Raw genomic sequence first — 44,758 nt, 5'->3', positions numbered from 1 at the left:
GGTGGCGCTCCTATAGAAGTCATCAAACAGTACGTTCAGCAGCAGAGAACACCGCATTAGTCGGCTATCGCCGACGAGCTTACATCCCCGCACTCAAAGTACGGGGTTTTACGCTCAACCGATAACGCGTCTTCAACTCACAGGTCTCACCGGTTTCAATCGGGTACTCTTTCAGCTCTCTGCGGATTATTACCGGTCGGGGCGGTTCCTCAACAAACACCTCATCTCCCCTGCTCTCAGTACTGCCAAAAGTAAAAGGATTGGAGCCCAGGCTGCTGTTTCTGGAGCGGCGAAAGCCCGCTCCGGTCATAAACTGTTTTTCCAGACCCGCCACACAAGAATAGGCGGGGTGATCGGAAGAATGGGACGGGCTGAGATAAAGCTGGGATTCGCAGTCTGTTATGCTAAAACTGCCCTGAGAGGGAAATGAATCGCCCTCTGTACTCCAGGACTGATCGCCACTGGTTGCAGATAAGTGAGGCGTAGGCGATACGGATACTCGACGGACGCTGTATCGAGAATAGGAGAGCAGACTCTTTTCTTGAGCTTCATTAGGCTTGCAAGACTCCTGCTCAGGACGAAAAACCTGATCAGTTTCCTGTACAGGAAACTTCAGATTCTCTTCATTCGAGACTAAAGCCGCAGCTTGATCAAGCCCTATATTCATAACCACATCCATGATGGCGCCACAATAATTCTTTGACTGACTGCACCTACAAAATGCACCTGCAAAATGCACCTGCAAAAGTTCCCTGTCCGCCCCCTCAAATGATTAAACGCCCGACCAAGACGTGGCCGCAGCCTGATTCAGGCGCTCATGGCTGTTTATTGCACTCAGACCTTTTACACCAGCACCATAACCACCTAGAATTGCAGGCTTCCCGTTCGCGGACCATTAGAACAGAGATTACGGTAACCCTATGGTTGTACTGCATACCAATTTTGGCGATATCAAACTGGAACTGGACGCCGAAAAAGCTCCCAAGACCGTGACCAACTTTCTGGAATATGTGAAAAATGGCCACTTTGACGGCACCATCTTCCACAGAGTCATTGATGGTTTTATGATCCAGGGTGGTGGTTTTGAACCGGGTATGGTTCAGAAAGACACTCAGGCATCTATCGAAAACGAAGCGGACAACGGCCTGAAAAATGCCATTGGCACCATCGCTATGGCGAGAACTAAGGACCCTCATTCAGCTTCATCACAGTTCTTTATCAATATTTCTGACAATCATTTCCTTAACCACACCTCCAAGACTCCGGATGGCTGGGGCTACTGCGTATTTGGTCAGGTCACTGAAGGTATGGACGCCGTGAACAAGATCAAGGCGGCTAAAACCACTTTCCGTGCTGGCCATCAGGATGTTCCTGTTGATGACGTGGTGATTGAGTCTGCGGTTGTAGCATAGGAAGCCGTGTGAATGAACATCCAGTTCATTTCTGATCTGCATTTGACACCTGAGCGCCCGGACATTGTCCGGGCGTTCGCTTCTTATATGCAGGAACAGGCACCGGCATCGGATGCACTCTATATTCTGGGAGACTTTTTTGAATACTGGGTGGGCGATGATGCCATGGAGCCCTTTCACCATGACATTGCCCGTCAGCTGAAAGCCTACACAGATTCTGGCAAGTCGCTGTTCCTGATGGCAGGCAACCGGGATTTTGCCATAGGTAAAGCGTTTTTGAAGGCAACCGGAGCCGTCTGGCTCAATGATCCCTGCTGCATTGAGTTGCAAGGTGAAACCGTTCTGCTGATGCACGGTGACCTGCTCTGCACGGGTGACCAGCAATATCTCCGCTACCGTAAAGTTATCCGCAACCCTCTGGTTTTAGGCATTCTGCGCCTTTCTCCGCTGAGTTATCGAAAGAACCTGGTTCAGAAAATTCGCAGCAACAGCAAGAAAGCCAAATCCAGAAAATCTCTGGAAATCATGGACGTCACACCGGCAGAAGTGGTTCGGGTGATGGAGAAGTATCAGGTCAAAACCCTGATCCATGGCCACACTCACCGCCCTGATATCCATGAAGTCGAGCTAGCCTCAGGAACGGGTAAAAGGATTGTTCTGGGTGACTGGGATCGACAGGGCTGGGTGCTGACTTCTGACGAATCAGGACTGAATATGGAATCTTTTGCCATACAGCCCGCTTCTTAAAACGATCTTATCAATGCACCATGGACGGAGCATTCTCAGTCCGTTTTCACCCTAACGCATAATCCCCAGGGACCTTACCCTTTCATGTCATACATTCTCTGAATTCGGGACTAGGCAGAGGGGTCAAACAGAATCTTCTGATACTGTTTTGGCACCGACATCAGCTGGGTGCACACACAAGGCATTATCAGCAATGGGAAGCGTTTTCATGGATGAAAGTACTTCTGAATCCCCCCAAATGCTCCAGTACTCCAATAAGTTAGTGAGATTCAGGCAGCTGATTGTTGCATTGTGCTGATTCAAAATTCTGGTCATGCTGGCATGGCTGCTGGCACTGAACATATCCATATAGACCGGAGTAACATTCAACTTTTTGCAGGCTGCCTGCACCTCGGCAAAACGTGCCGCTGAACTGAACAGGTGATCATCACCCAGATGCTTTTTCGCATCTGCATAATCCCTTAAAAAGGCGGCGTTCTGTCGCTCAACAAAGGCAGGCTGATTCTGTTTGATGGCATCGGGATAAAGTTGATCCAGGAATTTCTCCAAAAACGCCTCTTCCGTCAAATCCGGGCCCGACTCACGGATAATCGCCAATTGACTCATAAAGGCATAAAGCACAAATGGGTCATAATCAATTAATAAAACAGCTTCTGAGACTCTGCTTAGTTCTGGCAAAGAAGATAGAAAGGAGCTTTCGCCGATCAGACAGGACACTCTCAAGCCATTTGACTCACCTGGAGAGCGCTCCTTCAAATCAGTCACAATGGAGGCGTTTTTATCGCTAATCCCATCATTGCTAACCAGAAAGTGAGTCGTATTTTCAGCCTTTGCTACTCCGGCATAGCCTGCCCTTTCACAACGATTCAGAGTAACCCAGTCTGGTAATGGGAATGTTCTTTGTAGGCATGTGGCCAGCTGCAATATCGAATCACTGCCCGCATTGCTGACGTCTCTCCTTAATAAACATTGCTCAACAGAGCCGTTAGGGTATTCAGCGCCTTTTCTGAGTTTAATTTCAGTCTGGGCTTTCTGTATGCCGGCCACAGTGGGTATTGTTGTCACGGGTACAGAAGGGGAAGACAATGCGGGAGAAGCCAATACTTCCGATGTAGGGTTCATGGGTACTCCCTTAAATATTAGAAACAGTCCTTGGATCAATCATTGGACAAAAGCGGCCAACAAAAGTTCTCAGAGACTGTTTCCTTTCTCAAGGGAGCTACCTGCACCAGGCTTTGCTGATAACAGATTCAACGTTAAGCGGGAACACCCGAATGAAAACGAAACTCTTCATCCACCGATTCAACCGCTTCACGTTCCACTTCAGCAAAAAATGCCACTCGTTCTTCAATGGACTCTTCAGAAATCCCTTCAGCCAGGGCCAGGTAGTCCTTAAAATGCCGGCCTTCTGACTTAAGAAGTGACAGATAGAATTTCTTCAGTTCGTCATCAAGGTAAGGGGCCAGCTTGTGGAATCGCTCACAGGAACGGGCTTCTATATAAGCACCAATGATCAGCGTATCCACCATACGGGCGGGTTCCCAGGTTCTCACATGCTTTCTCAGTACCCCGGCATAACGGGATGCTGACAGGGGCTTATAAGGAATATCACGCTTTTTGATGATCGCCAAAACCTGCTCAAAATGCCTCAACTCCTCCCGTGCCAGACGGGACATTTTGTTCAATAATTCAAAATGCTCCGTATACCGATACATCAGATTCAGCGCGGTAGAGGCCGCCTTTTTCTCAGTAAAGGTATTATGTTTACTATCTTTTTCGATATCTCTGGATGTACTGCGTTGCTGGGGAGCAGAGCCATATCGACGAATGATAGACATAGCATTTTGGGCTGCTTTGAGTTCGTTGTTTGCGTGGTCTATGAGGAGGATTTCGAGGTTATCCTGCTTGATAGCTTCGTCTATCCATTCTTGGGGTGTGGGACACTTTAGGAAGTCTAAGGCTGGTTGAATGTCTACTGGCATAACGGGTTTCTTTGCTGTTAATTATTTTCCCCAATTATGGCTTGAAATGTGTGTTTATGGGTAGGTATATGTGGATGTGAAATAGTGGCTCTGGGAACCTTGTGCTGCAAGGGCTAAATTTCCTTTGTGTCGTTTTTTGTCTTTGGGATTTTATGGGTTTGGGGGGGGTGTTTGAAAAGTACTGCTCAAATAAGAGGCTATAATTCCCGTTGCGCACGAATAGTGTTAGCTCTTTGCCTTTATTCCGTTTTCTGAGGTGCGACGTTTGTTGTGCTTCCGTACCCTTTCGGGAGGGTAGCTTATGATTTCCCCTGTTTCTCGCTTTCTTATATTGGCTATAAGTTTACTGAGCTATTTGTCAGTACATGCCGGTTCTGTTCCCAACACTAAACCTGATTATTTAGTCTCCTTTTCGTCGTCCGCCACCTCGGAAGTCCGACCGTCTCCTGAGAGCTTACCCTGCCAAGGTCTTTTACTTTCCTCTGGTCATGTTGCTACTGCGCCTGCCTGCGCTAAAACCATAACTGAACAGGTTAGTATGGGCGGTACAGTCAACCTTATTGATAACAGCCGACAAAGCATTGGGCATTTATCTGTTATCAATACTGATGAAACTGCAAAAGGGATTCTTTCCGTCTCTTGGGATCAATCAGGTAGCCAAAATAGTCTGATCTCTGTTACAGGGCTTGGCGTTTCTGGTAATGAACCACAGGCTTATTTCCTGCAACAGGGTGAGAGCGTTACTTTCGGGCACGTAACTGTTCGCTTAGGTGATGTAGAGGTGAAACAAGGAGTGCCGTTCCAGCCGCTTCACTCTGATACCAACCTTCCTCCCGGAAGCCCTGTTATCTCTGGCAATAAGGTGATTTGTCTGACTGATGGGTCTGGTGCTTGTGTTCAGAATATTCATAAACAAGCAACACATATTAGTAAACGGTCTGCTATTAGCAAAAGGCAGTCTAGAGGGTCTGCAACTGGCTGTACTTTTTCCGGCCAAAGCGTACTTGGGATAGACAATGGCGTTTGGACATGCAGTGATTGCTCTGACTGTGGTTGCTCTGGTGGATGTAGAATTACAGACAAGCAAGCAGCTGGATTTGAACAAAGTACGTGTACATGTAACTCCGGTGGCTCCTGTGGCATCTCTCAGGGTGGAAGCGGAGATGCTTGCACAGCTACTGGTGGCGCTGCTTCTTTAACAGCGGGAATCTTTAGCCTTCTGGTCGTAGCCGTGGCCGCTATTTCTGCAAGCCTCTAAACCCTTTCCTTATAAAGCCCTAATCGGGTAAATTGAGTTAGTTCCCGCCTCCGGTTTATGTGATTTGAATGTATGGGGTCACAAATAAAAATCGGGGGCTACCTTTTCTTGAGAACTCTTCCGTGTCTGTCGAATCCGTAACGGTTTAGCGTGCGGTCTGTGACGTGTTTCGGCTTGCGTCCCTGCCGAGGCTGACTACCTGCGACGATAACGATAATAGTAATGATGAGAGCGGTGGTTAACAGGAACATGGTTACTGATTCTCGAATGCACTACCCCGAAGCCATTGACCTACGACGATGTGTTTATGGGAAGCTACCCTCGTCGGTGAATGTACTGCTTCGATGGATGTTAGAGCATTGAGTGAGTCTCCTACTGATTAACAATGAAACTATGATACCTCGGAGCAATGTAGGGATAAATACGTATTAGCCGTGTAGTTATCGTTTTGAAAGGAGTGGTAACTAAATTGCGATGCTACACAAAAAGTGGACATGTGATGTGGGGTATTACCCTATTCTGGGAGAACTGAGCCACTCCTAGTTATTACGATTATATTGTAGTAACTAGGATTTGGTCGTTTTTATGGGTATGTGAAATGACAAAGGTGGGATTACCAAGGGCTTGAGAGTAGCAGAGGATTTGTCGCCAAACTACACTAAACTGTCGTTTACTTTTTAGTCTAGTTACTATATTATATTCTGTACTAACTAGGAGGTCTGGTTAGGTTATATAAAGGTAAATGATGAAAGAAGTAGATGCGGTTAAGTCAGAAGAAATGATTGTTAGTGTCGAAGAAGAGATGAGGCAGCTGGGTAAGGACGATGTAGCTGACCTTTGGAGGATTGGCATTAACTTTGCGCTTAGGGTTGGTGACTTGTTGAGTCTTCGATTCTCTGACGTTGAGGGTGAGTCTCTGGTGGTTAAGGAAAGTAAGACTTCCAAAGAACGGGTGATTAAGATTAGTAAGACCGCTCGGAAATATATTGATAGCCGTCGTGAAACGTATCCGGATGATGAGTTTCTGTTCCAATCGCATGGTAATCGGGTGGCTGGGATGGTGAAGCCTTTTAGCCAGCCATTTGTTAATCGGGTGTTTACTGAAGTTGGTAGGACTCTGGGCATTAGGCTGGGTACACACTCAATGCGTAAGACGAAAGGCTACATGATGTATTCCGCTGGTGTGGACATTACTGTGATTAGCATGATTCTTAACCATTCCAGTGAAGCTGTGACTCGTCGGTATATCGGGATTACTGCTGAGGAACTGGCCAATGTGTATGACGAATTTGATGTGTGATCCGTGGGGGAGTGCTGGCTCCCCTTCCCCATATGCTTATTGCGAGAAGTAATCTAATCCCTCCTTTGCCAAAAATATGAGGAGAGCTATGAGAAGAGGAATGAATAACCTGTCTGCCAAGGACTTTGGTTTATCCCTCTCTGACATTAACTGGTTAATGTGACTGATAGCATCATCCCATTTCTTCATTGCCGGACTTGATACTGCCGCATGATCTGGTCGTTCGTTATGAAGCTCTTGCCGAATCCTATCTAGCTCCTTGTTGGGAGTATTCTGAGTACACTCCATTGCCTCTTTACAAATAGCCTGCATCTTCGGAAGTACGCTTTCGTGCATTTTGACCTTCCCTACATTCCCTTCTCTGGTTTATTTGTCGGCTGTCCTTCTATTTACTTCGCCCAACTTTATGATAGTGTCCCATGTTTCAAACGCCTGAAGTATAGGAGATAGGGATATGACCACTGTTGAATTTACACTGCTGAGCATGGTTAGCTCCGTTAGTGCGTGATGACCGAGCGTACATGTTAATTGCGGGACATATTTCCATATGTGCCTCCTATTCTCTTTTTGCTTTTGCGACACCTCTTGCTAATTTATGGGAGGTGGTAGACGACGGGATGCCGCCTACCTGATGCGGGTGTATTATACCGTAAACGGGATGTGGCTAAAAGTTACTCACCTTTCTTTGGCTTCTTCGAGTTCTCATCCTTGAAGAACTCCAGTGGTTCATCATTGGAGAACTCTGGTGCTTCATCCTTGAACTGTTCTTGCAGTATTTTTCCCAACCTATCGAACTTCCGGTCTCCCTTGACTCTAGACTCCTTCGGCTTGGTCTTGGTGGACATAATGACCTCCTGTATCAGACCTCTGGTTGCTGAGGCATTTTATGGGATAGGTTCACCATTGACCAGATATTGAGTGCCTGACTTGCCGATGCGTTTGTAACCGTCGTATGTGAAATAATCGCCTTCTACTGTGAAGATTCCGTGTGTCCCGATTATCTTGTAATTGGCAATTTGTAGCAGGGTATTGAGATTGCCCTCTATGGACAGAGCTGAGAGGTCTATACCGAGCGATTTCTCTGTGGTACCACGCTGGGTTAGCATCTCTTCCTTTTGTCTCTGAAGGTCGTTTATTTGCTGCCCTATGGCGTCTATGCCACCCGTGACCTTTACGAGTGCTACGAGATTGTTGATTTGCTCGTCTATCTCCGCTATCTGACCATCTATAACTACCACCTCCTCTGTTGCCTTCTGGTCTATCTGAGTCCGTAATATACGTGATAAGGCTATGTGGTGGGTCTCTTTATAGATGTAGTCGAGCACAACCACGGGGATGTTCTTGGAGTTTGAGCAGTAGCGTTTACCGTGTCTGCTGAAACCTGCACATAACATACCGTCTCGCCTGCCCTTCTCCCTTTTGATGCTGTAGTTGTAACCACACTCGGAGCACTGGACTAAACCGGATAGGTGGTGGTTCTGGTGGCGGGTAACTTTCCTTGATCGTTCGTCGAGGGTGTTTTGTAGCTGGTAGTACGTGGAGTCTGGTATTACTGACTCCCAGACCTTGTGACCTTCCCACTTACCGATAAGGGCTGGGTTGGCTAACCATCGGCGAAGTGAAGTAGTCGCTATTGTGAAGTCGTGGGTGTCTATACAGTGGTTCCGTATGTATCGGTCTCCGTGTCCCTTTAAATAAAGGTTAACCATATCCTTGATAATGGGGACTTTGTCGGGAATTAGCTGACCTGATGACGTTAACCAGAATGGTGTCCTGAGCTTTACTGAGTGTCCCTCAGCTGCTTTTTGCCTCTTGGCGGTATAGCTTGCCTTTATTCTGCGGGAGAGCTTTTGGCTATACTGATGCGCTGTTGAGACGGAGCCTGCTAATAAGAAGAGGCATGACTGGTCTGACCTGATACGTTCTCGGGTGTAAGTCTGGTTGTCTTCGAGAGTATGGATATCGGCGTGGTCGAGGATGTTGGATATTGTAGTGATGAGTTCTATGTGATCCATACGACCGAGTCTGTCTATTGACTCTACGAGGATGATATCTATCTGGTTCGGGCTGACTTTGAGGAACTGTAGGAGGTCTCCGAGTGACTTCTCCTTATGCTTACCGTGGTACGAGCTAACTGCTTCGTCTTTGAATGCATCTACGAGGGTAACTTCTGGATGGTCGTGAAGATAATTTTGAATTAAGGTTTGTTGTCTCTTCGCCGTGCTCCCCTTAGTTTGAGAGCCACTTGACCACCGGATATAAGATATCGCTTTTCTGGACATTTCTACTACAAATTTGCTTACATCTATTTTGGAGCAAGTAGTATAGTCGATACGATATGCTCACAATTAGCATGATCAACCAGCAGGATGTCCTGATTTTTCAGGGCTTGGGCAATCCACTCATCGGGGGTGGCACAGGGTAGAAAAGCATCCAGCTCAGGAAAGAGTTTGGCCAGGCTCTGGTCACTCATTATTTATGTCTCTAAACAACAGGTTCTAAACAACAGGTTCTAAACAACCAGATCGGATTAAGAGGATCTGATTCAGTTTACTCGAAGGGTAAAAATTCTGCCCTACCTTACCGTCAAAGCAAGAGGCTGTCATAGATTCCTTTCCTCTCAGTTTCTGGTAGAGTCGTTATCACCCCGCACCAATTAATAAGTTAATAATATTGATGCAGGTCAATTTTTCAGCTCCACCTATTCAGTACGATGAAGTTAGCCTATAAAAAAAGCAGTTAGCGCTAAGAACCCCTCAGGGTTATAAATCCTTACGGTATAAAGGAGCAGGCCATGCAAGGAATACAACGTATACTTGTGATTGTTGATACCCGCAAAGCCCGTCATGTCGCACTAAACAGAGCCATCCAGCTGGCCAAAACCACCCGGTCCAGTCTTCATATTCTGGCCCCGAATCCAAAGCCTGATCCAGCTTCAGCAGAAGTGCTCACTGCCCTCACAAGGGATGTGGGTGCCGAAGGAATAGAAGTCACCCGTCAGGAACTGTGGAGAAATAACCTTCTAGAAACCATTATCCATGTCAGACAGATGGAACGTAGCCATCTGGTGGTTAAGGATTTCCGTCAGGAGAGCTTTCTGGAAAAGCCTTTCTCAACACCTACAGACTGGGCACTGCTGAGAAAAAGCAGAGTACCTGTGTTGTTGGTCCGTCATGATCGCCCCTGGGAAAAAGAGCCCATGCTCGCAGCCATCAACGCGGACCCCGAAGATGCCGATCACCAGCAGTTGAACATGGCCGTTATGGAAAATGCCAGGGCGGTCACCACCTATTTCGAAGCCGACCTTCATCTGGCTTCCGCCTATCCCACCATTATGTTGGCTATGCAGGATAAGGGGGACGGCCAAACCGACAAAGACCGTTATCTGAAAAACTGCCAGCATTTTGCCAAAGACTATGGCGTTGCCGATGACGCTATACATCTGGTACCCGCTCCGGCTGAAACCATGATTCCGGATCTGACCCGTGAACTGGCGGTATCATTGCTGATCATGGGTACCAATGCCCGTTCAGGGGTGAGCGCTCTGACTTTGGGCAATACCGCCGAGCAGTTGGCCAGCAATATTGATTGCGACCTGCTGGCGGTTCACTCCCAACATCATATGATCCCATTGGAGCGCGAGCTGGAAGCCTGACGTTCATGACCCCGGAGCCAAAGACTCCGGGCCCCCTCTTTTCATTTTAAGCTCTCTTCCAACCCGTTTGATCGCCCAATCTTTTTCTTCCTTCCTTTAAAGCGGCCTTTGCTGAAGTTGCTGAAGTTGCAGATCAGCAAATCCCGACTATTTTTTTAAAGCCATAACACCGACGTCAGAACAGCAGAAGGATCTTTGCGGATCTCTCCCTCAGGCGATCAGCCACGACTGTATCAAGACTGATATTCCCAACACTCCTGGGCACCCATAAGCCCACTGGACGGGACTAACAGGAACTGTTGGCAAGAACTCTGGTCTTAGTATGGGACCCAGTCTTTCGTTCTTCGGTGCGATAAACAAACTTCACAACAGAAAAATCGAATCGACAAGGAACATCCATTCTCCATGCATGAAGGTGAATCCAGTCCTGAACAACAGGCACCCTTGAAGAGCCATGCACAGGTTCAGAGCCCTTTGCTCGAGTGCCTTTTGCTGCTTTGTCGTCATTACAGGATTTCTGCTTCCGCCAGCAGTTTAACCGCTGGTTTGCCCCTGGATAACGGTCAGATGGATGAACCATTGTTCGTCCGATGCGCAGACCGGGCCGGGCTCTCTGCCAGACATTTACAGATAAGTCTGGAGCAACTGACGCCTCTGGTACTGCCCGCTGTACTTCTGCTTAAAAATGGTAAAGCCTGCCTGCTGACGGCTCTTGATCATCAAAATGGTTCTGCCCAGGTAATCATTACTGAAAGTGGCTCAGGCAGCGAAGACGTTCCTCTGGAAACACTGGCAGAGCAATACACCGGTGAGGCCTTGTTCGTCAAAGAGAAACACCGCTATGACGAGCGAACACCCCGCACCCTTAAATTGCCTGAACGCCACTGGTTTTGGGGAACCCTGCTGCGCTCGAAGAAAATCTATCGGGACGTGTTGATTGCTTCCATCATCATCAATCTTTTTGTCATCGTCAGTCCCCTGTTCGTTATGAACGTTTATGACCGGGTGGTTCCCAATAATGCGGTTGAAACCCTTTGGGTGCTGGCGATTGGTGCCGGGGTGGCTTACCTGTTTGATTTTCTCCTGAAGCTGGCGCGTGCTTACTTTATTGATGTAGCAGGCAAAAAATCGGACATTCTGCTTTCTGCCAGAATGTTTGAGCAGACCATGGGCTTGCAGATGGCTTCCCGCCCGGTATCTGTAGGTTCTTTTGCCCGACATCTTCAGGAATTTGATTACATCAGGGAGTTTATTACTTCCTCAACCGTCGCAACCCTGGTCGACCTCCCTTTCTGTTTATTGATTCTGGCTGTTATTGCCCTGCTCGGTGGCCCCATTGTCTTTGTTCCCATAGGGGGCATGATCATCATTGCCATCCATGCACTGTCCATTCAGCCAGCGCTTAGATCGGCCATTGAAAACACCCAGCGATCCAGTGCCCAAAAGCATGCAACACTGGTCGAAAGTCTGTGTGGTATTGAAAGTATCAAGGCCAAAAGCGCTGAAGGTGAGCTACAACACCGCTGGGAAAAGTTGTCCGGCCATATTGCAAAATGGGACATCAAAACCCGTTTCCTGACTGTTTCCGCCTCAACACTGTCGGCATTCGTTATACAACTGGTGACCATTGGTATTGTGGTATACGGCGTTTATCTGGTGGTTGATCAGAAACTGACGATGGGTGGCCTCATTGCCGCAGTCATGCTTTCAGGAAGATGCCTGACCCCTGTCGCACAACTGTCATCTTTGTCCACCAAGTTTTATCAGACCCAGTCCGCTCTCAATGCCCTGAACAAAGTCATGGATCTGCCCGTTGAAGAACAGAGCCATGACAGCACCCTGAAAACACCGGATATCAAAGAAAGTATTACTTTCGAAGATGTCAGCTTTGCTTACCCCAACCAGCACGGTCAGGCGGTACAGAACTTGTCGCTGACCATCAAAGCCGGTGAAAAGGTCGCCATTATTGGTCGAATCGGATCGGGCAAAAGTACCTTGCAACGATTACTGATGCGTTTTTATACGCCAACCGCTGGCAGCATCCGGATCGACGGGCTGGATACCCAGCAGCTCTCTCCACACGAATTGAGAGACCGCATTGGTTATGTGTCTCAGGAGAGCCAACTCTATTTCGGTACAGTCAGGGATAACATCGCCCTGGGCGCTGGCTATGTTGAAGACGAACAGATTCTTGCAGCGGCCAAACTCTGTGGTGTCACAGAATTCACCGACCGGCACCCCAAAGGCCTGCAAATGCCGGTTGCCGAACGTGGTGCGAATTTCTCGGGAGGACAAAAGCAGAGCATTGTTCTGGCCCGGGCACTGTTGAGCGACCCCAATGTCCTGCTCTTTGATGAACCGTGCAGCGCTATGGACAGCCTCTCTGAGCATTACTTCCGTGAGCGGCTTAGAACCCTTGCGAAAAACAAAACCCTGATTATGACCACCTACAAGTCCAGCATGCTGGATCTGGTAGACAGAGTCATTGTAATGGACAACGGTCGTCTTTTGGCTGACGGTCCCAGGGACAAGGTTCTTACCGCACTGGCCCAGGGTAAAACGGAGTTTTAAGCATGAAAAAACACTTAAACGTTGATGCTATCAGGGAAAAAATTGTCACCGCCTGGCGCCGCTGGAACAAGTCTTTACAGGATTATAAAAGACAACAGTTCAGTCTTGATTATATGCCCGACACCAGTGCTGCCATTCTGATGCAATCGCCACGAGGCGGCCGCATTCTGATCTATCTGTGCGTGCTGACTGTGGTTGGCTTTCTGATCTGGGCTGCCTTTGCCAAACTGGATGAAATGGCCCGGGGCAGCGGTAAGGTCGTTCCGTCCACAAGAGTTCAGATCATTCAGAACCTGGAAGGCGGAATCATCTCCGACATTTATGTCAGTGAAGGCGACCAGGTCTCCTCTGAACAGCCTCTCATGCAACTGGACAGCACCCGCTTTCTCTCTCTTTACCGGGAATCTCAAGTGGAATATCAGAGCCTGAAAGTGGCGGGTGTTCGACTCAAGTGTGAAATTGACGAAACCGAATTGCACTTCGGTGATGAAGTCAAAGACAGCCAGCAGGTCATAGAAAGAGAAACCGCACTGTACAACAACCGTCGGGAAGCTCTGATTAATGAGCTGGGTGTGGCAGAAGAAAGAATAAATCAGAGCCGACATGAACTCGATGAGATGAAGTCCCGGCGCAACCACCTGCAAAACAGCCACAAACTGGCCACTCGCGAACTGGATCTTACCCGTCCACTGGCCAGAGATGGTGCTGTGTCTGAAGTCGAATTGCTCCGTCAGGAGCAACGGGTTAATGAGCTCGCCGGTGATCTTGATGCGGCTAAACTGGCCATTCCACGTCTTGAATCCGTTATGCAGGCGTCTCAGAAGCAATCAGCGGAACTGAAACTACAGTTCCGACAAAAAACCATGCAGGAACATAAAGAGAACACTCTGCGAATGGCACAGCTCGAAGAGGTTCTGACCGCTCACCAGGATCGTGTTGACCGGACCATGGTTCGCTCCCCCGTTACCGGTACCGTTAAGAAGGTCAACCTCAATACTCTGGGTGGTGTTGTCCAGCCGGGCATGGATCTTATGGAAGTGGTGCCGCTGCAGGATCAACTGCTGATCGAGGTTCAGATACGCCCGAAAGATATTGCCTTTCTCAGGCTCGGACTCAATGCCATTGTCAAGATAACCGCCTATGACTATGTCATTTATGGCAGCCTCAAGGGCACCGTAGAACACATCAGTGCCGACACGATTCAGGACGAAAACGGCCAGAGCTTCTATATTGTTCGGGTCAGAACGGAAAAAAGCCACTTGGGCACTTCCGAGAAGCCGTTACCGATCATTCCGGGAATGCAGACCAGCGTCGACATTCTCACTGGAAAAAAATCGGTGCTGGATTATTTGCTCAAGCCGATCATCAGAGCCCGTCATACCGCTCTGAGAGAGGCCTGAGCCGGAGGCGAACAGACAGTTCAGCCTCTTATTGTGTCACCACGGAGTTCGTCTCACTGGACGGGTTCCGAAACAAACAGTTTCCAATCTTGTTTTAACGCCGAATTGAATTTGCTGAGGTAACCGATGGCCAACGAAGATTCAGCAGTAACTCCTACCGTTACAGTTGTCACCGCTCATGGTGTTAAAGACCCTGACACCGGAATTCCCATTGAACTGGCCAAAGGCACCCGTCTGCCCCTGAGCCTGAGTCTTGAAATCATTACTGGTGGTGCTCTGACCGTTGACCAGAATGGCAAGCTGCTCCAGATTACCACCCCCGGCACCATGACGCTGGGGGACCACCTCAAGTCTGCCGCCCAGATTACCCCTGACCAACCTCAGGAAGTCATCACCGAAACGGTGATAGAAACAGAAACAATCAGCCCAGAGCAAAAGGCGGCCATGGCCAAGGCCGCCAAGGTAACCTCACCCAGCGACTCCGGCAGTATTGAGATGCCTGCCACGGTTGAAGTCGATCAACTGGTTACATTACCTGAAACCAGCGACTCCCAGATCGCACAACTGCTGAATGAAACAGCCCAGACCAGAGCTATTCGGGCTGAACTGGAACAAAAAGAACAGGCCCAGAAAGAAGCCACTGAAAAAGTTCTGGCCGACTCCAGCTTTACCACAATTGCAGTCACCCCTGCTATTCCGCTGGTGCCTGCAACACCAACACCAGCCATGGCTGCAGCACCTGCTGCCCCTCCCTCTGCGCCAACGATCAGTGCGTTTTATCCTGACAGTAGTATCAAAGGCGATGGGGTTACTAAATCCACCGATATTGATATCGAAGGAACGGGTAGACCGGGGGACTTGATAAGACTACTGGTCAACGAAGAAGCCACCGAACACACGACAACGGTTGGCAACAAAGGGGAATGGTCCGTTAACTGGCAGGCTCCAGGTGACGGTGTCTATACCCTCTCAGCCCAGGCTGTGGCCGGCGGTCTTACCAGCGAAGCTTCAGAGTCATTGAGCATAGAGGTCGACACCACTCCACCTAAGCTCAATATTGATACACCAGAGTTCACCGTATTCAGTCTGGCCCCCATTGATATCATCGGTGAAAGCACGCCCGGATTTCAGGTGGACATTACCCGGGACGGGGCTGCAGCAGGTCATTTTCAACCCACCGAAGACGGTGAGTGGACTCTTGCACTGCCTCTTCCTGATGAGGCACACGGTCACTACCTGTATCAATTCTCCCTCACCGATGCAGCGGGCAATACCACCAGCCGTGAAGTCAAAGTCCAGGCCATTACGGCTGTTTACGACGTTAAGGTTTCACCCGACACCGGCACAGATGGCGACGGGATCACTAATGCCCAGAACGTCACTGTTTCTGGTAAATGCCCTCCAGGGGGTATCGTTTTCCTGCGTTCTACCACCGATGGTGAACCTGTCACCAAGCAGTATCCCTGCTCTGAAGACGGTGTCTGGCAAAGCGACAGCATCCACCTGCCAGCTTCCGCCATTTATCCCTTTGAAGCCAGAGTACAACTGCGTGACGGGAGCCTGTCAAAAGCGGTCGAGTTCAATATAGAGAGGGACGCCCGGGCCTATCTGCAGTTGGAAATAGATGATCCTTTCTACACCAACACCAACCCTCCAGTCATCAAGGGTGAAGCAGAAAAAGAGTCCAGTATTCATGGTGAGTTGAGCCAGAATGGAACACTTAAAGCCAGTGCTGACACTCAGGTCAACAGTCCATTCGAGCTTAAGTTCGAACCCACTGGCTCAACCCGGTTGAGTGATGGGGATTATGATCTCAAGGCAACTCTGACCGACAGAGCTGACAACACTGCCACCCAGACTCGCAAGCTGATACTGGATACTCAGGAACCGCCTACTCCAGATCAACTGAATATTCAGGCCACGGGTGTTAAACACCTGGATGGTGCTCATCAGGTTCCGAGTTTTAACTTCACAGTAACAGGCGTAGCTGAGAAGGAAGGCCATACCGTTCGGCTGGAGCTACCCAATGGAGTGGTTTATAAGGACATCAAAGCCGGGGATGGTGGAGTCTGGAGTCAACCGGTTGCCGTCCAGGACGAAGGCCGATATCCGATCAAGGTCTTTGAAACAGACCTGGCCACCAATACCAGCAGTGTGCCCGGCCTGATCAACGTGACTGTAGAAGGTGTACCTCTACAGATTCTCGGAGTAGCTGACCAGGAGATCAGCGCTCAACTGAAACAGGGCGATGCGGTCATTGTCAGACTCAATGTCAGCAAACCAGCCGTCATCTCCGATGAGGGTGTTGTCACCTGTCAGCTCAAGCTCCTTAAACAGGAACAGGGTCAAGAGTTCAGTGTAATCCGTGAAGTCACCGCTGAACTGGATCGCAATGCCTCTGAAAAGGTATCAAAACAACTTGTTTTCAACTACTCCATTCAGAGCGGAGACCTGGCCGACGCTGTAGAAGTGGCCGCCAATTCTCTGGTCATGACGGGTGGTGCTTCGATACAGTCCACTTTGGGATCACCGCTCATTCCAGACTTTACTCAAGCCACATTCAGTGGGTTGAAAGTGGATGCGGTCAAACCCAATACCCCTGAGATTACGGGCATTGTTCCGGATACCGGCAGTGATACAAACGACCTTCGCACCAGTGCTGATGAATATCATCTGAAAGGCAAGTCAGACCCCGGAACAGAAGTCTTACTGTTCGATCATGGTGAGCTCCTGACCTTAGGCGAAAAGATTATTGCGTCTACATCCGGTCTCTGGGAAGTCATCATCGAAGAGTCCAGCAAGGAGTACAAGGCCAGTTATACCGTTCAGTCCAAAGACAGCGCTGGAAACCTGAGTGACGCATCAGCCCCCAAAGACGTTGTTGTTGATCAGGTTAAACCCAGACTGCAGTCTCTCGAAACCAGTACAGACACGGCTACGCCTCTTAAAGCAGGCTCAAAGGTTACTTTCAAACTGATCTTTGATGAGCCGGTCACCCTGACGGGCAAGCCTGTTCTGAAAATTCTGGTCGGAGACAGTATTGTCCCTCTGGACGTGGAAGCGGACGGCAATGATCTGACTGCCACCTATACCGTCGGAGAAGATTATCAGGACACCGATGGCATTACCGCCCACTCTCTGGAGTTCACAGCTCAACAACCGGGAGAAACAGGTCAACCTCCTGCGACCATTGCTTTAGGTCAAATCTCGGACCTGGCAGGAAACAGCGCAGAAACCAGCCTTGCCAGTACCCAGAGTACCGGGGTTCTTGTCGATGGCACTAAACCTGTCATCACTGTCACACTACCTCCGGCCACTGCAGCCACGCAGCCAGTAATCAGTGGTCAATGCTCTGAAGCCATCAGCCATCTTGAGCTCTACGTGGATGGCCAGAACGTTGCTCTGCAGGATGTCCATCTTGAAGGTACGGAGTGGACTGCCAAGCTGATGGAGCCACTGGCAGTTGACAAACACTATGCATTAAAAGCGGTAGCAACGGACAAGACTGGAAATCAGGGTACTTCTGACCCCGTCGACCTGCACATTGATGATACGCTTCCCTACGTTTCTGTTACCTCCGAAGCTTATACCCATGCCAAGGATCTCAAGATTCTGGGTACCAGCAACATTCTCGATGGAACGGTCAGATTTTCTCTTCAGAAAGGTCAGTTCACTGACATAACCACGGATGACCGGGGTAACTGGAAGTATGTATTAAAGGATGCGGCTGAAAACACCTATCATGTTGAGGTAGAAGCCACTGGCAGCAATGGCAGAACCGAGACTGACACCGCCCAGATAACTGTTGATCGAACTGAGCCGGTTTTCCAGACCGCTATTGCAGACATTTACACCAGTAACCAGCCTGTTTTTTCAATGAAGCTGGATACCGCTCATGAACATCTGAAAAACGTCACTCTGCTCGCCAACAGCGAAACGACTCTTGCCCAATACAATCCTGCTACTGATGCCTGGGAGGTAACCCCCCCTACCCCATTGGTGCAAGGTGAGCAGAAGATTATCTTTACAGCCACTGACCTTGCAGACAATGTCGGTGTCCGTGAAAAAACCATCAATGTTGACTCCCTTCCTCCCTATATTGAACTTGATCAAGCATGCCTCAAGTCTCCGGGCCTGCAACCTGAACTCTTCGGTAAAGGGCAGAATGGCGTCACTGCGCAACTACTGATAAAAGACAAGGTGACGGGTGAACTGCTGGACTCCCTGAGTCAAACGGTCTCTCAGGGAACCTGGAAAGTGACCGCCAGCAAGGCATTACCTTCCGGAAGTTACACCGTACAGTTATCAGCAGAAAAGGCCGTCAGTGACACTCAGACACTGGCCAGCAAGCCTGTTGAATTTACTCTAAACCTGCAGCCCCCTTCTGACGAACCTGCGACCCTTGCTCCAGCTCAGGATCTGTTACTGACACTGGATCCAATAAAGCCCTGGCATAACCTCAAGCAGGCCGTTCACCTTTCTGGACAGGCAAAAACAGATAGCCTTGTCACCGTTAAAATAGACGGCCATGACATGGGGGGGATAGCTGCAGCTCCCAACAAGACCTGGCAGCTGTCGCTCAGCCCTGAACAACTTTCGGCACTAAAAGGTAAAGAAGGTACCCTGGAAATCCGGGTCCATGCCCAGCTTGGTGATGTTGAAGCCCATGTTCAAAATGTTAAATTTGGGGTTGATACTACTGCCCCTGAAATAACCCTCAACCCTCCTGAAGCTTCGGGCTCTCAATATGCTTTCGGTGGTACCTATGCTGAGGATCACCCTTATACTGAAGCCCTCAGGGTTTTGGTCATTGATACTCACAAGGACTCCAAAGACCCGTCCAATTACATTCGTCTGGAACCCCAGCTGAAGGACAATCACTGGAAAGCCGTTTTAGACACCAGCAGCCTGCCTCCAGGCGATCAATACACTGTCATTGTCAAAAGCAAAGACAAAGCAGGCAACGCCACAACCCAGAAGCAGATGTTCACTATTGAAACACCTGCTGAACCCACTCCTCATGAACCAGAAACAACACCAGGTCTGGGACTGACTCTGGGAAAGTGCCCTGAGTGGATCAACTTACAAAAACCGCTCACCCTCTCAGGCTCTGCCAAAGAAGGTAGCGAGGTTTACGCAACTATTGCCGGCCATGATTTTGGAAGCGTGACTGCGGATGACAAGAATACCTGGAAACTAAAAGTCACTCCGGAAGCTCTTCAGAAGGCTCTGTCAGGTCAGAAAGGTGTGAAGGAAGTCCTGGTGAACGCCGAACTGGGCGAGGATAAAGCCAACGCCAGGGATCAGTTGGGCATTGATACCACAGGACCCGTTGTTACTCTCGATAGTTATACGACTACGGAAACGCATCATGCATTCAGTGGCCACTTTGAAGAAGCTCATCCCTTCAAAAATGGTTTACAGATTTATCTGGTCGATACCGACAATAACCCCTCGGACAAGAGTAAATACATTTCACTTGAGATCCAGCTGAAGGATACTCTCTGGAATGCTTCCGTCGAGCCCAGCGCAGCATTAACGCCGGGTGACCATTACATGTTACTGGCTAAGAGCAGGGATGCAGCAGGTAACACCTCCACTACCAAGCTGCCCTTTGAGCTTCAGGCCCTGGCCGTTAAAGCACCTGAGCCCACGGAAACACCTGAGCCAGGGCTTCCAGTTCCCATCAATCTGGTACTGGACCCCCTGCCCAAGCTGACCAACCTCGGCAAAACCCTGTCGGTTTCCGGTCAGGCTGTGGCAGGCAGTCTGATTGCAGTGGAGATGGGTGGACAATCCCAGGGCTCTGTCACCACTAATCCCAACAACACCTGGGAACTACTCCTCAGACCTGAGCAACTCAAAGCGTTGCCAGAAGGCCCTTTGCAGGTCAACATCGACGCTTCACTCAATGGCGTAACCGATCAAACCAGCGCCACTCTGACCGTGGACAAAGCAGAGCCAGAGCTCACTCTGGATTCTAAAGTCAGCACGGAAGTTACTCCGGTTTTCACAGGCACAATCCAGGAAGCTCACCCTAAAACCTTTGAAGCCAAGCTCCTGAACGGTGAAGGCCAGGCGACTGATACCCTGACCGTCAGTTTTCCTGCAGAAGGTATCTGGAAGGCGACAGGGACTCAGCCCCAAAATGCCGGGAGCAACTACCAGTTGTTACTGACCGCTGAGGATCAGCTGGGTCAAAAGAGTACTCTGCAAAAACCCTGCAGCGTGGAGCCAACCACTGAAGCAACGCCTGAACCACAACCTCCTGTGGATCCCGGGCTGACTCTTGGCAAACCTCCTGAGTGGATCAACTTACAGAAACCGCTGACCCTCTCTGGCTCCGCCAAAGAGGGCAGTGAGATTCATGTATACATTGCTGGTAAGGATTTAGGTACTACCACTGCAGATGCCCAAAACACCTGGCAAAAGGAGATCACTCCAGAGAGTCTTCAGGCTGCTCTGGCTGGCCAGGAAGGCGTGAAGGACGTTCTGGTAAAAGCCACACTGGGCGAGGATACAACCAGCACTCAGGATCAGCTGGGCACCGACAATACCGGACCGGTTGTCACTCTTGACGACTATAAGCCTACTGAAACTCATCATGAGTTCAGTGGACATTATGACGACGCCCATCCTGTTACTAACGGTTTAAGACTGTATCTGGTCGATATTGATAAAGGGGCTAAAGACAAAAGTCATTACATCAAGTTAAGTCCCAAACTGGAGGGTAACGCATGGAGTGCCAGCGTGGAACATAAGGAAGTATTAACTCCGGGTAATCATTACATGCTGCGGGCCAAAGGCAGGGATTCAGTCGGTAATGAATCTACCACTGAATTGCCCTTTGAACTCAAGCCTCTGATAGTGACAGAGAAACCTGTTATTGAGCTCGAATTCACTGAGGCACCGGCATTCAGTGCCCTGGACGATAAATTTGAGGTTTCAGGTAAGACCACGGCTGGCAGCACTATGGCTTTCGAGCTTGGCTCTCTAAAGCTGCCTGTAGCTCCGGTTGTTGGCCAGGATGGCCTCTGGAAAGTTACTTACGCCGATATTCCAGAAACAGATCGTAAATCTCTACCCGAAGGTCCACAAACGTTTAAAGCAACCGCTTCTCTGGAAGGTCATGAAACCAGTTCCAAAGAACACCAGGTTATCGTTGATCGAACTGCACCGAAGATATCCATCGACCATGAAACCACTGTAGACCCGGCACAAAGGTTTACGGGGACCTTCACAGAAGACAACCTCGATGGTATCAGTGCAGAACTCATAGCCGGTGACAATACGAAGTTACCTTTGCAGGTTACCTGGGAAGGGAACAAGTGGACTGCTATTGGCCAGCACCCATTGACCAAGGGCACTTATGAGTTCCATATCACCGTAACCGATAAAGCAGGGACTTCTCATACTGGAAAAGAAGCACTGTCTCTGGAGGCTGAAGAAACACCCGCTAAACCCTTGGCCGAAGCCACTCTGGATCCAGTATCCCTGGCTACAGAGAACACAAAACCAGTCCTGCAAGGTACTCTTTCTAATATCAATCACGAGCACCTTCAGGGTCTCAGCCTAGAGCTTGTCAACAAAGCAACAAGCGAGAAGCTGGCTCTCCAGGTAGAGCCAACAGAACAATGGAATGTTCAGGTTCCCATCAGCTTGCCTTATGGCAGCTACAGCATCGCGCTCAATGCCCTGGATAAAAACGCCCAACATCATGAGCTAGCTTCTGACACTCTGGATGTGTTCGGAAAGGACTACCTCTACACCATGGTAGATGCTCAAGGGGTAAGCCTGATTGATGGCAATCTTTTCCTGCCGCTTAACAGTGAAGGCAAGATTGAAGGGAAAGTGGCCATAAAGACCATTCCCGAATCGGGTTTAAAGCTGATGCTGGTTAACCCTTCCAAGGGTGCAGGAAATATCCCTGCGCCGGATGGACAGCCAGTAAAAGCCGATCAATATGGTAAAGCCACCTATGATCTGTCTTCCATGCCATCAAGTCCTGGAGGGCTTTATAGCAGCGGATTTACGGTTAAAAGCCCTGGCAGCGAAAAAGGCAGAGCCACTCTGTTTTATCTGGCCATGTCTCCTTTCCCGGTGTATCACTACAGCTTTGATACCCAGACCAGCGCTGATCTTGCTACGCAGTTCAGATCTCTGACCTTTGGACAATACAGTACCGTTGAAGGCAGTATGCCTGCCGTGGCTGGAACTCTGGGGGCCGGAGTCCAGCTTGGCCATGGTCATCTGGTCAATCAGGGGTTACCTGATTTACTCAAAGGTAACTTTACTGTCTGCGCAGATCTTCAGCCTGCATCTGAGTCAAACAACTTCACCCTGATGGGAAGACCTGATGGATTGATGGCAGGTACCATAAACGATCAGGGACAAATTGGAATTACAGCAGGAAAACAATCTGTTTTCTCTCACTCAATCCTTAGCCAGGATGTTCCATTCCACCATGTCTGCCTTTCCAGATCCGTGAATCCAGAAGGAACACAAAGCTCGGTTTCCATTGCAGTAGACGGCAAACTGGATGTGGAAAATGCCAAACTAGACCACCCTGATGGAGTCAACACAGAGATTGCCGCTGTGGGTGGCTATCTCGATGATGAGGGTCATATCATAGAGTCAGAAGGTAAACTGGATAACCTGAAAGTCTTCAATGAAGCGGACAGAATGGACGAAGCATCTTCTGACCTCTACGTCATCTGGAGCTGCCCTGGCAACGGAAAATGCAGTCAGAGCGATTATCTGCCAATAGGTCATGAAGCTGTGAAAGTGCAGTCATTGAGCCTGGGCGGTGATTTGTTTCTTGAATTTAATGGCCTCAGTGCAGCCAGCAAGAAAGGTTTAACCTTCAGTACCGCATTTGACGTTCAATTCAATGGTCAGCCAATTCAGGCAGAAGCCCAAACACCCAATGTTTTCAAGCTGACCCAGGTCAGTGCAGAAAACCTGGCCTCTCTGGAATTCAAACCCAGCACACCTGAATCGGTCTATAAGGATGATAACGGCAAGTCCGTTAAAGCCTATGGCTACACCGTTAAATTTGCCAGCAGCCTTGAAGGCCTGGATCATCCGGAGCTGTCAGCCCGACTGGATTCTGATCGTCTGGATTCAAAGGGTATGCTGCATAATGTCATCTCACTGCCCGACTCACAGGTTGTGATGCATTACCATCAAACGGCAAATACCGGTGATAAGCCAATGAGAGGCGAAGACCATGAAAGACCGATTCAGCAGGATCATTTCCATGCCGTTGATGGTGGCAAGATAGCCAACTACGACCCGCAACATGACATCATAGATCTGAATAAGCTATTAAGCGGTGAACATAAAGTCCCTGCCAGCGTTCAGGAGCTTGCTGCCCTGCTCTGTACCAGAGAAAAAGAAGGCAGTCAGGGTTTGATTGATCAGGTATTGATCCGCCACAAGGACAGTTCCGGTGATAGCCATTGTGACTGTCAATCCAAAGATGATCCCGCTTATACCGTCAATCTTCTAGATCCCATGCATCAGCCACTTCTGGTTGTGAACTACGATGGTCTGCAACATGACCTCTATCCTTCTTCCTGAGTACGTCTGATACCAGGGATGCCAGTCGCCCACCCGAAGAAAATCATTCGGGTGGGTATTCTTTCTCACCCACAGGTAATCATTGTCGAGACGAGCTATGAACAAGAAAGAGCTTGTTGAACAGGTCGCGGAACAATCCAACCTTTCAAAGAACAAGGCAGAGCAGGCCGTTAATGCCTTCATTCAAAACACCCAGGATACCCTCGCCCAGGGGGATATCGTACAGCTGATAGGGTTCGGAACCTTTTCAGTAGTAGATCGAGCGGCAAGGAAGGGAAGGAACCCGCAGACGGGTCAGGAAATTCATATACCCGCTTGTAAACTGCCTCAATTCAAACCAGGAAACAAACTGCGAGAAGTGGTGAAGTAGCCAGACTCGAAAGGATGCACTGTTGGGTCAAGATTTCCAAAACCTTTCGAGACCTTTCAGGACAAAGCCAGCCACGCCTTTGTCCTGATACTCCCATGGTAGCCATTCAGCATTGTACCTATTCAGTCCTCTGTCAGAGGGTCAGGCCATGGCTTTCATGACATTCAGAATGGCCCGTTTTTTCTTCAGGTTCATTCTGTTCAAGGTTCGAATGATTTCATCATCGACTTTGGTGTCGCAGATAGTATCGACCGGGGATGTCAGGTACTGGTTGCCTCTGCCTGTCGCTATCCATTCAAATGAAACTTCAAGCAATTCAGCCATTTTTCTGAGGTTTTCAAGACTGGGACTGCTCATTTCGGTTTCCCATTGAGCCAAAGCACTTCGGGATACACCGATAAGATCAGCCAGAGCTTGTTGAGATAAACGCTTTTCCTTGCGTGAACGAAGGATCCTTGTTGTCAGGTTCATCCTTGAACTCTCATAGATAATCGAAAAAGATACCTTATTAAAATTCAGTGTAACACAAGCTCTGGTAATGACCGGTTGCAATTAGAGAATCCGTTCTCCTGCAAGAGCGTTCAGAGCTTTGGAACCCTGCCGGACTTAAGCTTTCGAGCAACCTCTCAATTGAAGAGCCAGTAGAGCGAGTCGGCTATTTCTGGAATTCAGGGCAAGGACAAATTCACCTTAAATTCGATCGATTTCTAACTCGCTTTCATGATCAGGCTGGTATCCAGTGCCGGCCTCAATACATCGAGCACCTGCCCTGGCTCAATTGCTTTCAGACACTGATTATCAACACAACTGGTCTTCCTGTGGTTCCCGGCACTGACGCAGGGAGAACAGGGTAATCCGGCATAAATAGGTGTAGAGTTCCCCAGAGCACCATAGAGCGCGGGTGTTTCAGGTCCAAAAATGACAAAGGTCTTTAACTCGGTAACGGAAGCAAAATGAGGAGGCCCTGAGTCATTGGACAGCATCAGCTCAGAAATAGAATACAAGGGAACCAGCTCTTTGAACTCAAAGGCCCCTGCACTGTTCAGGCACCGATCATGATCCACCAGTTGCCTGAGGACTTCTGCTTCTGAACGCTCGCCAGGTGCCCCGGTGATCACCACTAGAATATCGGCGTACTCTGCCAGCAAGCTCTGAATCACACCGACATAACGGTCTTTCATCCATCGTCTCTGGGGAAGCAGATCACTGGCATTAGGGTTCACCAGCACCAGCCGCTGAACACCAGGCTCGAAGTCATGATAAAGGGATTTCAGCTTAGTGATGACCGATGCTCTGAGATCACTGCTCACTTCGGCCCTGGCCAGTTCAATCGACTCATCAAATCCATCTTTTTGATAGGGCTGATGAGGCGTGTTTTGTGAAGCCCTGACCAACGTCATAAAGTTTCTGGAAATATGGGTATGGGGGTTATACATCACAGGGTGAGTTAAATGATTGCCTCTATAAAGACCTTCTTCATGAACCCGATCAAACCCTGCTCTGTTTTTAGCGCCACTGAGCCGGCTGAGAATAGCGGTGAAGCGAGAGAATAATTCCAGATCAATTACGGTATCAATCTTCTTTTTCCGGCACCAGACCAGGAACTTAAGACTGCTAAACGCCAGACTGAATAGATTGTCCGGTTTGATAAGAAAGATATTTTCCCGGTCAATGGTATTTAACAAATGCAGGCTGGCCGCATTTTTTTCAAAAATAACAAAGTGTAATCTCTTGTCCTGTCCTTTTAGCCAGCGCATGGAGGGATCAGCCAAAATAGCACTGCCCATTTCAGACAACTCAATAAAGAGGACATTGCTGGATGCCGTTTTCTGTTCCCGGCGCATCCAGTCAAAGGGCCAGAATATCAGTTTTAAAAGAAAACAGAGGGGCACTCCGGCATAATGATCGACCCATCGCATAGTATCTACTTTCACAGGTTGGCCCCCTTGGCTATATTGGACTGCCGTCCTGCAAAAACAAAAACACTGGCGATAGTGAAATTAAATAGCATGCCTGCTAAAACACCGGAAACCAGTGCTAACTGTTTGTATTCCATAAAGAAAGGTACAAAAGTAGTCAATAAATAATACGAACCCCAGTTTGGAATAAAACTGATCAGACACATGCTCAGGTATTTACTCCACTGTTTCAGTTTTTTCTCTTTGGGGACATGGGAAAATGTGAATGTACGGTTCCAGAACCAGTTCCAGCTGGCAGCTACCCAATATGAGCCCCCTCTGGCAACAAGATGAGGAATGCCCAGCCACTGGCCCAGCAAAGTATAAACACCCATATCCACCAGGAAGCCACTGGCTCCAACCACCCCAAATTTAGTCAGCCTCTGCCCAAGCAGAAACAGCTTGTTCAACAGGGTATCAGGCTGTTTCAGACGCGCTTCAAGCTCATCATGATAGAAAGAGACCATACAGCGTACTGATAGCATCAGAGCCAGTAGAGCGAGCAAAAACTGAAAATACATTACGGCTTCATAGGACCGAAATCCGTTGTCATAAAAAGGCAATACCGCCACGCACAAGAGGCCCAGCAGAATAAACGCTACCCGGCTTTTCAACCCCGAGGGCATTTTACTGGCCAGGAAGTCACCGATAACGGCAGACAGAATACCCACCCAGGCTCCCAGGAAAATATCAAATGGCCAATGAGCCCCCACAACCATTCTTGATACCGCAGAAAGGCTGGCGACCAAAAGAACCAGTGATTGAATACGTGAATTTAAATAAAGGAACGAAAGTCCAACTAAAAGAAAAACAGTTCCGGTATGGCCCGAAGGCATGGTATCGGTTTTTAATACGGGGCCCAGAACATTTACAACCTCAAGCCCCAGTGCTCCCACTGGACGCAGGGATGGAATTAACGCTTTGCCACCATTTAATAAAACAGCACCAACCAACATGGTGAAAATAACGGCCAGCTGTTTATCGGGCTTTTTATAAAACAACAGCATAGTTAGGGGAAACAGGAAAAAACCATCCCCAAGATTGGTTAATAACGTCCAGAAAACAGCAATGGGCGATTCCGCGCCCCAGCTATTAACCTGATAAAAAACCAAATAATTGACCGAAGGGACTGAAAACAAAGCTACAAAGGGAAGCAATAAGCAGCTAGCTTTATAGATTGTTGTGCGAGACCGGCCAGAATCTACTCCGAACACATCGGACATTCCTTATATAACCTCGAAACCTATTAAACAGCCTTCAGCGATAGAAATGATTATTCACCTTTTAAAGATGAAAATATTCATGCACTAAAAACTAAGTTACAACAGACAGCAGAATATGCAAAGACAGTATAAAAAGACTGATGTGAATCAATTGTGAAATGAGAGCAGTATAGACAGCCAGAAAGGCAAAAAATTCAAAAAACGTAAACCGTTATGGTTAATTTTCATAAGGTTGAATCATGACGAACGACGCGTTCAATAAAAAACCCCATTAATATGCAATTAATGAGGTTTTTAGAAAGGCTAATCCTTACTGGGCTGGGCTACATCGATAAAACTGGAATCGGTTAACCGTTATGTTATCCAGTTGGGCTTGTGTTTCATCCACCAGACTGCAGGAATAGTGTTGCAATTCAAGTCGGCCATTTTCAGGAGCGGATTTTTTGTCCCGGACGAGCAGACCATAGGTATCGGCTTGTGGTTCACCGTGCCAGAAATCAAACTGGGTCAGTCGGTCGGTCAACAACTGGACAGGTTGAGGGTAAGCATACCAGGCTATTCGACTGGCTTTACTCCAGTTATCCACCATGATTACGGGGTCGCGCCCCTCTTCCAGCTGCCACAAATCCTTCAGGTGGTGAGCTCGCTCAGCCGCTTCTTTCCACCCCACCAGATCTTTAATCGCAGGCGCCATGAAGGGGAAAGTAGAAAGCGGCATAAAAGCCAGAAACAAGAATACAAATCCAATCAGTCCCAGTGAATAAACAGAGGAGAAGACCACCAGACACTTCATCCACAATCGGGACCAGCCAAGACAGACCCAGTAGGCCGACAATGGTGCCAGTAATGTCCAGCCCAGAGCAGGCCAATTGGGTAAAACGGTGCCATCACCAGCAGACCAGCTGATGACAGCCAGAACTGGCAAGGCACTCCAGATGACCAACCAGGCAGAAGCCCTGTCTTGCTCGGGCATCCGTTTTCTAATCACTGAGATCGTAGCGGCTATGGCAGCCACATAAGCAAGGATGGAATAGAGAAACATTTGCGCCAATTGCATGCCCAATGCTTCTTTGGCTGACCACTCCTTAACACCTACACCCCGATCAAACTGGTAGGCCAGAGACGCCCAGTCATTGTCAGCATTCCAGATTAATACCGGAGAAATGACCAACAGGGCTATTAAAGCGGCCAGCCATGGGCCTGTTTGCCGGAGCCATCTCAGGCCATGAAACTGACACATAAAAATGATCATGCCCAGGGGCAGGAAAACGGCTGTGTACTTGCTTAACCCTGCCAGGCCATAGACAACGCCCAGTACTATCCAGTCCAGCAAACGATTGTGCTTATGAATACGACTGATCACTTCCAGTGATAACAAGCCAAAGACCATCAGGGGTAAATCGGGCACCAGCCCCCACCCCATCAATTGCAGAATGGGTGCCGTATTGATCAGAAAGACCGCGACCAGACCGGTCCAGGCCGGACCGTCAGGAAAAAGTACACGACTCACCCTGAACGCCAGATAACTGCTCAAGGCGTATAAAATGGCAGGTATAAGCCGTACAGTAAACTCATCATATCCCAGAGGGGCTATCAATATCTGCAGCCACCCCACCATCGGGGGATGATCAAAGTAGCTGAGGGCCGGATAGAGAGCATAGAGCGCGTAATGAGCCTCATCCACTCCCAGTGGCACACCGGACGCCATAATCAAATGAATAAGGAGCACAAAAATAATGATGCTCCAAGAGGCAATTCGCCCTCGTTCCTGCATGAAACCCCCGGAAAAAATTGAATGGCAAGATCGCCCTGGCAGCCTGCGGACTTCAGCTTTCAAGTGCCTATTCCAGAAAAACCGAAATCATCTAAAGTCCGACAGACTCCTTTGTTCAGCTACTCGTCATACAATGTGCTCAAGCAGGGAGTAAGTAAATTATCTGAATCTGTTTACAACAGGTTACTCTGCCCTACCCATACTGAAGCTGAACAAACCGCCTTCATACCCTACGACAACCATTGTCTAAAAAAAGTGCACTTAATAATTATCACGAAACCCTTTGGTTTGTCAGCGACAAACTTGAATCGCACAGGCACAGCGTTGTCATTTCTACTCCATAGACATTAGAACAGCCCTCTTCCTTCGGAGGACACGCCCTGCCCCATATTGGATTCTGCTCTAAGAAAAAAACAACCGGATAACTTGCTGGTAGGCATGCATCCCCAGGTAAATACCGACAATGCCCATGACACCGGAAAGATAGGGGGGAGCAGGAATGGGAAGTTTAAGTGCACTGAATAGAAAGCCCACAAAAAGGCCTGTCACCGTTGCAATGATCGCTTCACTCATGAGAAACCACTCTTCAGATAATCAGAAGAAAACCGCATTAACACGATAAAAACGTGGATAGTGAAGAGGGACTATAGAAGAAAAAAGCGGAATCAGAAATGAAGGGCTGGATGAGCCGATGACTTCGACTCATCCAGAGACTGGTATCAGAAGACCAGGAACATACCTGCAATAGTCGCACTCATCAGGTTAGAGAGCGTACCGGCTGCTACGGCTTTAAGACCAAAACGGGCAATATCATGACGACGGTTTGGCGCAAGAGAGCCCAGACCACCCAGCAGGATGGCTATGGAAGAAATATTAGCGAAACCGCACAAGGCAAAGGTCAGAATGGCCTGTGAACGATCAGACAGCATTTCAACACCAGCCTTAGCTGCAGATTCAGGATCGATGTAATTCGCCAGACTGGAGAAAGCAACAAACTCGTTAACAATCACTTTCTGTCCCAGGAAGCTGCCTGCCGTCAGGGCTTCAGACCAGGGCACGCCAATAACAAAGGCCAGAGGAGAGAATACATAACCGAGAATCAGCTCAATGGTCAGATCAGGATAACCAAACCAACCGCCAGCCCATCCCAGAAGACCATTTGCCATAGCAATCAGGGAAATAAAGGCCAGGAGCATAGCGCCAATCATGGCGGCCAACTTAAGACCACTAGCAGCACCACCGGCAGCAGCATCAAAGATATTGGCAGGCTTATCATCTTCCGCCTCTTCAATATCATCCACTGCATCATGGGGCTTTTCTGTTTCAGGCTTGATCAGCTTGGCCATCAACAGACCACCTGGAGCTGCCATGAAACTGGCAGCAATCAGGAATTTCAGATCAACCCCCATACTGGCATACCCCACCATAACGGCACCCGCTACGGAAGCCAGACCACCGACCATAACAGCAAACAATTCAGACTGGGTCATACGACTGATGAAAGGACGAACCAGTAGTGGCGCTTCTGTTTGGCCAACAAAGACATTGGCAGCAGCTGACAGTGATTCTGTACGACTAGTGCCCAGCACTTTTTGCAAAGCACCACCAAACAGTTTGATGATAATTTGCATGATGCCCAAGTAGTAAAGCACAGCGACAAGAGATGCAAAAAAGATAATGACAGGAAGCACTTTAACCGCAAAAATAAAACCAGTATTAGCAAGACTGCCAAACAGGAAGCCAATACCATTATTCGCGTAGTTCATGACATCATTAACAGTGTCTGTAATGCCTTCAAGCGCATACTGACCCACAGGAATATAAAGAACAAATGCTCCAATACCTGCCTGGAGAGCAAAAGCACCGCCGACCGTTCGAATTTTAATTGCCTTGCGATTGTCAGATAGCAGAACAGCAATACCGATAAGGACTGCCATCCCTATCAGGCTCATGAGTATGTGTTGCATGGGAATAATCACCTAAAAACAGATTCGCGGGGCATTATACTTATATCTAAAGGTTTTTACAGAAAGTAATTACCGAATAGAAGCATAATAATGACACACCTTTTACATGAATCCAGAGCGTTCGTCTTTTCCCAGAAGAATCAGAGAATCGACTTAAATTGACTCACCTTCTGACAGTACGATATCGACTTACTATTAAAGCATGTTTTCCAGAAACTTTTATTCAAGCCGCTCTATTTTCATTCTTTCTCGTCAATAAAAAAACAGATTTTCATAATTAAAGCATTGACATTACACAACACTTCTATTATATAGAATGGGCTCATCATCTATTCACATCAAATGAATTAATTGGCAAAAACAAGAATAACAAATCAACAATAATGGATTTTTATTTATATAAGACATTTGTTGTTTATCCATAACAAGACTCTAACTGGGCCCACTCATACCGATTAGAATTAAAAACCAATTCCTGAATATGAAGTAGCGAGGAATTCGATGAAGTCAAACTGGCAGATAGAGGCAGCCATTACCTTATTAAGGTCTGCCAGGCTCTCTCATGGTACTTTTGGTGTTTTTAACGGCTGCTTTGACACGTCTTTGTGAATACAGCTCTTTCTTGAACTCGGGCGGCAAACCGGTTATTCCATCGTTATACCAGTGATTGACAAGAAACCATTTGGCGTCTGTCAGCGGTTTACTCGTAGCCCCTATAAACCAGGCGGCAGAAGCCGGGTACTTTTTGATAAACACATCAAGGTTTCGGTCTTTGGCGGCAAACCTGAAATAGTCCCCGACATACCCCCATTCTTCTCGAGAGACCGTTTCTGCACCTTGTTCGATCAACCATCGGTTGACCGTCTCCAGTGAGTCTGAATTAATTACTCATGGTGGCGCTCCATGATAAGCCCTGGCGATGGACTTTTTGGACAGCCTCGTTGCTGGAGGAGCCAGTGAATAGTCAACCACCTGGAAGGGATAAGCAACATACCCCTTTTCCTCATCAACCAGAACCCGCTTTCTGCTCAGACGCATGTAGGCATGGTTGTCTTTCATGAACTGTTCGTACTTGGCAAAGTACTGCAGCCTCTTGGCCGTTGTGCCAACATTCACCGTTGTCGTATCACCAACGGGCTTTTCAATATCCGGTGCCTCATATTTCCAGAGGTACTCCCTGAGCGTCTCTCCCTTTTTATTCACCCGGGAGTCCAGTTGCTCACGGGTAAATACCGGTTCTGTAGGCCTAACCGGATTCAGACGACCATTAAACATTTTCAGCAAACCTGCAGGCATGTCCTTGAACGAGACGGGGAGCTCCATGACATCGGGCTGTTCAAATACCTCGTCCGTTTCTTTCACTTCCTCCTCTTTATCACTCATATCCGATTGATGAAGGGTCGAAAGCCAGTCGACCATTTCCCGAGGGTGTTTCCTGAAATAGTTCATCGCTTTCATTGCAAACACACCGCAACTGGCAAAATCCTTCTGCAGCATGTCATGGGGATAGAAAATCAACAGTTTTTTATCCGGATGCTGTTTCTGCAGCAACGCTGTTACCTGCGCTCTGATTCGCTTACTGGTGGCATTACCAGCGCCTTCGGTCTCATGCAGATATAAATAAACTTCCGAATCCGTGACATGACAAAACACCCCAATGGAATGACAGGAGTTCCAACGTTCGAAGAAGAAGTGATAGCTATAGTCGGTGTCGATTGGCAGGGTAGACTCACCTGAGTCATCTTCATCACCATCCAGGTCGACTTCCATTTCGGCCTGCTCAGCTTGCTTCACTGCAGATAACTGGGCTGTTTGATCCAGCCTGGCCAGTTTTCTGGAAGCCCTGTTGGACAGTAAATAATCCCAGGGCATAGGTTGAAAGGGACTGTCTTCGGAATACTTCTGCTGATGCGCTTCTACCTTTACGCCATAAAGCGTTTTGATAATGGTTTGATTCAGAAAAAATTCGCCATCATCGGGAACCAGATGCAGCTCATCATGGGTATTGACCGTCAGCGGCCCGGACAGTCTGAGCAAGGGATTGGGATTGATGGACTCCCCACGCTGAACCATTTTGTATCGAACATGCCACTTGCCTGCTCTTTTGATATAAACCGCGCATTCTTGGGGGCTCAACATCAGATCATTAACGAATCTGGAAGCACCACGCTCCATAGCGGTTGGATTCAAGGCAACATTGGGGCCCATTAATGGGTTGCTTTTAGACTTGGCTTTCTTGGCGGCTGGTTCAGGAGAATCGTCACTATCCTCCGGCTCTTCATCATCCAGGGTAGGGACATCCCGATCATAGAAAACCATAATCTCTTTCCCTTCGGGAACGGATCTGAGTGATGGTAGCTGGATAGGAATCGTATCAAAAGTCTTCTTGGGGTCAGGATCACAAAGGAAAACATCCATGACATCAACATCATCAGACAAGAGTTCAAGTGTATTGCTGGAGCCCTTCTGGCAGTATTAGGCATTCCCTATCTTTTCATAGGGAGTACCCATATCGCGAAAGGTTCTGACGCCCTCGATGATATCCTGGCTACTGCGCATGTCGGTCATATCGTCTTCAACACAGCGATAACTGGCAATCTTCCAGCTTCGGAATTCATTCTCAGACTTCAGGGTTTTAGCAACATAAGGGGTAAGCGTGGCTTTTCTGACATCCTCTCTGAGGGCAATAGCCATATGCTTGTCACAAGAATTGACTTCATAGCCATGCTTCATGACTACCTGCTTACAGACAGGATCTTTGCGCCTGATTTTAAGACGATCGGAAGCTTTCTCCTCTTCAGGTTTGAAGGGATCAGGGGGATTAACTGGAAATGTCACGGTCAGGCGGGTATCCATGGTATCCATTCCCTGATAAGTTGCTCACCTTCTGCATCCTGCATGATCAATCATTGGACTCTGACTGTCTGGAAAAGTTCCTGCCCCCAGCCCCATGATTGAGCGCCCCCTGCCGGGATTCTCTGATATGATGGAACACTCTGTCTGATAGATCTCCACTGGCGCTTTGATTGTATGGAACTCACCGGCCCTCAACAGAGGGTAACCCAGCATGTTGATGGACATGCCCTTTGCATTGCCGTAGCCGGATCAGGAAAAACGACGACGCTCGCTTTCCTGATCAATGAGTTGTTGAATCAGGGTATTGCTCCTCGTCGCATCATGGTGATGATGTTCAATAAGTCTGCCCAGCTGGACTTTACCCGAAAACTCAGAAAACGTTGCCGCCACTGGCCCGCTCTCCCGGAAGTTAGAACGTATCACTCAACGGGTCTGAGGTTGCTGAAGTCACTTGAGGAATGGGGACTCCGATCGGTATACGACCATAGACCCCTGTCAGACAAAGAGATAGAACTGAAAGTCCGGGAACTGTTACGGGCATTAGCGCCTGATCTGCTTCATGACCGTATCAAAGCCGACAGTGCGCGCTATATTGAAGTCGCCATCAGCTTTATCGATAACGTCAAAGCCAGTCTGGACGCACCTTCTTCCGTTCTGGAACAATCAAACTACCCTGATCACTTTCGATTTCTGGTGGAACTGTTTGACGCGTTCGAACAGTGGCGCCACCAGCACCGCAGAATTACCTTTACCGACATGCTGTACGATACCGTTTGCTTGATTGAAGCAAACCCAGAGGTGTTACCTCGCATCACCAATAAAATGGATCGAATCATTGTCGACGAGTACCAGGACACTTCCACCCTTCAGCACAAACTGACCCGAATCATTGCGGGTGAGCGGGCCAGAGTCATTGCTGTCGGAGATCCGGATCAAACGATTTATGAATTTGCCGGAGCCAACATCCATAATATTCTCCGTCACTTCGAAGCCGACTATGCCAGCACTGATTCAGTCCATGAACTCACGCTGCCCCATACTTTCCGCTATGGCCATGAAATTGCCATGTCGGCCAGCCTCCTGATCAGTCGTAACAAAGACAGAAAAGATGTGATCTGTATTGCACATCCGGACAACCCGGATTCGAATATCACCCTCTCTCAGGGTGCAGGAGAAGACACAGAACGAGTCCTTGCCTGCATTAAACAACATATTACGGAGTCCGAATCTCAGCTTGCGGTTCTCTTGAGAGTCTGGGCGCAATCAGTCCCATTAGAACTGCGACTGCTCGCAAACGGGTTATCCTACCAGTGCGATGGCCCTTCCCTGTTTGACCGACCGGAAATTTCAGCACTGATTTCAGCCCTGCGATTAGCCTCAGGTGAACTGCAGCTCCTCAACAGCACAGCCCGGGCTGAGGTATTGACCTCTCTTTTTACCCTTCCGCATCTGGGTATTAAAGCCGCACTGGTTCAGCAACTGGTCGCCAACCTTCAGGAACATGATCAACAGTGGGGAAAAGAATTCGGTCAGTATGCCAGCAAGATCACCGGCATCAGTGATTACCAGCGTCAGAAACTATACGACAGAGCTGAAATTTTATTCTCGCTGGAAAGAACCTCTGATCAGGAATCCGCTGCCACCCTTCTGCAACGCTACATTCAGCGCACGGAACTCAGGGAAAGTCTGCAGTCAATGAGCCTCAATGACCAGAGAACAGAAGAACAGTTACTGGCTATCGATGGGTTCCTCAGTTACCTGAGAAAAATGGACCTGCCCCTCAGTGACTGTTGTCTGCATCTGGACGAACTGAGATCCAAACAAAAGCAGCAGTCCAGAACCCTGAGACAGAATGCCAATAACCGCCCTGAACAGATTGTTATCAGTTCCTGTCACAAAGCCAAGGGACTGGAGTGGCCCACAGTACTGATCCCCGGGCTGACCTCTAAATACTGGCCCTTTAAAAGAGAAGACGACCTGAGCCTGGGCAACAGCGATGACCTGGAGGCAGAACGGAGACTACTCTATGTCGCCATGACCCGTGCCAGAGAAAAACTTTATCTGTTTACCGGTAACGGATCATTGCTGCCCAAAAACAAAAACCGAATCGATAATGACTCTCAGCAGATCAGCCTTTTTCTCAAAGAAATGCAGGTCTCCCATGTCCAGTCCATCTGCCAGTCACTCAAACTGGATTCAGAGGATGAGCTGATTCGTCAACTGAACAAGACCGGATTATCCAAACCGGCTCGTCGTTATCTACAGTCCATAAAGCCAGAAATGGCAGAAAAACTTGACGATATCCCCTCACTGACTGAGAAGAGCCGCTCACGTCCGACGGCATCGCCCCACAGTCCTGCCTACCTGTCAGCCCGACAGAATATTTTGCGCAGAGAAGTGCCTGAGAATGCACCCTGGCAAGTCAACCGAAGGCTCAAGCACAGTATTTTTGGACAGGGTAAAGTCATCGAAGTCAATGACACCAACTTTGTCATCCTATTTGACCGTCAGCATGGCGTGAAGCGGTTTGCCCGCAACGAGCAGGTTCTACATCTGTTTGAACTGCTTTGAGTTCTTCCCAATCGGCTGGGATACAAGAAGAGCGACAACCCCATTAAAGCATTGACCTTATTTTAAAAATCGTGCAATCTCTGGCCAGTACCCTGCCTGTTTTTCGGACATACAGGGCCAAATAAAAGGTGAAATCAGCCTGAGACCCTCTTATTGGACTTAAGCTGAACAATAAAAATAAAAAAACACCGATGGGGGTCGCCATGCCTGCATTCACCAGTCTCTCCAGTCAATTTTTTTTGATTGTGCTGCTGAGCTTTATTCTGCTTAGCAAGGCCCGGGCTCAGGAACTGCATATTCTGACCTGGTCTGGCTATGCGCCGGACAGTGTTCTTGAATTGTTTGAAAAAGAAACCGGAATCCAGGTCAAAGTCACACTCACCAACAATGCTGACATCATTGACCAGCTTCGGGCAAACCGGGGAGCGGGCTATGATCTGGTTCAGCCCAGTATGGACCAGATTGCCTGGAGCCAGGGACAGTACCAGATCTATAAACCCATCGACATGAGCAGAATTGATCTCTCCAGAATTGACCCTTCCTTACTCAAAGTCACCAGCGACAATGTCGAACTGGACGGCTCAGTTTATGGGCTGCCTCACGTCTGGGGCACTAACGGTCTGATTGCCCAAACCAGCAACCCGGAAACATCACTGAGTTTCAAAGACCTCTGCTCCAGTGAATACCAAGGCAAAGCAGCCATGCGCCTGGATCGCCCAACCTTAATCGGTTTTGCTTTTGCTCTGGGTGAAGACCCCTTTTCGGCATACAGTAACCGGAGCCAGTATCGTAAAATACTCAGCAGAGTCTCAGACAAACTGATCCGTTGCAGAAACAACCTCAAGACTTACTGGCAAGGTGGAGAATCACTGCTGAACCAGTTCCGCAAGGGAGAGCTGAGCCTGGCTACAGGTTGGGATGCCGGTGGCTGGAAACTCCACAGAGAAACGGGGGATTTTAACTATGTTGCCCCTGAATCAGGTGCACTGGGATGGATCGATACCTTTGCCCTGCCCGCTCAAAGCAAGAATGACAATGCCGCCTACCAGTGGATCAACTTTGTCATGAGACCCGAGATTGCAGCCCGTATCACCGAAGCCAGTGGTCAGTTCACAGCGTCTGCCGGTTCTGAAGAATACGTCGATCACAGACTGGCAAAAAGCTACCGGAACAGTTTCTCTCTGGATGCGATTAAAAACATCAAGTGGTTCCCTTCCCAGCCTGAAGGTATCAGTGACCTGGAACAACAAGCATTGAATCAAATCCGGACAGCACTGTAAGGCAGCGCACCCTCTTCCTATTTTCCCATTAGGAGCCTGACCGGGAGTAGTGGTCGAGCATAAAGTTCAGTAGATCGAGTCAGGTTTTTCACTGGATTTGTGCGAATAGTTGACCTATTCAATCAAATTCAGTGGAAAATCTGACCGATCTTTCTGGATTTTAAGCCGACCTATCTATTCTCGGTCAGGCTCCTATACTCACCTCCCAGCTGACTTTCAGGGTCAGCTGACTTTTCTCATTCCATAGCAACAAAGCGAACGCAAAAGATTCATGGCTGTTTATGTCCAATAACACCTTTGATCGTTCCAGACGAAACTTTATTCTGGGTCAGTCTGATCAAAAAACGTCGCCGCCCATAAGACCACCATGGTCTCATAATGATCAGCGGTTTATGGAATGTTGCAGCCAGTGCCAGAAATGTCTTGATGCCTGCCCGGGTAAAATCCTGATCAAGGGAGAAGGCGGTTATCCCGCCGTCAACTTTGAGCTGGGCGAATGCACTTTCTGTGAAGCCTGCGTGGAGGCCTGTGAAGATGGCGCACTGATGCCGCTGAACAATCAACCGCCCTGGTCTTTGAAAGCCTCTATTAATCCAGAATGTCTGACGTTTAAAGGCATTACCTGTCAAACCTGTATCGAAATGTGCGGCACAAGAGCCCTGACCTCACTATTCAATGCCCAGGGAATTACCTCTCCCCAGATTAATACGGATCTGTGCACCGGCTGCGGTGCCTGTTTCCAGGTGTGCCCTTCGGGTTCAATAGAAATGATGACACTGCAACCGGGTAAAACTGACCATGAGGAAAACTGAAAATCACGCTCCAGAGATAAATGCCTATACTGTCTGTGGTCTTGTTGTGCTGACACGTCCAGAAAATTACCGTCAGGTACTGGATCTTCTGCTCAAGGTAGAAGGTGTGGACGTCCATAACTCAACAGACACTGGTCGTTTTGCTATCACACTGGAGGAGTTTCCGGACAGCCCCCTGATGACCCATCAAATAGAGCAGGTCCGATGCCTGCCAGGTGTCATAGATGTTTCACTGGCGTATACCCATACAGAACCCCTGACAAACATTGAAGGTCAGGAACCGTCTGTAGCCAGTCAATAAGAGGTTATTTGCAAACAGAAGTCGAGATTAACATTCAGTAGAACGAGGCACACTCTTCGATTAATTCGTGCGAATAGTGGATCTATTTCACCAGACTTGTCGAAAAATGCTCACTCTTCTTCGATTATTAACCGACTCATTACTTTTCAAACAGCCTCTTTACCCGGATATTTCATAAACTGCCCCGGCTATCGCGCAGAACCTTGTTGTCTCAGGGAATTTGGTGAGTGAGAGCCGTACCAGGGAGTACGGTCGGTCGAGCCAAATTTTCCTGAGGCGGCAAGGGACAATCGAGAGTTGGGAGCATATTATGAAATATCCGGGTTAGCCTTCCGGAAATTTAAATCGCATCACCCTGCCTCGGGTTACTCCTGATGAAGTGACCTGAGTGTTCAACAACAGGTGCCCAGGCATCATGAACGAAAGTCGTCGCCAGTTTCTGAAAACATCTGCCGCTGCTGCTGCAGCCAGTGCCGCCGGATTATCATTTGCAGCACCGTCCGATGCTATCCCGGTCACCAAAGACAAAACCATCCGCTGGGACAAAGCGCCCTGTCGTTTTTGCGGAACCGGTTGCAGCGTTCTGGTTGGCGTTAAGGATGATCGGGTTGTGGCCACTCAGGCTGATCCTGAATCACCTGTAAACCGGGGTCTTAACTGCATCAAAGGTTACTTCCTTTCCAAAATTATGTACGGGTCAGATCGTTTAACGACGCCTTTAATGAGGATGAAAAACGGTCAGTATGACAAGGAAGGCGAGTTTACCCCGATCAGCTGGGACAGAGCGTTCCAGGAAATGGCCACGCAGTTCAAGAAAGCGCTTAAAAAAGGCCCGGAATACGTCGGTATGTTCGGTTCTGGGCAGTGGACTGTCTGGGAAGGTTATGCCGCTTCCAAGTTTATGAAAGCAGGTCTCAGATCCAATAACCTGGAACCTAATGCACGACACTGTATGGCTTCTGCAGTGGTAGGCTTCATGCGTACCTTCGGGATTGATGAACCCATGGGTTGTTATGATGACTTTGAAAATGCCGATCATTTTGTGCTCTGGGGCTCCAATATGGCGGAAAACCATCCGGTGCTGTGGAGTCGGGTAGCAGCCAGAGTTCTGGCCCATTCGCACGTCAAAGTCTCAGTACTGTCCACCTATATTCATCGCTCTTGTGAACTGGCTAACTTCCCCATCATTTTCGAACCTCAGACTGACCTGGCTATTGGCAACTACATTTGCAATCACATTATTTCCACCAACCAGGTCAACAAGGAATTCCTCGACAAGCATACTCACTTCCGCCGGGGCGCAACGGATATCGGCTACGGCCTGAGACCCACAGACCCCAGGCAAAAAGAGGCCAAGCACCCGGACGACGGTAGCTCCAAACCCATTAACCTGGAAGAGTTTGCCGTCTTTGTCAGTGACTACACCCTGGATAAAGTCTCGGATATGTCAGGGGTTCCCAAGCAAGCCCTGCTTGAGCTGGCTGAAATGTACGCCAACCCGGATATCAAGGTGCTTTCCATGTGGACCATGGGCGTCAATCAGCACACCCGGGGGGTCTGGATGAACAACATCATCTATAACATCCACCTGTTGACGGGCAAGATATCTGAGCCAGGCAATAACCCCTTCTCTCTGACTGGTCAGCCTTCCGCCTGTGGGACTGCACGGGAAGTTGGAACCTTTGCCCATCGTCTGCCCGCCGACATGGTAGTCGATAATCCCAAGCACCGGGCCATCGCTGAAAAAATCTGGAAGCTGCCTTCCGGCACCATACCGGCAAAACCCGGTTACCATGCCGTCCTTCAGGATCGCATGCTCAAGGAAAGCAAGATCAATGCTTACTGGGTCATGTGCAACAATAATGTTCAGACCGCCCCTAACCTGAATGATGAAACACTCCCGGGCTATCGAAACCCTGATAACTTTATTGTCTGTTCTGATGCTTACCCGACAGTAACCACGTCGGTGTCCGATTTGATTCTGCCTACCGCTATGTGGGTGGAAAAAGAAGGGGCATACGGCAATGCTGAGCGACGCACCCAGATGTGGTATCAACAGGTCGATGCACCAGGCGAAGCCAAAAGTGACCTTTGGCAGATAATGGAGTTCTCCAAACACTTCAAAGTTTCGGAAGTCTGGCCGAGCGATCTGATTGCCAAAAAACCGGACCTGGCCAATAAGACCCTGTATGAAGTGCTGTTTAAAAATGGCACCGTCGACCGCTTCCCTCTGAAAGAAACCAACCCTGAGCATAATAACGATGAGTCCAGGGACTTTGGCTTTTACGTCCAGAAAGGTTTGTTTGAAGAGTATGCCACTTTTGGTCGGGGCAAGGCCCACGACCTGGCACCGTTTGATGCCTATCACAAGAGTCGGGGATTGCGCTGGCCCGTAGTGGATGGCAAGGAAACCCTGTGGCGATTCCGTGAAGGTTATGACCCCTATGTCAAAGAAGGTATGGGGGTCGAATTTTATGGCAAACCGGACGGCAAAGCCTGGTTGTTTGCCCTGCCTTATGAGCCGCCACCCGCTGTTCCGGATGAAGAGTTTGACCTCTGGCTCTGTACCGGCAGAGTGTTGGAGCAATGGCACTCAGGCTCTATGACGCAACGGGTCCCCGAACTCTACAAGGCATTTCCGGATGCTGTCTTGTTTATGCACCCCGACGATGCCAAAGAGCGAAACCTGCGTCGCGGAGAAGAAGCTCTGATCATCTCCCGCCGAGGAGAAGTCCGCTCCAGAGTAGAAACACGGGGACGAAACACCATGCCCAGAGGTTACACATTTATTCCTTTCTTCGATGCCAGTGAACTGGTCAATAAGTTGATTCTGGATGCCACCGATCCGTTATCCAAACAAACGGATTATAAGAAGTGTCCAGTCCGGATAGAGAAGGTCTGAGGTGAAGCATGAATCGTCGAACTGTCAGTTTGCTCTGGCTTCCTGTCTCTGCCGTTATTTTATACATGGCCAGTATTACTGTACTGCAGGGGGCCGATAAGCAGGCGTCCCCTGAAGAGGTAGAGTCTTTGAGAGGGCCTGCGCCTGTTAGTGAAGTTCCGACCGCACCGGATCTGAAAAAGTATCCGAAGGAACGACTGCCCATGGACTTGCAGTTTGTAGGACAGCCGCCGTTGATTCCTCACTCGATTCGCGGCTATCAGATTACCGCTAACAGCAATAAGTGCCTGACCTGCCACGCCTGGGAAAATGCCTCCAGTGCCGGTGCTACCCGGATTGGTATCTCCCACTACCGAGACAGGAACGGAAAGGTACTAGCCGATGTTTCCCCATCGCGGTATTTCTGTACTCAGTGCCATGTCCCTCAGGCCAATGCCAAACCCCTGGTACCCAATACCTACCAACCTGTTGAGAGTTTGAAAAAGCCATGAAGTTGCCCATCCCTGAATTTCTGAAAAGGTACTGGCATTTCCTCACCCGCCCCCTGGCACTGGCTCTCTGGATTATTCTGGCGTTCAGCTTTTTTGCCGGCATTATTTTCTGGGGTGGTTTTAACACCATGATGGAAATGAGCAATACTGAGGCCTTCTGTACCAGCTGTCATGAGATGAGGGACAACGTTTTTCAGGAAATGAAAACCACCATTCACTACAGCAATCGCTCTGGTGTCAGGGCCAGCTGTCCGGACTGTCATGTCCCCCATGAATGGACGCATAAAATTGTCCGTAAAGTTCAGGCCAGTAAGGAGCTCTGGGGGAAAATTACGGGCAAGATCGATACCCCGAGAAAGTTTGAAGAACATCGTCTGCAAATGGCCATGCGAGAATGGGATCGCATGAAAAAGAACGACTCAAGAGAGTGCCGCAACTGCCACAACTTTGATTCCATGGACTTCTCACTGCAATCCAAACGTGCGGCCCATATGCACAGCACCGCTCTGGCATCCGGTGAGTTAACCTGCATCGACTGTCATAAAGGGATTGCCCATAAGCTGCCAGACATGTCTGGCGTTCCGGGTTGGTAATTTACGACTATAATCTTCTAATGTGAGGGTTATATTGCGAGGTTTCATTTATGAGTGTTATGGAAACCGCTATCTGGTACACACTGGGTTATCTGGTGATGCCCATGATTTTTCTGGCAGGTTATGCCGCTACCGCTTTTATTGCCTGCCTGCTGATTGACTGGTTGAAGCTGGATCAAAAAACCGAAGCGTAATGAAAACAAGTCTGCCACTGTCTTGACCATTCTGTTGGCAGGCTGTTCTTGTTATTCACCTGACGGTGAGCAGAAGTTCTTTATGCCCATAAGAGCCATTGAAATCGGCAAGGTACTTTTTAAAGGTTGGGGTTTCAACGTATTCTCCAGATAAAAAAGACCTATCCCTCATGAGCTCTGTTACAAAGCAGGGAACTAATTCGGCTAATGGCTATCTACAAAGTAGACTCCAAATTTTAGAAATTACGATATTACATTCAGATTCAAAGGATTGATATTTCCACAGAAGGTAAGGAGACCGAAGCCATTGAAAGCAATTAACGGATTATTAACGGCCTTAGCCCTAACCACAGGAATAACCAGCAGCTACTGCCAGCCTGATACCCTCTCATCGAAACATAGCACTGAAAGAGAAGCAATCTACAACTACATGCTTGCACCCAGTGTTAACGCCGAAGATATCACTATAGAAGAAGTGTTCAATGGCGGAAAACAGGCTTACGCACCTTCCATGCCAGCTCCGGTTCAAATCATCTTTTCTTTAAGTTTGTCGATGCTAAGGGCATTTTCCGCAGTTGTGATAGCCCTTCCTACGATGCAGAAAAGCGCATCAAGAAAGCAATATTAGACAGAGACTTCCATAGAAAAAGAATTATTTTGCCTATCCATGAAAAAACTATTCAGGTGAACGATGACAAGAATTCCGTTATGACTGTTTACCCTTACATACAAGGTACAACCTTGCGAAATATGATCGATGCAGTCATCAACCAGCCTTCCAGCACCATAGAAGAAACGCTTCGCCCTGCTTTCCGAGAGTATGGTCGAGTAATTGGTGAAGTACACAAGGGCACATTAATGACTGATTACAATGCGCCAGACAGTGACGATATATTCAAAGTGACAGGGCTGGGCGAACGGCATCTGGGGAATGTTATCTGGAACAAGACACAAAATGCAGTCTATCTGGTTGACTTCAATCATGACCGTGCTGGCCACAATGTAAGCCTGCTCTCTGAGTTAACCTACCTCTTCGATTACACCACTGCCAGAATAAGAGACAGCTCCTTCACCGTAAAGGGGGCTCGTGACTATGATACAACAGCAATTCCCGCTCAGTGTAATTGCATATTTTTCAAGCTAATTAAAGAGGGTTATACAACCCTTGAAAACCGGGTATCGTAGAGATCTGCCTGAATTATGTACAAATATGAATTTAAAAAGTCTGCGACTTCCAATTCTATAAATCCTCTGCAGCCCTTTAAAATCAAGGGATTTCTATTTGAGCGGGAATTACTGATGATACAAATCAAATATGTTCTATTGGTTTCAGGCATCTTGAATACGACTGGGATGATCTTCCAGACTACCTGTTGCAACTAACAAAAGGCCATACGGACTATAAATCTTACGTATACGAATATTGCAGGCATCTAGGAGCCTGTCGGACTTAGCCGACCGTAGCGAGAAAAAGTCCGGTTTGAGACAGTTTTTATGATTATTTGAGGCGAATAGCGAGCTATTCAACGAAAAGAATCATAAAAAATGGCCAAATCCGG

The 44,758-nt window shown here is 48.6% G+C and carries 34 protein-coding genes; 19 read left to right on the top strand and 15 right to left on the bottom strand.

Going from position 1 to position 44,758, the window contains the following annotated elements; genetic code table 11:
* Positions 1 to 79: 79 nt before the first annotated feature.
* Complete coding sequence (locus ACR2PX_RS23180; RefSeq protein WP_434001721.1) at positions 80 to 667, bottom strand: hypothetical protein; 588 nt, start codon at positions 665 to 667, stop codon at positions 80 to 82.
* A 253-nt stretch (positions 668 to 920) separates the two neighbouring features.
* Between ACR2PX_RS23180 and ACR2PX_RS23175 the strand changes: the two genes are divergently transcribed.
* Entirely contained in the window at positions 921 to 1,412 is a 492-nt protein-coding gene (locus ACR2PX_RS23175; protein ID WP_434001720.1) for a peptidylprolyl isomerase, read from the top strand.
* A gap of 12 nt (positions 1,413 to 1,424) precedes the next feature.
* A complete protein-coding gene (locus ACR2PX_RS23170; RefSeq protein ID WP_434001719.1) occupies positions 1,425 to 2,159 on the top strand; it encodes a UDP-2,3-diacylglucosamine diphosphatase in 735 nt (244 codons plus the stop codon).
* Positions 2,160 to 2,282: 123 nt separating this feature from the next.
* On the opposite strand, the gene ACR2PX_RS23165 is transcribed toward ACR2PX_RS23170, so the two are convergent.
* Complete coding sequence (locus ACR2PX_RS23165) at positions 2,283 to 3,281, bottom strand: hypothetical protein (protein ID WP_434001718.1); 999 nt, start codon at positions 3,279 to 3,281, stop codon at positions 2,283 to 2,285.
* Positions 3,282 to 3,415: 134 nt separating this feature from the next.
* The gene (locus tag ACR2PX_RS23160; protein WP_434001717.1) at positions 3,416 to 4,141 is read right to left on the bottom strand and encodes a tRNA-(ms[2]io[6]A)-hydroxylase; all 726 of its coding nucleotides are present in this window, start codon (positions 4,139 to 4,141) and stop codon (positions 3,416 to 3,418) included.
* A 301-nt stretch (positions 4,142 to 4,442) separates the two neighbouring features.
* Between ACR2PX_RS23160 and ACR2PX_RS23155 the strand changes: the two genes are divergently transcribed.
* Positions 4,443 to 5,399 (top strand): hypothetical protein, encoded by a 957-nt coding sequence (locus tag ACR2PX_RS23155; RefSeq protein ID WP_434001716.1) that lies wholly within the window; start codon positions 4,443 to 4,445, stop codon positions 5,397 to 5,399.
* Between the two features lie 742 nt (positions 5,400 to 6,141).
* Positions 6,142 to 6,699 (top strand): tyrosine-type recombinase/integrase, encoded by a 558-nt coding sequence (locus ACR2PX_RS23150; protein ID WP_434001715.1) that lies wholly within the window; start codon positions 6,142 to 6,144, stop codon positions 6,697 to 6,699.
* Between the two features lie 671 nt (positions 6,700 to 7,370).
* On the opposite strand, the gene ACR2PX_RS23145 is transcribed toward ACR2PX_RS23150, so the two are convergent.
* Genes ACR2PX_RS23145 through miaE form a run of 3 tightly spaced genes read right to left on the bottom strand, consistent with a single transcriptional unit; the run spans position 7,371 to position 9,172 of the window.
* Positions 7,371 to 7,544, bottom strand: a complete 174-nt coding sequence (locus ACR2PX_RS23145; protein WP_434001714.1) for a hypothetical protein — start codon at positions 7,542 to 7,544, stop codon at positions 7,371 to 7,373.
* A gap of 39 nt (positions 7,545 to 7,583) precedes the next feature.
* Entirely contained in the window at positions 7,584 to 8,981 is a 1,398-nt protein-coding gene (locus ACR2PX_RS23140; RefSeq protein ID WP_434001713.1) for a recombinase family protein, read from the bottom strand.
* A gap of 23 nt (positions 8,982 to 9,004) precedes the next feature.
* Complete coding sequence (miaE, locus tag ACR2PX_RS23135) at positions 9,005 to 9,172, bottom strand: tRNA isopentenyl-2-thiomethyl-A-37 hydroxylase MiaE (protein WP_434001712.1); 168 nt, start codon at positions 9,170 to 9,172, stop codon at positions 9,005 to 9,007.
* 321 nt (positions 9,173 to 9,493) lie between these two features.
* On the opposite strand from miaE, the gene ACR2PX_RS23130 reads away from it, so the two are divergent.
* From ACR2PX_RS23130 to ACR2PX_RS23110, 5 genes are all read left to right on the top strand, one after another.
* Positions 9,494 to 10,354, top strand: a complete 861-nt coding sequence (locus ACR2PX_RS23130) for a universal stress protein (protein ID WP_434001711.1) — start codon at positions 9,494 to 9,496, stop codon at positions 10,352 to 10,354.
* A 405-nt stretch (positions 10,355 to 10,759) separates the two neighbouring features.
* Positions 10,760 to 12,925, top strand: coding sequence for a type I secretion system permease/ATPase (locus ACR2PX_RS23125; protein ID WP_434001710.1), 2,166 nt, complete (start codon positions 10,760 to 10,762; stop codon positions 12,923 to 12,925).
* A 2-nt stretch (positions 12,926 to 12,927) separates the two neighbouring features.
* On the top strand, positions 12,928 to 14,325 hold the full coding sequence (locus ACR2PX_RS23120; protein ID WP_434001709.1) for an HlyD family type I secretion periplasmic adaptor subunit: 1,398 nt from the start codon (positions 12,928 to 12,930) through the stop codon (positions 14,323 to 14,325).
* Positions 14,326 to 14,451: 126 nt separating this feature from the next.
* Complete coding sequence (locus ACR2PX_RS23115; RefSeq protein ID WP_434001708.1) at positions 14,452 to 23,907, top strand: Ig-like domain-containing protein; 9,456 nt, start codon at positions 14,452 to 14,454, stop codon at positions 23,905 to 23,907.
* 97 nt (positions 23,908 to 24,004) lie between these two features.
* Positions 24,005 to 24,277 (top strand): HU family DNA-binding protein, encoded by a 273-nt coding sequence (locus tag ACR2PX_RS23110; protein ID WP_434001707.1) that lies wholly within the window; start codon positions 24,005 to 24,007, stop codon positions 24,275 to 24,277.
* Between the two features lie 141 nt (positions 24,278 to 24,418).
* On the opposite strand, the gene ACR2PX_RS23105 is transcribed toward ACR2PX_RS23110, so the two are convergent.
* The 9 genes from ACR2PX_RS23105 to ACR2PX_RS23065 form a co-directional block, all read right to left on the bottom strand.
* Positions 24,419 to 24,748: a helix-turn-helix transcriptional regulator gene (locus ACR2PX_RS23105; protein ID WP_434001706.1), complete on the bottom strand. Its 330-nt coding sequence runs from the start codon at positions 24,746 to 24,748 to the stop codon at positions 24,419 to 24,421.
* Between the two features lie 236 nt (positions 24,749 to 24,984).
* A complete protein-coding gene (locus ACR2PX_RS23100) occupies positions 24,985 to 26,211 on the bottom strand; it encodes a glycosyltransferase family 9 protein (protein ID WP_434001705.1) in 1,227 nt (408 codons plus the stop codon).
* Positions 26,208 to 27,449 (bottom strand): GtrA family protein, encoded by a 1,242-nt coding sequence (locus ACR2PX_RS23095; protein ID WP_434001704.1) that lies wholly within the window; start codon positions 27,447 to 27,449, stop codon positions 26,208 to 26,210. The genes ACR2PX_RS23100 and ACR2PX_RS23095 overlap by 4 nt, the downstream gene beginning before the upstream one ends.
* A 319-nt stretch (positions 27,450 to 27,768) precedes the next feature.
* Positions 27,769 to 29,232, bottom strand: coding sequence for a glycosyltransferase family 39 protein (locus tag ACR2PX_RS23090; protein ID WP_434001703.1), 1,464 nt, complete (start codon positions 29,230 to 29,232; stop codon positions 27,769 to 27,771).
* A gap of 402 nt (positions 29,233 to 29,634) precedes the next feature.
* On the bottom strand, positions 29,635 to 29,805 hold the full coding sequence (locus ACR2PX_RS23085; RefSeq protein WP_434001702.1) for a XapX domain-containing protein: 171 nt from the start codon (positions 29,803 to 29,805) through the stop codon (positions 29,635 to 29,637).
* A gap of 146 nt (positions 29,806 to 29,951) precedes the next feature.
* On the bottom strand, positions 29,952 to 31,199 hold the full coding sequence (locus tag ACR2PX_RS23080) for a NupC/NupG family nucleoside CNT transporter (RefSeq protein ID WP_434001701.1): 1,248 nt from the start codon (positions 31,197 to 31,199) through the stop codon (positions 29,952 to 29,954).
* Positions 31,200 to 31,739: 540 nt separating this feature from the next.
* The gene (locus ACR2PX_RS23075) at positions 31,740 to 32,048 is read right to left on the bottom strand and encodes a hypothetical protein (RefSeq protein WP_434001700.1); all 309 of its coding nucleotides are present in this window, start codon (positions 32,046 to 32,048) and stop codon (positions 31,740 to 31,742) included.
* 39 nt (positions 32,049 to 32,087) lie between these two features.
* On the bottom strand, positions 32,088 to 33,638 hold the full coding sequence (locus ACR2PX_RS23070) for a hypothetical protein (RefSeq protein WP_434001699.1): 1,551 nt from the start codon (positions 33,636 to 33,638) through the stop codon (positions 32,088 to 32,090).
* Positions 33,639 to 33,674: 36 nt separating this feature from the next.
* Entirely contained in the window at positions 33,675 to 34,055 is a 381-nt protein-coding gene (locus ACR2PX_RS23065) for a hypothetical protein (protein ID WP_434001698.1), read from the bottom strand.
* 174 nt (positions 34,056 to 34,229) lie between these two features.
* On the opposite strand from ACR2PX_RS23065, the gene ACR2PX_RS23060 reads away from it, so the two are divergent.
* The 10 genes from ACR2PX_RS23060 to ACR2PX_RS23015 all read left to right on the top strand — a co-directional run bounded on the left by ACR2PX_RS23060 (position 34,230) and on the right by ACR2PX_RS23015 (position 44,384).
* The gene (locus tag ACR2PX_RS23060) at positions 34,230 to 36,626 is read left to right on the top strand and encodes an ATP-dependent helicase (protein WP_434001697.1); all 2,397 of its coding nucleotides are present in this window, start codon (positions 34,230 to 34,232) and stop codon (positions 36,624 to 36,626) included.
* 203 nt (positions 36,627 to 36,829) lie between these two features.
* Positions 36,830 to 37,906 (top strand): extracellular solute-binding protein, encoded by a 1,077-nt coding sequence (locus ACR2PX_RS23055; RefSeq protein ID WP_434001696.1) that lies wholly within the window; start codon positions 36,830 to 36,832, stop codon positions 37,904 to 37,906.
* A 281-nt stretch (positions 37,907 to 38,187) separates the two neighbouring features.
* The gene (napF, locus tag ACR2PX_RS23050) at positions 38,188 to 38,718 is read left to right on the top strand and encodes a ferredoxin-type protein NapF (protein ID WP_434001695.1); all 531 of its coding nucleotides are present in this window, start codon (positions 38,188 to 38,190) and stop codon (positions 38,716 to 38,718) included.
* On the top strand, positions 38,705 to 39,019 hold the full coding sequence (locus tag ACR2PX_RS23045) for a chaperone NapD (RefSeq protein ID WP_434001694.1): 315 nt from the start codon (positions 38,705 to 38,707) through the stop codon (positions 39,017 to 39,019). Before napF ends, ACR2PX_RS23045 begins: the two co-directional genes overlap by 14 nt.
* 415 nt (positions 39,020 to 39,434) lie before the next feature.
* A complete protein-coding gene (gene napA, locus ACR2PX_RS23040) occupies positions 39,435 to 41,921 on the top strand; it encodes a nitrate reductase catalytic subunit NapA (protein ID WP_434001693.1) in 2,487 nt (828 codons plus the stop codon).
* 8 nt (positions 41,922 to 41,929) lie between these two features.
* Positions 41,930 to 42,412, top strand: a complete 483-nt coding sequence (locus tag ACR2PX_RS23035; protein WP_434001692.1) for a nitrate reductase cytochrome c-type subunit — start codon at positions 41,930 to 41,932, stop codon at positions 42,410 to 42,412.
* A complete protein-coding gene (locus ACR2PX_RS23030) occupies positions 42,409 to 43,005 on the top strand; it encodes a NapC/NirT family cytochrome c (protein ID WP_434001691.1) in 597 nt (198 codons plus the stop codon). The genes ACR2PX_RS23035 and ACR2PX_RS23030 overlap by 4 nt, the downstream gene beginning before the upstream one ends.
* 50 nt (positions 43,006 to 43,055) lie before the next feature.
* Positions 43,056 to 43,199: a TIGR02808 family protein gene (locus tag ACR2PX_RS23025; RefSeq protein WP_434001690.1), complete on the top strand. Its 144-nt coding sequence runs from the start codon at positions 43,056 to 43,058 to the stop codon at positions 43,197 to 43,199.
* A 307-nt stretch (positions 43,200 to 43,506) separates the two neighbouring features.
* Positions 43,507 to 43,827 (top strand): hypothetical protein, encoded by a 321-nt coding sequence (locus ACR2PX_RS23020; protein WP_434001689.1) that lies wholly within the window; start codon positions 43,507 to 43,509, stop codon positions 43,825 to 43,827.
* A gap of 80 nt (positions 43,828 to 43,907) precedes the next feature.
* Positions 43,908 to 44,384, top strand: coding sequence for a hypothetical protein (locus ACR2PX_RS23015; RefSeq protein ID WP_434001688.1), 477 nt, complete (start codon positions 43,908 to 43,910; stop codon positions 44,382 to 44,384).
* The last annotated feature ends 374 nt before the right edge of the window (positions 44,385 to 44,758 follow it).

This window comes from Endozoicomonas sp. (assembly GCF_051008435.1).
Lineage (GTDB): Bacteria > Pseudomonadota > Gammaproteobacteria > Pseudomonadales > Endozoicomonadaceae > Endozoicomonas_A.
This window is presented reverse-complemented; position numbering and strand designations above follow the sequence as displayed.

What these genes read in the sequence shown, in the direction of transcription:
- ACR2PX_RS23180 (WP_434001721.1), bottom strand. Translation starts at nt 667, where the DNA reads ATGAATATAGGGCTTGATCAAGCTGCGGCTTTAGTCTCGAATGAAGAG.
- ACR2PX_RS23175 (WP_434001720.1), top strand. Translation starts at nt 921, where the DNA reads ATGGTTGTACTGCATACCAATTTTGGCGATATCAAACTGGAACTGGAC.
- ACR2PX_RS23170 (WP_434001719.1), top strand. Translation starts at nt 1,425, where the DNA reads ATGAACATCCAGTTCATTTCTGATCTGCATTTGACACCTGAGCGCCCG.
- ACR2PX_RS23165 (WP_434001718.1), bottom strand. Translation starts at nt 3,281, where the DNA reads ATGAACCCTACATCGGAAGTATTGGCTTCTCCCGCATTGTCTTCCCCT.
- ACR2PX_RS23160 (WP_434001717.1), bottom strand. Translation starts at nt 4,141, where the DNA reads ATGCCAGTAGACATTCAACCAGCCTTAGACTTCCTAAAGTGTCCCACA.
- ACR2PX_RS23155 (WP_434001716.1), top strand. Translation starts at nt 4,443, where the DNA reads ATGATTTCCCCTGTTTCTCGCTTTCTTATATTGGCTATAAGTTTACTG.
- ACR2PX_RS23150 (WP_434001715.1), top strand. Translation starts at nt 6,142, where the DNA reads ATGATGAAAGAAGTAGATGCGGTTAAGTCAGAAGAAATGATTGTTAGT.
- ACR2PX_RS23145 (WP_434001714.1), bottom strand. Translation starts at nt 7,544, where the DNA reads ATGTCCACCAAGACCAAGCCGAAGGAGTCTAGAGTCAAGGGAGACCGG.
- ACR2PX_RS23140 (WP_434001713.1), bottom strand. Translation starts at nt 8,981, where the DNA reads ATGTCCAGAAAAGCGATATCTTATATCCGGTGGTCAAGTGGCTCTCAA.
- miaE (WP_434001712.1), bottom strand. Translation starts at nt 9,172, where the DNA reads ATGAGTGACCAGAGCCTGGCCAAACTCTTTCCTGAGCTGGATGCTTTT.
- ACR2PX_RS23130 (WP_434001711.1), top strand. Translation starts at nt 9,494, where the DNA reads ATGCAAGGAATACAACGTATACTTGTGATTGTTGATACCCGCAAAGCC.
- ACR2PX_RS23125 (WP_434001710.1), top strand. Translation starts at nt 10,760, where the DNA reads ATGCATGAAGGTGAATCCAGTCCTGAACAACAGGCACCCTTGAAGAGC.
- ACR2PX_RS23120 (WP_434001709.1), top strand. Translation starts at nt 12,928, where the DNA reads ATGAAAAAACACTTAAACGTTGATGCTATCAGGGAAAAAATTGTCACC.
- ACR2PX_RS23115 (WP_434001708.1), top strand. Translation starts at nt 14,452, where the DNA reads ATGGCCAACGAAGATTCAGCAGTAACTCCTACCGTTACAGTTGTCACC.
- ACR2PX_RS23110 (WP_434001707.1), top strand. Translation starts at nt 24,005, where the DNA reads ATGAACAAGAAAGAGCTTGTTGAACAGGTCGCGGAACAATCCAACCTT.
- ACR2PX_RS23105 (WP_434001706.1), bottom strand. Translation starts at nt 24,748, where the DNA reads ATGAACCTGACAACAAGGATCCTTCGTTCACGCAAGGAAAAGCGTTTA.
- ACR2PX_RS23090 (WP_434001703.1), bottom strand. Translation starts at nt 29,232, where the DNA reads ATGCAGGAACGAGGGCGAATTGCCTCTTGGAGCATCATTATTTTTGTG.
- ACR2PX_RS23085 (WP_434001702.1), bottom strand. Translation starts at nt 29,805, where the DNA reads ATGAGTGAAGCGATCATTGCAACGGTGACAGGCCTTTTTGTGGGCTTT.
- ACR2PX_RS23080 (WP_434001701.1), bottom strand. Translation starts at nt 31,199, where the DNA reads ATGCAACACATACTCATGAGCCTGATAGGGATGGCAGTCCTTATCGGT.
- ACR2PX_RS23065 (WP_434001698.1), bottom strand. Translation starts at nt 34,055, where the DNA reads ATGGATACCCGCCTGACCGTGACATTTCCAGTTAATCCCCCTGATCCC.
- ACR2PX_RS23060 (WP_434001697.1), top strand. Translation starts at nt 34,230, where the DNA reads ATGGAACTCACCGGCCCTCAACAGAGGGTAACCCAGCATGTTGATGGA.
- ACR2PX_RS23055 (WP_434001696.1), top strand. Translation starts at nt 36,830, where the DNA reads ATGCCTGCATTCACCAGTCTCTCCAGTCAATTTTTTTTGATTGTGCTG.
- napF (WP_434001695.1), top strand. Translation starts at nt 38,188, where the DNA reads ATGTCCAATAACACCTTTGATCGTTCCAGACGAAACTTTATTCTGGGT.
- ACR2PX_RS23045 (WP_434001694.1), top strand. Translation starts at nt 38,705, where the DNA reads ATGAGGAAAACTGAAAATCACGCTCCAGAGATAAATGCCTATACTGTC.
- napA (WP_434001693.1), top strand. Translation starts at nt 39,435, where the DNA reads ATGAACGAAAGTCGTCGCCAGTTTCTGAAAACATCTGCCGCTGCTGCT.
- ACR2PX_RS23035 (WP_434001692.1), top strand. Translation starts at nt 41,930, where the DNA reads ATGAATCGTCGAACTGTCAGTTTGCTCTGGCTTCCTGTCTCTGCCGTT.
- ACR2PX_RS23030 (WP_434001691.1), top strand. Translation starts at nt 42,409, where the DNA reads ATGAAGTTGCCCATCCCTGAATTTCTGAAAAGGTACTGGCATTTCCTC.
- ACR2PX_RS23025 (WP_434001690.1), top strand. Translation starts at nt 43,056, where the DNA reads ATGAGTGTTATGGAAACCGCTATCTGGTACACACTGGGTTATCTGGTG.
- ACR2PX_RS23015 (WP_434001688.1), top strand. Translation starts at nt 43,908, where the DNA reads ATGACTGTTTACCCTTACATACAAGGTACAACCTTGCGAAATATGATC.